The organism is uncultured Aureimonas sp., assembly GCF_913775355.1.
Taxonomy (GTDB): domain Bacteria; phylum Pseudomonadota; class Alphaproteobacteria; order Rhizobiales; family Rhizobiaceae; genus Aureimonas.
The window spans coordinates 1-40,772 of sequence record NZ_CAJYIU010000163.1 but is presented as its reverse complement, the minus strand read 5'-3'; the positions used below and the strand labels follow the sequence as shown (position 1 = coordinate 40,772).

Below are 40,772 nucleotides of genomic sequence, written 5' to 3'. Positions count from 1 at the left end.
GAAGCAGGGTTAGAAGGAAGCCATTGAGCTGCGGACGGGAGAACAGGGTTCTGACCGGCGAGGCATCCTTCGGCGCGGTCGCGCTCTTCAGCGCCTTCTTCGCCTGAAGCTGCTTGAAAAGCGGCGATTCCTCGAGATTGCGGAAGATGAAGAGGCCGATCACCGAGGTCAGGAGGCCGGAGAAGAACATCACTCGCCAGCCGGTCTCGGCGAAGGCGTCGCCGGGAAAGAGGAGCGAGACCACGAAGAAGACTAGCGAGGCGAGGAGGCCGCCGATGGCCGAGCCGCCGCCGCCGATCGCCCCGGACATGAAGCCGCGCCAGCGCTCAGGGACGGTTTCCGTGCCGATCGTGTGCGAGGACGCCACGACGCCGCCGACGAAGATGCCTTGCACGAGGCGGAAGAACAGGAACAGCGCCGTGGCGAGCCAGCCGATCTGTCCCACCGTCGGCAGCAGCCCGAAGATCGCCGTCGAGAGGCCGACGCCCGTGACTGCCACCATCAAGGCCCGCTTACGGCCGAAGCGATCGGCATAGGAGCCGAAGATCGCCGAGCCGAGCGGGCGCACAAGAAGCGTGACGGCGAAAGACGCGTAGGCGCCCGCCAGCGACAGCATCGGCTGCTCGGACGGGAAGAACAAACGCCCGACCACCGGGGCCACGTAGAGCAGGATGAAGAGGTCGAAGAGGTCGAGCCCCCATCCGAACAGGGACGCGGCGGCGGCCGTGACGGTCTGCCGGCGCGTGGGGGGCGGGATGGCGGATGGGTCCGCCTGTTCAAGCGCTGTCATGATGGTTTCCTCCGCTTAAGGGCCGGTCTTGCGTGCCGGCGTCGGTGGCTTGGGCATGTCTCTCCCGACCCCGGCGGGACGCCGGGGGCCAAGCCATTGTTTTCGATGATGATGCGCCGGTCGAAAGCCCGGATGACCGGGGTGTGTCAGACCCCCTTGAAGGTCGGCTTTCGCTTGGCGTGGAAAGCCTCGACGCCTTCCCGGAAGTCCTCCGACATCCGCAGACGCGAGTAGTTCAGCCCTTCCAGCTCGATCGCGGTGGTCAGGAGCGCGTCGTCGCTGTCGTTCAAGAGCTTCTTGGCGGTGCGCTGGGCGAGCGGCGAGAAGGTGCGCAATTCCTCGACCAGCGTCGCGACGGCGGCCTCCAGCGCATCATCTGGGTGACATTCGGTGGCAATGCCCCATTCGAGCGCCTGGGACCCCGATATGCGCTTGGAGCGCATCACGATGTCCTTGGTGCGCGTGACGCCGACGATCTTCTGGAGGCGCGCCGATCCGCCCGAGCCCGGAATCTGGCCGAGTTTCTGCTCGGGCAGGGCGTAGAGCGTCGTTTCGGACGCCACACGAAAGTCGCAGGCGAGCGACAGCTCGAAGCCGACGCCGAAGCAGTAGCCGCGGTTCATCGCGATCACGGGCTTCTCGCAGCGCGCCGGCGCCGCCACGTTCCAGGCGAGCTTGGAGACGTGCTCGGGGCTCGCCTCAAGGAAGCCCTTGATGTCGCCGCCCGAGGAGAAATGCTCGCCGGCGCCCGACAGGACGATTACCCGCACGCGCGGATCGGCGTCGAGCGCCTCGAATGCCAGACGGAGCTGGTCGCGCGCGGCCATCGATACGACGTTGTAAGGGGGACGATCAAGCACGATGTCGGCCCGCTCGTGGGCCGGGTCGATCGTGACCGCGAAGCCGTCGAGGGATCGGAGCTCGGGATGGTCGAAGCGATAGGGTTCGCTCATGGGGATGATCCTTTTGGTGAGTTGTCAGGAGGCGGCGCGCGTCGCGGCCGGGGTTTCGAGCTCGTATTCCCCGGCCACCAGAAGGCGACGCAGCAGCTTGCCGACCGGGCTCTTGGGGATGGCGTTCACGAAGACGTAGGCGCGGGGCCGCCGGAAGTTGGCGAGGCCCGAGCGCTTGCAGTGCTCGTCGAGCTCGGCCTCGTCGACCATGCCCGAACGCTTCACGAAGGCGGTGACGACCTTGCCCCAGCGCTCATCGGGAAGGCCGACCACCGCCACCTCGTCGACGCAGGGGTGGAGCGACAGGCAGCTTTCAATCTCGACTGGCGAGACGTTCTCGCCACCGGTGATGATCATGTCGTCGGTGCGCCCGGTTACGAAGAGGTCGCCGTCCTCGTCGAGGAAGCCGGTGTCACCCGTGAAGTACCAACCGTCGCGGATCGCCTTGGCGTCGGCCTCGGGGCGCTTCCAGTAGCCTTCGAAGCTCTCGTCCCCCTTCAGGAGCACGGCGATCTCGCCCTCCTCTCGCGGGGCTGCGCGTCGGGAGGCGTCACGCTCGCCGAGCTTCACCACACGGACCATCTGGTTGATGCCCGCGCGGCCCGCCGAACCGGGCTTTTCCGGCGCCTTCTGATCGATCGTGAACGTGTAGACCTCGGACGAGCCGTAGTGGTTGACGAAGAGTTCGGGCTGGAAGCTTTCGCCAAGGCGCCGCATGAGGCCGTCGGTCATGGAGGCGCCGGCGAAGCCGAGCTTGGTGACGCTGCGCACGCGGCCGGGCGAGAAGGACGGATGGTGGACGATGTCGTGGTAGAGAGTGGGGACCAGATAGAGATTGGTGATCCCGTTCTCCTCGATGGCGCGCAGCGCCCCTTCCACGTCGAAGCGCGGGAGGCAGACGAAGGTGCCGCCGATCAGCGAGGTGGCGAGCAGCGAGCGCACGCCCATCGTGTGGTAGAGCGGCATGACGCCGAGGGTGCGCTCGCCGTGCCGGTAGAGGTTCTGCGCGACATGGGCGAGCGCGCCGGCGCGCTCGGCGTGGTGGCGGCGCGGCACCCCCTTCGGCCGCGACGTGGTGCCCGACGTATAGAGCATCAGCGACCAGTTCTGCGCCGACGCGCGGGGTTCGAAGGTCGCTCCGTCGCCCGCCATCAGTCCGGCCAGGCTCATGCCGCCGTTCCCGTCCTCGACCGGCAGCCGGATCGCCTCCTGTGCCCGCGTGCTGGCGCTGACGGCATCGAAGGACACGGGTTCGTAGACGAGAATGCGTGCCTCGGAATCCTCCAGCGCGTAGTCGATCTCGTCGCTCTTCGCGCGCCAGTTGAGCGGCGTGACGACCAACCCCGCGAACTGGCAGGCCCAGTGCAGGGTGGCGTTCTCCCAGCGGTTCTGCAGGAGGGTCAGGACGCGGTCGCCCGGCCGGAGACCCAAGTCCGTGAGGCCCTTCGCCAGCGCGACGATGCGAGGCAGCCACTCGGCATAGGTCAGTCGCGTCGTGCCGTCGACGATCGCCAGCGCGCCCGGATCGCGCTCGACGCTCGCGAGAAAGCTGGTCCCGAGATCAAGCATGCGTTTCCTCCCGTCGTGCTTGGTTGAGTCTGTCTCGGGCATCCAGCGCCGCCCGCATGATGGGCGCGTAGCCGGTGCAGCGGCAGAGATGCCCTGACAGGTGATCGCGGATCTCCGCCTCGTCCGCGTCCGGTCGAGCGCGGAACAGGCAATCGAGGGTGATGAGAATGCCGGGCGTGCAGAACCCGCATTGCAGCCCGTGATGCCGGCGAAACGCCTCCTGGAGCACTGAGAGGCGTCCAGCCTCGGGCTCCAGCCCTTCGACCGTGCGGACCGCCTGACCGTCGACCTGACCCGCCAAAACCAGGCACGCGCGGGCCGGCTCGCCGTCGATCTCGACTGTGCAGGCACCGCAGACGCCGTGCTCGCAGCCGACATGGGTGCCGGTGGATCCGAGCCCGTGGCGTAGAACGTCCGTCAAGAGGGTGCGGGGCTCCGCCCAGGTCTCGACGGGGCGTCCGTTGAGGGTGAAACGGACGGGATGGCGTTCGGCTTTCGTCAGCTTCGGCATCTCAGCGCCTCCTCGATGGCATCGCGGCCGAGGCGGCGCACGAGTTCGCGCCGGTATCTCGGAGTGGCATGGAGGTCCTCGCGCGCGTCGAGCGACCAAGCGAAGTCGTTGAGGGCCTCGTCGAGATCGCCGCTCGCGGGATCGGGAAGCTCCCGCAGCGTCGGCACGTCGCCGACCCCGCCCACAGCCAGCCGAATGCCCTGCGGTCCGGCCACTGCCGCGCAAGCGACCACGGCGTAGTCGCCGTGCCGCCGGGCCACTTCTCGGAAGCCGAATCCCTGGCCCGCGCGCCGTAGCGGAAACGACACCGCCTCGATCATCTCGCCGGGCTGAAGGGCAGTCGCCATCATTCCAAGAAAGAAGTCCCGCGCGGCGATGGTCCTGCGCGCCTTCTTCGTGCGCAGGTGGATATCACCCTCCAGCGCGATCAGCGCGAGGGGAAGCTCGGCGCTCGGATCGGCATGGGCGAGTGATCCGCACACCGTTCCGCGCGACCGGGTCTGGACATGCCCGATGTAAGGAACGGCGGCGGCCAGTAGCGGGAGCCGGGTGGTTAGATCGGGCCAGCGCGCCAGTTCGACTTGCCTGACGCCAGCACCGATGCGTAGCGCGCCTTTCGCGACGTCGAGACCGCGCAAATCCGCAACGCCCATGATGTCGATGAGCACGCTGGGCCGCGCCAGACGCATGTTCAGCATGGGAACGAAACTCTGGCCGCCAGCGAGAACCCGCCCGTCCTCGCCCGCCTGCGCCAAGGCATCCAGCGCCTCGGCCAAGGTAGCGGCTCGAACGAAGTCGAATGGTGCGGGCTTCATGCGCGCCTCCCGATCAGGCGACGGAGCCGTGCCAGGACACCCAGCCCCGCACCGTTTCCTCCCCCCGCATGAGCAGCGAGCGACTTGAAGAACTGACCGATCACGACTCGAGCCGCGCCGTCCAGCAGGCGGCCGCCGACGGACGCGACCTTGCCGCCGATCACCGCCTCGTAGGCGTAATGGACTTCGGTTCGGTCCGCCGCGGTCTCGGTCAGCGTGATCCGTCCCGAGCCCCTGCCGAAGCCGAGCGCCCCGTCCGTCCCGCCCGACAGGGTCACGGCCTCGTGCTCCGCCAAGTCCGAGAGTTCAATCTCGGCGCGGTAGCGCCCCTTCACCGGGCCGACGCCAAGCGTGACATCGGCGAGGAAGCGCGTGGGCGACACCTTGCGCACGCCATGCGCGCCGGGGATCACCGCCTCTAGTGTCTTGGGGTCAAGCAGCATGTCCCAGACGGCCTGCCGTGGTGCCGCGACCAGTGCCGAGCCTTCCCCCGTCAGCTTGCGCTCGCCGGGCTTGGCGGGCGCGGCCGTTCTTGTCGGGGCCTCGCGAGAGGGCTTTTCCTTGGCGGCAAGACGATCCGCGACACGCGCAGGAACGAGCGGAAGCGTCACATCCTCGAAGTCGCAGGCATCCGCTACCGCGTTGGCGAGGCAGACGGGGGTGGACATGCAGTTCCCCTCGCCGACGCCCTTGGCCCCCAACGGGGTGAAGGGCGACGGGCTCTCGTAATGGAGGATGACCGGCTCGGGCACTTCCATCACGGTGGGAATGAGGTAGTCCGCCAACGTGCCTGACAGGAAGCTGCCGTCCGGACCGTAGGCATATTCCTCCAGCAGCGCCGCCCCGACCGCGTGGGCGAAGCCGCCCGTCACCTGACCTGCCACCATGCCGGGATGCAGGATCCGGCCGCAGTCGTGCATCGTGACGTACTTGTCGATGCGCACCGCGCCGGTGAGCCGGTCCACCTCGACGCCGCAAAAGTCGAAGATGAAGCCGTGACAGAGCGAGGAGTTCACCGCGTCCTCGTCATCCGGCGCGATCAGTTGCTCCGGCGTCCAGAAGACCGTCTCGCGGATCGTCTGGTCGACGTCGTCGGGCAGCGTTCCCGGCGCCCAGTGCGCGGCGGCGGCGACGCGCGCGAAGGATACGGAGTTCGCGGAGTTGCCGCGCGCTTGGGCGCGGCCGTTCTCAAGGTCCACCTCGTCGGCCGCGACGTTGAGCTGCCCGGCGGCGACGCGCTTCAGCTTCTCCGCGACCCGGTCAGCCGCGAGCTTGGTCGCGCCGGCGACGGCGGGGGCGAAGCGGCTAGAATAGTTGCCGGACGCGATGGACCAGGCGTCGCGCGCCGTATCCACATCGGCAAGAACGCGGATGGCACCGGGCTCCAGTCCCAGGACATCGGCGACGACCTGCGCGAGCACCGTGCGGTGCCCCTGTCCCTGTGGCACGGAGGCGACCTTGACGGACACCGCGCCGAGCGGATCGATCGCGATCGTCGCGGTCGCCTGCGCGCCGTTCTTCGGACCGGCCTTACGGCGCGCGGCCGGCGACAGCACGGCGGTGATGTAGCCCATGTTGGAGACGCTCGGCTCAACGGCGGCCGTATAGCCGATTCCATAAAGCCGGCCTTCGGCGCGCGCCGCCCGGCGGGTCTCGATGAGGCCCGCCAGTCCGCCTTGGTCGATTGCGCGGGTCATGGCCGCCTGGTAGTCGCCGCTGTCGAGGAGCGCGCCGGTCGCCGTTCGATAGGGAAAGGACCCCGCCGGCACGAGATTGCGCCGGATGACGTCGAGCGGATCGAGCCCCAGCTCCACCGCGATCCGCTGCATCAGGCGCTCGAGCGCGAAATACATCTGCGGACCGCCGAAGCCCCGGTTGAGGCCGGTCGGGGTCTTGTTGGTGAGCACGATCCGGTTGCGGATTGCGACATGGCGAATGGCGTATGCGCCCGTCATGTTGCCGTGCATGCGATAGAGGGTGGCGGGTTCGGGCGCCCTGAGGTGGGCGCCGCAATCCTCAAGCTGGTCCCAGCGCAGCGCCGCGACCCGCCCGTCCGCCTCGACCGCGGCCTCCAGGGTCGTCACCCGGTTCGTCGCGGACACGGAAGCCGAGAGGTGTTCGAGCCGATCCTCGATCCACTTCACCGGCCGGTCGGCCAAACGAGCGGCGAGCGCAATGAGGATCACATAGGGCAACACCCCCTGCTTGATGCCGAACGAACCGCCCGAGTCTTGCGGCGTGCGCAGGCGCATCCGGTTGCCCGGCACGTTCAGGGCGCGCGCGATCACGGCGTGGATGGAGAAGGGACCTTGGAAGTTGGCCGTAACGTCGTAGGCATCCTCGCCCGGATCGTAGGACGCGACGACGCCATAGGTCTCGATCGGCGTGCCCGAATTGCGGGGATAGCGGACGGTGACCGCCACGCGATTGGCAGCACTCTCGAAGGCCGCGTCCGGGTCGCCGTAACGAAACAGGCGCTCGTTGATGACGTTGCCGCTCAAGGAGGGATGAAGCCTTGGCGAGTCCGGCTCGGCCGCCGCACCGGGATCGACGACCGCGGCCAGGACCTCGTACTCGACCTCCACGAGATCGGCGGCGTCTTCGGCGATGTAGCGATCAGCGGCGACGATCACGGCGACCGGCTCGCCGACGTAGCGTACCCGGTCCACGGCAATCGGCCAGGCCTCGACATCGGCCTTCACGCCAACGGTCATCGCGCGCGACAGGCGTCGGACTTCGTCGGACGTCAGGACAACGGCAACGCCGGGCAGAGCAAGCGCCTTGGAGGCATCGATGCTCAGGATCTTGGCATGGGCATGAGGCGAACGAAGGATCGCGGCGTGCAGCGTTCCCGGCGTGATCGGCAGATCGTCCATGTAGCGGCCGCGGCCCGTCAACAGCGCCGCGTCCTCGACGCGCGGCACAGAACGCCCCGTCCAGCCGCCCGTTGGCGGAATGGCGGTCATATGTGAATCCTCCCAAGGCGCCGACCCGTCGGGAGCGCCATGGACAGGAGCCTAGGGAGAACCTTCTAGACGCACGATCCCGTCCGGTCTCACGGCTTACCGAGGAGTCTCACAATTAAGCGGGCATTCGCGTCACGGCGCGGAAACCCGAGGGCGACGAACCAGCATGGTCGTGAAAGAAGCGGGAGAAATGCGCAGGAACGGAAAAGCCAAGACTCTCCGAGATCGCGGAGAGGTTCGCCTCGCTGTCGGAAACGGCCTGTACGGCTCGCTCCAATCGGGCGGCGTTCAGATAGATGCGCGGTGAAACGCCGAAGGACGTCTCGAACAACCGAAAGAACTGCGCCCGTGACACGCCCGAGCCGGAGATCAAATCGTCGATCTGCCGGACCGCGCCCGGGTCTGACTTGATCTGGGCCGCGACCAAACGGATCCTCCGGTCAATGCTCGGCCCCCTTGCCAGATCCCGGAGCGAGACGGCCGTCTCGCGCCAGGGAGTGAATCGCTCGATGACCGACACCATCAGTGCCGATAACAATGTCTCGTGCAGGCTTCGGTTTCCCGGCTCCGCGACCATCGCGCGCGCCATATCGTCGGCGAGGACGCGGATGCGCGGGTTGATGGCGCCTGCGGCTCGCGCGAAGAAGCCGGGGCGTCCGCTTGCGGTCCAGTTGGGTCTAAATTCGGCGAGCCACCTGGGCTCGATATAAAGCGCGAGGATAATCGTCGGCGGGCGACGAGCGTCGTGCGCATAGGCATGTGGTTCCCATGCATTGACGAGGACGGCGCTGTCGTCGGTGAGAGGAACGAGGTCGTCGCGCACCGAGAACTGCGTATCCGCACCCTCCACCTTCAAAAGAACATGGCAATGAGGATGAGCATGCCGCACAAGCGGACGATCCATGTCCAACAGGGCGACGCGGCCGAATTTCCCCTGAGCAATTCTTAAAGCGCTCGACATCCGCTGATCATACGGCAATTTCAGCGAAATGGCATTGCCGATCACCCGTCAAGTCGCTTCGTTGGCCACAAGACAGCGTGCAGGAGCCGATAGACAGCTTTTGCCTAATGTCGGCTTTCTAAAAGACCAATCGCAGAGCTGCCGGTCCGCTTCCAGCCCGAAGTCGCCGGTCTCGATATAGGTAAGATGGGTGGAAAGCGGAACGGAAGTTTTATGATTGAAACTTGGCAAAGCTGCCGTTCCGCTGCTCCTGCATCATCGACGGAGGATAGAATAAGCATCGTGCATTGTCGTGACTATGAGGTTCGTTCCGACGCCGAACGAGGCGATAGTCGCAGCTGCCCTTCATCTGAATGCCTTTTCGGCCACGGCTTGGGCTTAACTCTCGGACTTACTGGACGTGCTTGTAAACCGTCGTCCTTGACAGGCCGAGGCGCCGTGCTGTCAGGGCGATGTTTTGGTCGGCCGAGCGGTAGGCGAGACGGATGCTGGAGCAGCGGGGCTCGTTCACGGCATGCCCGCGGCAGGCTCCGCAGGTGTCGGCGACGGCCGGAGCGCGCATGAGTTCGAAGGCCGTCTCATCGAGGAACGGCATCTTGCGACGCAGGAGCGCACGCTGAAGCACGGCTTCCAACTCGCGCATGTTGCCGGGCCAACTGCGCGCGCCTAGCCGACGAACGGCCTCATCGGTGACGACAGTTCCAGGCGCCAGCCGCTCTACCACATGCCGCACGATTTGGGGGAAGTCGGCGCGGGCGCAGAGCGAGGGAAGACGGATGGTGAACGTGTTCAAGCGGTAGAGAAGATCGCTCCGGAACAGGCGTTGCGCGACCATCTCCTCCAGATCCCGGTTCGTCGCCGAGACGATCTGGATGTCGAGCTTGGTGCTCTTCTGTCCGCCGACCGGCCGCACCTCCTGCGTGTCGAGAAAGCGCAGGAGCGCGGTCTGGGCGGCCAGCGGAATATCGGCCACCTCGTCGAGGAACAGCGTCCCCTTGTGTGCCTGGCGCGCGAGGCCCGGCGCGCCTTCGCCGCGTGCGCCGGTGAAGGCTCCGCGCTCGTGGCCGAAGAGTTCGGCGATGAAGAGGCTTTCCGGCAGAGCACCGCAGTTCACGGCGACGAACTCGCCCGACCGTCCAGAGGCGGCATGCACATGACGGGCCATGCGGTCCTTGCCCGTTCCCGTTTCGCCGGTGACGAGAACGGGGAGCCGGAGCGAGGTGGCATCGGCGACCTCCTCCAGAGCAGCGCGAAGCTCGGGATCGTCGCACACGAAATCCGGATGGCTCTTGCGCTCCACAACGGTGACATTGGCAGCGGTCTTCTGCGGCGCCTCGATCCGGCCAAGCCCCGCGCGTCCAATCTGGCGGCAGACCATGAACACGCTACTGCCGGCACGGTCGCGGATCCTAACGACCCCGCCGTTGAGCAGCCCGTCCATCGCGCTGCCGAAACCGGCCTCGAAAAGGTCGTCGAAATGGATGCCCTGATCGACCGGCAGTCCGGCGAGAAGGGCCGTACCGGGCCGGTTCAGCGAATGGACGGCGCCCTCCCGAGACAACGCGATCAAGCCGGCCGAGAGCGTGTCGAGATATTCGACGCGCGGATGGAAGGCGAAGATGAAGCTTTCCGAGCGCTGCTGATAGATGAGCCCGTTCTCGATCTGCGAAGCGGCCATCCGAACCAGGGCATGCGTGTGCTGCTGGCGCGCCTCGTTGGTGCAGGATGCATCAAGAAGTCCAAGCACATTGCCTTCCGCGTCGAGGATGGGGGCCGCCATGCAGGACAGATGCCCGTGGCAGGCGAAGTAGTGCTCGCGCCCGTAGACCGCGACGGGCTGGCGCTCCATCACGGCGAGGCCTAAAGCGTTGGTGCCCCGCTCGCGCTCGCGCCAGACGCTTCCGGGCACAATGGAGCGCCCAGCCTCGCTCTCGGCGAACTGGTGGTCGCTGATCGTATCGAGCACCACGCCTTCGCCATCGCCCAGCGCAATCACGAAGTTCGAGCCGGCGATTTGCGAATGAAGAAGTTGCATCTCGGCAAGCGCCAGACGCCGTAACGTCGCTAGCGCCTCGCGCCGATGCCCAACCTCGACGAAGGGAATGATTTCGCCGCGTGGACGAGAGCGTGGATCAAGCCCTGTTTCGCGGCATCGCTGCCAGCTCGATGAAACGCTGGACGATAGGGCTCCCGACGGCACGCGCTGACCTGCCTCGAGGGCGAGCCGAGCACGGTCAATTCCCGACAACAGATGCTGCATGGCTCCTCCCTCCCGCAACATTGGCCATGACCAGACTACATCGCGCGCGACAGGCTGCAATGACCAGAAACTGGACACATCGATGCGGGAGCCGTCCAGCGACTGGACGTTAGGCCTCCAGAGGGGAAACGCCTCAAAGCCCTGCTTTCACAGGAGGTTAATGAACTGGCACGGCGGTTGCAGGAGGGTCGTCAGGCACCGGTCCAGCGGGTGTCCGCGACGGGAGGAGAAGGCATGAAAGCGCAGGTCCTGAAGACATACGACGATCATCTGACGGCGTCGAACTGGCTGAGCTACGAGGACGTTCCCGACCCCACCATCACCAAGGCCAACGACGTGATCGTGCGCATCGGCGGGGCGGGCGTATGCCGCACCGACCTGCACATCATCGAGGGCGTCTGGCGTCCGCACATGGATCCGAACGCCGATCAGCTCCTGCCCTTCATCATGGGCCACGAGAACGCCGGCTGGGTGGAGGCGGTCGGCAAGGAGGTCGAGAACGTGAAGGTGGGCGATCCCGTAATCGTCCATCCGAAGATCTCGGGCGGCACGTGCCTCGCCTGTCGACGCGGCATGGACATGCACGCACCCGGCAAGTTCCCGGGCCTGGACTGCGACGGAGGCTATGCCGAGTTCCTTTGCACGTCCGACCGCAACATCGTGCCACTTCCGAAGACGCTCGCTCCAAAAGATGTCGCGCCCTATTCCGACGCGGGCCTCACGGCCTACCGCGCAGTGAAGAAGGCGACGCGCCACCTCCTGCCTGGCGAGACCTGCGTCGTGATCGGCGCGGGCGGCCTCGGCCATATCGGCATCCAGTGCCTCAAGGCGATGTGCGCGGCCGATGTCGTCGTGGTCGACAAGTCCGACGCCTCGTTGGAACTCGCCCGTAAGATGGGCGCCGACCATCTCGTGAAGGCCGACGGCAACGAGGTCGAGGCCGTGCTGCAGCTGACGGGCGGCAACGGCGCGGAAGCCGTGATCGACTTCGTCGGCGAGAAGGGCACCACAAGAAAGGGCCTCGCGATGACGCGCGGCGCAGGCTCCTATTATGTCGTCGGCTACGGCGAGGACATCGTGGTGCCCACAGTCGACTTGGTGATCGCCGAGAAGAGCATCATCGGCAATCTCGTAGGGACCTGGGCGGAGCTCGTGGAACTCATGGCGCTCGCCGACCGCGGGCTCGTGAATCTCGCGACCGTGGAATATCGGCTCGCCGACGCCAACCAGGCACTGCAGGACCTCAATGCGGGGAAAATCCACGGCCGTGCCGTCCTGATCCCCTGATGCCCGAAAGTCGCGGGACGGGAGTTCCCCGCGTCTTTCTATCTGACCACCCTGCGCCGGAGGGGCGCGACGATCCTCGGGAGGAGACCCACATGAAACGGCATGCATTCTGGATGACCTCGGCCTGCGCGCTCGCCACCGCGGCGCCGTCGTTCGCCGCCGACATCGACTACAAGGCCTACGGGGACTATGCGCAGTACGGCTCGGCTCCGGACGTTCCGGGCGCCTGCTCCTACGAGGCGATCGACGCCAAGGACTATTCCGGCAAGACGCTGCGCGTCATCACACACGCGGTGCCGGTGATCGGCGAGCCGACGGACCTCCACGCCAAGCAGTTCCAGGCGCTCACCGGCGCGCAGGTCGATGTCGTGCACATTCCGTTCGGCGATCTCTACCAGCGCCTGATGATCCCGTTCCAGACGCGCCAGGCCGCCTACGACGTGATGTTCTACCCCTCGCTCTGGATCGGCGACGTCCAGAGTTACCTCCAGCCCGTGCCGGCCGCCTATCAGGAGGTGCCGGGGATGAAGGAGGTCACGCAGAACTACCGCGACGTCGCCACCTGGGGCGACCAGATGATCCAGTATCCGGTCGACGGCGACCGGCACTACCTCAAGTACCGCGCCGACATCTTCGATAACCCGGAATACCAGCAGCGCTTCAAGGCCGAGACGGGCCAAGACCTGCGAGTGCCGCGCACCTGGGAGGAGTACAACGCGGTCGCCAAGTTCTTCACCGGCTGGGACTGGGGCAAGGACGGGCGCGGGCAGTTCGGCTCGGCTGAGGTGACCAAGCGCGACGATCTGATGTTCTCGGCCTTCATCAGCCGCGCCGCCGCCTATACCAAGAACCCCAACGTGAAGGGCGGCTACTTCTTCAAGCTCGACACGATGGAGCCGCAGATCAACAATCCGGGCTTCGTGAAAGCGCTGGAGATGTTCATCGACGCGCAGAAGGCCTTCCCGCCGGGCGGCACCAATTTCGGCCTTGGCGACGAGATCTTCTCGTTCGGCGGCGGCCAGTCGCTGATGAGCTATTCCTGGGACGACGCCTTCATCCAGGCGCAGGAGGCGTCGAGCCCGATCCGCAACAAGGTGGCGGCCGCGCCGCTGCCGGGCTCCACGCAGGTCTGGAACCGCGACACCAACGCCTGGGACACGTTCGAGACCCCGAACGCCCCGCCCTACATCACCTGGGGCTGGACGTCGGCCGTTTCCAAAGCCTCTAAGAACCAAGACATGGCCTTCGACTTCCTGTGCTTCTTCTCCAACGAGGCCAACACGCAGCTCGATCTGCAGATCGGCCGCTTCGGCGTCAATCCGTATCGCACCACCCACTTCGATCCGACCTTCTGGCAGGAGAAGCTCGGCTGGGAGGCCAATACGGCCAAGACCTATGTCGACACCCTGTCAGGCATGGATCAGTCCAACAACCGCGTCTTCGATCTGCGCGTGCCCGGCGTGAACCAGTTCATGTCGACGCTCGCCAACGGCGTCGCCGAAGCCATGGCTGGCCAGCGCAGTCCCCAGGAGGCGCTCGACGGGGTCGCCGCGCAGTGGAAGGAGATCGTCGACCGGATCGGTCCCGACCGCGTCCGCGAGGCCTATGCCAACGTGGTGGCGCTGGAAGATCGCGGCCGCTGACGACCGCGACGCTTTGAGCCCTGCCGGGACCGGCTGCTGCCGGCCCCGGCCTCCCTCGCCGCGCATCGGAGCCCTGTCGTCATGCAGCAGCGCGAATTCCGTCCCTACAAGCTCGCCTTCCTCCTGCCCGGCCTCCTGGTCCTTCTCGCCATCATCCTGTTCCCGCTGCTCTTCACCATCCGCGTCTCGCTGTCGGGCTGGGATGCGATCGTGCCGGGCCTCGACTGGGCGGGCGTGCGCAACTATGCCGGCGTCTTCAACGACGTCCGGTTCTGGCAGTCGCTCGGCCGTCTGTCCCTGATGGCGGTGGGCACGGTGCTGATCCAGTACGTGCTGGGCTTCGCGCTGGCGCTCCTCGTCTGGCGCGACATCCGCTTCCGCCGGCTGTGGCGCGTCCTGTTCCTGATCCCGATGATGACGACGCCGGTCGTCATGTCGGTGATCTGGCGCACGATCTTCCATGAGTCGCTGGGGCCCGCCAACGACCTCCTCGGCTTCATCGGCCTCGGGCCGTATCCCTGGCTGACCTCGGCGGAATGGGCTGTTGCCTCCGTGATGCTGGTCGAAATCTGGCAGTGGACGCCCTTCATGTTCCTGCTGCTACTCGCGGGCCTGATCTCGCTGCCGCGCGAGCCGTTCCTGGCCGCGGCCATCGACGGCGCGGGGCCGATCCGCACCTTCTTCAACGTCACATTCCCGCTGCTTGCGCCCGTCTCGATCGGAGCGATCATCATCCGCCTCATCGAGGCGTCAAAGCTGATGGAGACGGTCTACGTCCTCACCTCGGGCGGGCCCGGCACGGCGACCGAGACCACCGGCTACTACATCTACATCCGGGGCCTTCGCGACTTCCAGATCGGCTACGCGGCGGCGCTCTCGATCACCTACCTCGTCATCATGATCGTCCTGCTCACGATCGTCGCCAAGCTTCTGGTTCGTGTGTTCGTCGGAGGAAAGACGGCATGAAGGCGCTCAAGTATGTCCTCGTCGTCCTCTGGGGCGCCTTTGTCGTCACGCCGCTCCTCTGGGCGCTGACGACTTCGTTCAAGACCGCCAACGCCGTGACGGGCGGGCCGACCTACATCCCCTACCTCCAGTACGAGCCTTCGCTCGCTGGCTGGCGCTCGCTGTTCGGCGGGGCGGGCGGCATCGACATCGCCAAACCCTATCTCGACAGCCTCATCGTCACGCTAAGCGCCACCGCCATCTCGCTGGTGCTCGGCACGCTTGCCGCCTACGGCCTGTCGCGCTTCACCTACAAGGCTGGCTTCGTGAAGAACGCCGACCTCGTGTTCTTCTTCATCTCCCAGCGGATCATGCCGCCGATCGTCCTGTCGATCCCGTTCTTCCTGCTCCTGCAGTTCCTGAACCTCCTGGACTCGAAGATCGGGCTGATCCTCGTCTACATCGCGCTCCTCCTGCCCATCGCGGTCTGGATCATGGTCGATTTCTTTGACGGCGTGCCGCGCGCCATCGACGAGATGGCCATGCTCGACGGCTGCTCGCCCTTCGAGGCCTTCCGGTGCGTCGTCCTGCCGAACTCGCTGCCCGGCATTCTCGTCGCCGGCATGTTCTGCCTGATCTTCGGCTGGAACGACTTCTTCTTCGCCTTCACCCTAACCTTCACCGACACGCAGCTCCTGCCCGTCGCGGTAGTCGCGCTGAACTCATCCGTGACGCCCTGGTGGAGCCTGTCGGCTTCGGCCCTCGTCTCCGTTGCCCCCCTCATCCTGATCGCCTTCTTCGTCGAACGGCTTCTCTCGCGCGGCACGCTGGCCGGCGCGATCCGATAGGAGGTTCCACCCATGAGTCTCGTTCTCGACGACCTTCGCCTCCGGGAGGGCGGCGTGCCCTTCCTGGACGGCATCACGGCCGAGTTTTCGCGCGGGCGCCTCACCACGGTGATCGGCCGTACCTCGGCCGGCAAGACTACGCTGATGCGGGCGCTCGCCGGGCTCCAGGGTGTGGACTCCGGCCACATCCGGCTCGACGGGCGCGCCTTCGAGACGGTGCCCGCCTGGCAGCGCGACGTCGCGATGGTCTACCAGCAATTCATCAACTACCCTCATCTCACGGTCTTCGAAAACGTCGCCTTCCCGCTTCGGCGCCGGGGCGTGGGCGATGCCGAGGTGCGGGCCCGCGTCCAGGCGCAGCTGGAGACCGTGGGCCTCGGCGCCTTCGGCGACCGGCGCCCCTCGGCGCTCTCTGGCGGGCAGCAGCAGCGCGTGGCGCTGGCGCGCGCGCTCGTGCGCCACGCGCCGATCCTTCTCCTCGACGAGCCGCTGGTGAATCTCGACTACCAGCTGCGCGAGCAGCTGCGCGACGAGTTCCGGCGCATCCTCGGTGCCCAGACCGACACGATCGCGGTCTACAACACGACCGAGCCCGCCGAGGCCATGATGCTCGGTGACCACGTCGTCGTGCTGCACGAGGGACGCGTGCTTCAGACGGGAACGCCGGCCGACGTCTTCGACCGTCCCGCCTCGGCGCTCGTCGCCGGCATCGTCAACGATCCGCCGATGAACGTGATCGAGGGCGAACTGGCGACCGAGGCTTTGAATCTGGGCGCGGTGCGCCTTCCACCGCCAGCTCATTTCGCGAACCTGCCGCCCGGACGCTACCGGTTCGGTATCCGCGCCGGCGAGATCGAGATCGAGGCCGGCCGGGGCGAGGCGACCGGCCTCGTCACCTATTCGGAGATCTCGGGCTCCGAGAGCTTCATCTATCTCGACGCGCCCTTCGGCCCCATCGCGATCCAGCGGGAGGGCGTCCATGTCGTCCACAACGGCTCTAGCATGACGTTCCGCATCCCGCCCGACCGCCTGTTCTGCTTCGCCGGACACGGCGACGGACAGCTCATGGCCGCGCCGCGCGCGACTTCGCAGGGAGGACACTGATGGCCCGCATCCATCTCGACGGCGTCGGCCATTCCTACGACGGTGGCCGATCTCACGCGCTCCAACCCGCCGACATCCTCTTCGAGGACGGCAAGACCTACGCCCTGCTCGGGCCGTCGGGCTGCGGCAAGACGACAATGCTCAACATCGTCTCGGGGCTGCTGTTTCCCTCCGATGGGCGCGTGCGCCTCGGCGAGCAAGACGTTACGCGCGCCCCGATCGCCGACCGCAACATCGCGCAGGTCTTCCAATTTCCCGTGGTCTACCGTTCCAAGACGGTGTTCGGGAACCTCGCCTTTCCCCTGAAATGTCGGAACTGGGACAAGGCGCGCATCGAGCGGCGGGTGTCGGAGGTCGCCGAACTTCTCGGCCTGACCGCCCGCCTCGGGCGCTCCGCTCGGTCGCTGACGGCCGACGAGAAGCAACTCATCTCGCTCGGCCGCGGCCTCGTGCGCGACGACGTGGCAGCGCTGCTTATGGACGAGCCGCTCACCGTCATCGACCCGCAGATGAAGTTCGATCTGCGCCGCCGCATCAAGCAGGCCAACGAGCGCACCCGCCACACCGTCATCTACGTCACGCACGACCAGAACGAGGCGATGACCTTCGCCGACGAGATCCTCGTCATGCAGGCGGGACGGGTGATCCAACGCGGCACGCCCAAGGACCTCTTCGAGCGCCCCCTCAACGCCTATGTCGGCACCTTCATTGGCTCGCCCGGAATGAACTTCGTGCCCGCCACGCAGTCCGGTGGGGAGATCCGCGTCGGCGGGGAGATCATCCGGAACGACGCGCCGACAATCGTCGGCGGCACCCTGACGGTCGGAATCCGCCCAGAGCATATTCGACTCAGCGCGACGGATACGGGCCTGCCCGCCCAAGTGATTGGCGTGCAGGACCAGGGCAATGTGCGCGTCGTGGAACTGGAACTAGCCGACGGCGCCCGGCTCAAGGCCAAACTGCCGCGCGAGCACACTATCCCAGCCGATGCGCTGCGTGTCGTCATGCCCTCCCAGCATGCACATATCTACGCCGATGGCGTCCGCGCCGCCATATGACGAGCCGATGGAAACTTCGATCGTTGCCCGCGAAGCCCGTCGTATAATTCCAAGAGGAGCTAGGTGTTCAGTCCCGGCATCTGGTGGACCGGATTGACGATGAACCGGTTGGGCTCTGAGGTCCAGATCCGGGCGATCTAGTCTTGGGGTGTGAGACCGCCGAGCGTCTTCAGTCGGCGGCCAAAGTTGTAGGCCGCCATGAAGTTGGCGAGGTGCGTGCGAAGCTGATCGGGGCTCTTGGAGTGGAAGCGTTTGACGGTGGCTTCCTTGATCGTGCGGTTCATCCGTTCGACCTGACCGTTCGTCCAGGGGTGGTTCGGCTTGGTCAGCCGATGCTCGATACCGTTGGCCTCGCAGATCATGTCGAAGCGCATCTGCCGGGACCAGGCCGTATTGCGGTTCCGCGGCTGCTCGGCGAACTGGATGCCGTTGTCGGTCAGGATCGTGTGGCTTCGATACGGCGCGACCTGCAGCAAGCGCGCGAGGAACGCCCAAGCCGTCCGCCTGTCCGCCTTGTCGACGAGCTGGGTGACCGCGAACTTACTGGTGCGGTCGATCGCAACGAACAGGTAGAGCTTGCCTTCACCGGTCTGCACCTTAGCGATATCGATGTGAAAGAAGCCTACGGGATAGCGCTTGAAGCGCTGCCGCTTAGGCTTATCGCCGTCGACGTCTGGCAATCTGGATACGCCGTGTCGATGGAGGCACCGGTGCAGCGCTGACCGGGTCAGATGCGGGATCGTCGGCTGCAAGGCGTAGAGGCAGTCATCCAAGGGCAGCAGCGTGTGCCGGCGAAACGCGACAACCATCGCCTCCTCGGCCTCACTCAAGGTCGTTGATCGTGGCTCATTAGGCCCGGTCTTCATAACCTCCAGGGTCTGACGCTTACGCCACTTGGCCACCGTCTTTGGGTTGATGCCGGACTCCCGGCTCAGCGTCGCGAGCGAAGCTTCCGATCGCTGTATTGCTGCTCGGATGGCGTGCGTGGTCGTGGCGCTGCCGTGACGAACCTGTCCCATAGGGCATCCTTCCATTCCATGGAGAGGATCACACCATCAAACCCTGGGATCAAACACCTAGGGTGATATCAAATTTCTCGAGGGAACGGGTCAAACGCGGTAAGATGCGTGCGCACTGCTGGTTCTCGATCCGCCGAGATCGCGCATAATCGGCTTTTGAAATTTGCCAGGCGACCCTTGGCGACTTGCCTTTTGAAGTCTGTCGTAAGGGTGTCGTGGTTAGCCGTCGTACCAATCCGGTTTCTGCAGACGCTCCCGAAGGACCCTACGAGGCGGCGGATCGGGCGCGGATCGACCCGCAGTCTCACATCGATGTCAGGCAGGTCGCACACTTCGTCGAGGCCGTAGAGGCTGCACGCCGCGATCGACTTTTGCCGGAGCTGGACGGACGAGGTCTAGGAATTGCCGTCGAGCTCATGCGCAACTACGTGTCCGGCCGCCTCACCACGCCGACATCGCTGGCCCATGCGTCGGGGCTGAGCCATGGCAGCGCTATACGCACGATCGACGAACTGGCGCGTGCTGGCCTGATTGTCCGGCGGGCGCGCACGGCGACGGGAAAGTCCGTGTCCCTCCATCCGTCCAGCGAACTGCTGCGACGCTGGCAGGTCTTTGCCAAGGCTTTGCGCGATTCTGCGACGGACTTGACTGCGGACTCGCGGTCGAAACCCGATGCTCGCCCTAGATCACCAGGGCAGTCCGCTCGAGGTGTTATTTCTCCGCCAGCCGTTCTGAAGACTAAACTCGCGCTGCCGAAGGGTCTGCGGCTCCTCGTTCATGCCGACCCGACGTTCATGGCGATGAACGCTCTCAAGCGTCAGTTCGAGGTGATTCTCGGCGTGGAAATCCATGCGCGCGCCCTGTCGATTGATCGCCTCCAGCGCGAGATCGTTGAGAACGGTGCGCAACGGGTCTCTGCCTACGATATCGTGGCATGCGATATGCCCTGGTTCGGCGAGATGGGTTCGGCCGGCCTGTTGCGCCCGCTCGATGACCTGCTCCTCGCGACGGGGCATGAACTTGGCGACTTCGTGCCGGATGCCGTTGCGAGCGCGAGGTGGCGCGGTCGCCAGTACGGCATACCGGTCCTAGCAACCGCCGAGATGCTGGTCTATCGGCGCGACCTTCTCACCGATGCCGGCATCGAGCCGCCCCGAACCATTCCCGCGCTCCTCGAAGCCGCCCGGATCCTGCACCGGCCGGAGCGTGGAATCAGCGGCATTGCGTGGAACGGGGGGCGCGGCACGGCGCTTGGGCATACGTTCATGACCCTCATGGCTGCCCATGGCGAGCCCGTCGTGGCCCTGCCGCGGGACCGCGATGGCGAGTTCGACATCGAACGCGCCCAGGATGCGGCGTTGCGCCCGGCCTTCCTGTCTGATGCGGCACGGGAAACGGCAGAGGTGTTGCGCGAACTCCTGTCGCTTTCGCCGCCGGAGATCCTGTCCATGGTCTGGTACGACCGGGCTCGCGCCTTTGCCTCCGGCCGCACGGCCTTAGCCTACTCCCACACCTTGCTCGCGCATCTTTTCGCGCGGAAGCCTGCCTCGCCGGCATATGACCAGACCGGTTATCTTCCTCACCCGACCGGCCGCAAAGGCAGCCCGGTCGCTCCGCTCGGTGGCTATGCCTTGGCGATCCCGGCCAATATCGCGCCTGATCGCATCGAGGCTGCCTGGACGGCGCTCTCGACGCTCACCTCGGCAAGCGCCGCCAAGCTCTATATTCTCAACGGCAGCCTCGCCAGCCCGCGCTTCAGCGTCAACAGCGACCCGGACGTCTCAGCGGTTTCTGATGTGATCGGCGTGGTAGATCGCATGGCACGCGAGCGCACGCTGCGGATGTGGCCGCGCCCTCCCATACCGGGCATCTCGGCCATCATTCGGATCGCCGGAGAGGAGATGCACGACATGCTTCTTGGCCTGAAGGCACCGAAAGCTGCTTTGACGGACGCTCAGCGGCGCGCGGAGGCCTTGCCTCGTAAGCCTGGGTGAACGCGAAGGCGCAGACCTGACGAGCCGATGGACGCGTCTCCCATATAAGGCCCAGAAGCGGCCCAAATTCGAATGGTCCAAACTGGACGAATTAAGGTGCCCGCCCTCTTCGACGACGTGAAAAGAAACTCCGATAACGAAAGCGCTGTGGAACAGGTGCTTTTGCGCATGGAAGAACGGGGGCATCCTCCGATCCTGAGGACAGGCATCCGTGGCGAAGGCGGGAGAATAAATATGAGGCTTGCGTTCAACACTTGGGTCTATTCGAGCTTCCCGGTGTGGGTCCCAGCCTATACGCTCGAAGACACGATCAAGCGCATCGCCGCGATCGGCTATGACGGCATCGAGATCGGCGCGGCCAATCCGCATGCCTATCCAGACCACGTCTCGAAGCAACGCCGGACCGACATTCGCAATCTCTTGAACGATGTAGGGCTGGAAGTGGCCTCGATGCTGCCTGCGCCTGGTGGCGGCCCAGGCTTCAACGTTGCCTCGCCGATCTCAGAGGAGCGTGCCGCCGCGATCGACCAGTACAAGAAGGTCACGGAGCTCTGTGCTGAATGGGGCGGAAAAACTGTCCTCTATGTCGCGGGCTGGCAGATTTTCGGCACGACGCGCGAGGAAGCTATCGGCTGGACGACGGAGGCCCTCGTTGAGGTGGCCGACTTCGCGGCGGGTCACGGGGTGACACTGGCCATCGAGCCGACGTCCGCCGATTCCAATCTCATCGATACGGTCGACGACGTGCTGGCGCTGAAACGCGCGGTTGGCAAGCCCAACGTGAAGGGCATGTTCGACACCTACCACGCGCTCTACCGCAACGAGGTTCCGTCGGATTACGTGTACCGGCTCGGCGAGGACCTTCATCACCTCCACATCGCCGACGTCGACCGCAACGCGCCCGGCGACGGCACGGTCGACTACGTCGCACTGATCGCGGCGCTGAAGGCGGTAAATTTTGCGGGCTTCGTCACGATGGAGGTCGGTTTCAATCGACGTGGAGTGGAGCCCGACCAGATCGCCCGCCGCTCCTATGAATATTTGAAGCCGCTGCTCACCGACTGACCGACGTCCGGCGGCTTTGGGAGAGGCCATCGCTTTGCACTGCATCTTGAATCTCTGGGAGGACTTCATTCATGTCGATCGTTCGCCGCATCGCTTTTGTCATGCTCGCCGCCACCGTGTCGGCCCCCGCCCTCGCGCAGGAAAAAACGCCCGTCGTGCAATGGGACCAGTTCGCCGCCACCGGCATCACGGCGGCTGGGCCAGCCATGGAGGCGCTGATCAGCGCCTGCGAGGCGAAGCTGCCGAACCTCGACGTCAAGCGCACCGTGGTGCCCTCGATCGGTATCCGCGAGACCTATCGCCTCGCCGTGTCGGCGAACGAGACACCGGATCTCGCCTACACATGGCCCGCCGCGGCCGTTCTTTCGGGCTATGCCCGTAACGGTCGCCTCGCCAAGCTCGACGGATACTACGATCAATACAAGTGGGCGGGTATCAACGCCTTCTACCGCGGCAGGAACTCCTATCAAGGCTCCCTCTACGGTGTGCCGATGGAACAGGACCTGATGGGCGTCTACTATAACAAGGCGATCTTCGCCGAGCTCGGGCTCTCCGTGCCGAAGACCTTCGCCGAGTTCGAGGCGGCCGCCGACAAGATCAAGCAGGCCGGCTACACGCCGATCGCCTTCGGCAACCGCGACCGCTGGCCCGCCACCAACACGCTTTCGCTGCTCTTCGGCCTCTCGGCCGGCCGTCAGATGGAAGAGGACGTTCTGTTTCGCGACGGCAAATGGACCGATGCTCCCTTCCTCAAGGCCGCCACGACGCTGAAGGACTGGACCGCGAAAGGCTATTTCCCGCGCGGCTTCAACGGCGTCGGCTATGATGAGGCCAACGCCCTGTTCCTGGGCGGGCGTGCTGCGATGACGATCACGGGAACCTGGGTTCTTCAGGACATCGCCCGCGGCGCCAAGTTCGACCTTGGCGTCTTCATGCTGCCGCCGATCGGCGAGGGCATTCCCGCCGGTACGATGTGGGGCGAGGGTTCGCAGTGGCAGATTGCCGAAAAGTCGGCGCAGCCCGTCAAGGATGCGGCCGCGGCCTATGTCGACTGCCTGCTGACGCCCGAGAACCGAAAGACGTGGGGCGAGAAGGGGTTCCTCGTGCCGATCGGCTCGACCGTCGAGGAAATCGAGGGCTGGGACGTGCTGCCGGTGGTGAAGGAGTTCTTCGCGGCGGGTCTCGCGACACCCGACACCAACTTCTATGACCTTCACACGACCTTGCCTGAAAGCGTCACGCAGGTTCTTTACTCCGAACTGCAGCGCCTTGCCGGCGGCCAGAGCGAACCCGCCGAGTTTCTCGCAACGCTGCAGTCGTCGTGGGAGGCCGCCAAGGCCAACAATGAGCGCTGGGTGCCCTAAGCCCCGCCGATCCGAAGCTCGTCCCGTCGCGGCCGTCTCGTGACGCCCTCAACGAGGGGCGTCGCCTCGACGCGCCTCGTCCATCCGCCGGGGAACGAGGCCGCCGCGTCCACCCTCCAGGAGATGATCTTCCATGTTCGAGACCCGCCTGGCGTATCTTTTCATTCTGCCAGCCTTCGCGCTCTACATGCTCTTCGTTGGACTGCCGATCGGGCAGGTGGCGGTGTACTCGTTCTTAAAATTTGACAACGGCATCGTCCAAGGCTTTGCCGGCGTCTCGAACTATCTGCGTCTCGGTTCTGACGGGGTGTTCTGGGCTGCCCTTGGGCACAACGCCATCTGGGTCGTCCTGACGCTGGCCTTTCCGCTGATGGCGGGCCTCCTGTTGTCGGCGATCCTTGCCGAGATGTCGCCGCGCACGGTCCGCGTCCTCGGGGCCATCTACTTCCTGCCTCGGACCATCCCGCTCGTCGTCGCCGGGATCATCTGGGGATGGATCTACAACCCGCTCTTCGGCCTCGCCAACTGGGGCCTCGACATCGCCGGCCTCGGCCATCTCGCCGGTGCCTGGCTGGCGGAGCCCTCAAGCGCCCTCGTTTCGCTGAACATCGTCGGGGCTTGGACCTTCTTCGGCTTCTGCGTCGTCATCTATCTCGCCGCGATCCAGTCCGTGGATCCGTCGCTCTACGAGGCGGCCTCATTGGACGGCGCGACCTGGTGGCAGCGCTTCCGCTTCATCACGGTGCCGCTTCTGAAGTCGACCACGCTCTTCCTCGGCCTCTACGCCGCGATCGAGGCAATGAGATTCTTCGATCTCGTCTGGGTCACGACGCAGGGTGGGCCGGGCTACGCGACGGAAGTTCTCACCACCCATATCTACAAGACCTTCTTCCTCGTCGGCGACTTCGGCTACGCCGCCGCCCTGTCCGTCGTCCTCCTCGCGATCGTCCTGACGATCAGCGCCGTGAGCTTCCGTATCTTGAGGACACGATGATCCGAGCCGGCCGCATCCTTCAGTACGGCGTCCTGACGCTTTTTGCGCTCTATGCCCTGTTGCCCGTCTATCTCGTGCTGCTCGCCTCGGTGCGCAGCGAGGCCGATCTCTTCGCTGCGCCGCTGGCTCTGAGTTGGCCGATCGACCTGTCCAACTACGCCCGCGTCTGGACGCAGTCCGGCTTCTCCACCTATTTCGCCAACAGCGTCCTCCTAGCTGTGTCCTCGACGGCGCTGATCGTGCTGACGGCGCCGATCGCCGGCTTCGCCTTCGCCAAGCTCGCCTTTCGCGGCAAGGAGGCCTTCTTCGTCCTCTTCCTCGCCGGTCTCGTGCTGCCGGCCCCGTCGGTCATCGTCGCGCTCTACGGTAACCTCCAGGCCGTCGGCCTTCTCGACACGCGCCTCGGCGTCATCCTTCCGCAGGCCGCACTGCTGATGCCCTTCTCAATCTTCATGATGCGCACCGTCATGCAGGACGTGCCGAACGAGCTGATCGAGGCGGCGATCATGGACGGGGCAACCATGCCGGAGGTCTTTCTCAAGGTCGTGGTGCCCGTCGCCAAGCCCGGTTTGATGTCGCTCGCCCTCATCGTATTCCTCTTCTCCTGGCAGGAATATCTCCTGCCGCTCGTGGTGCTTCAGACGGAGACGCTGAAGCCGCTGACCGTCGGCGCAGCCTCGCTGCAGGGGCGCTACGGCGTCGACTACGGCGGCATCGCCGCTGCAGGCACCATCGCCTTCGCGCCGCTCGTCGTCCTCTTTCTTCTCATGCAGCGCTCGTTCGTGCGTGGCCTGACGGCCGGCGCGGTGAAGTGAAACCAGGCTCAGGAACATCCGATGAAAGCCGTCTATCTCCCCGGCAACAAGCGTGTCGAAATTCGCGCCGTCGAAGTGCCGACGCCTCGCGCGGACGAAGTCCTGGTCCAGGTCAAGGCCTCCTGCATATGCCGGTCCGACATGAGCCTCTACTACGGTGGCGATGCCACGGTGGGCGGTGAGGCAGCCGGACGCTGCATCACCGGACACGAGCCAGCAGGGATCGTCGTCGAGGTCGGCGCCGCCGTCACCCAGTTCCGCTCCGGCGACCGGGTCGCGGTGTACCTCGCCGTCGGCTGCGGCACCTGCGAATATTGCCGGCAGGGCTCGATGTTCCTCTGCCCGCAATGGACCTGCCTCGGCTTCACGCAGGATGGCGGCAACGCCGAATACCTCGCGGTTCCCGCCCGGAACCTCCTGCGCATTCCCGATTCCATGTCCTTCGTTGCGGCGGCCATCTCCACGGATGCCTTCGGCACGCTCTATTCGGCGAGCAGGAAGCTCGGCATCGACGGGTCGAAGACGGTGGGCATCTGGGGACTTGGACCAATGGGCTCGGCCGGAACCCTGGCCGCCAAGGCACTTGGAGGGCGCGTCGTTACATTCGATCCCATCGAGGAGCGCCGACGCTTCTCGCTCGAACTCGGGGCCGATCTCGCGCTCGACCCGACGGATCCCGCCTCCCTCGCGACGTTGAAGGACTTCACGCAAGGCCATGGCCTCGACCGGGCGATCGACTGCTCGGGCAACGGCGGTGCACAGAACATGGCGCTCGACGCGCTCGCCCCGTTCGGCCAGCTCGCCTGCGTCGGCGAGAGCCGCGAGACGACGATCCGTCCGAGCGAACAGCTGATCCGCAAGCAGGTGACGATTTTCGGGTCCTGGTACTTCAACATTGCCGAATACCCCGAGATCACGCGCGTCATCGAGGCCAAGAACATTGATCTCGAACGCCTCGCCACACACCGCTTCGCGCTGGACGACGCCGAGACGGCCTTCCGCATGTTCGACGAGCGCAGGACTGAAAAAGCCGTCTTCGTGATGTGACGCCGTTCGGTGCTTGAACTCGTCATCCGCCCCATCCGCCGACCGCTCAAGGAGCAGCCATGGCCCCCCTCTCCCTCAGTGGCGTCCAGAAATCTTACGGTGCCCATGCCGTCATCAAGGATGTCGACCTCGACATCGCCGACGGCGAGTTCGTCATCCTCGTCGGTCCGTCGGGGTGCGGAAAATCGACCCTCCTGCGAATGATCGCCGGCCTCGAGAAGATCACCGGCGGCGACATCCGCATCGGCGGACGGGCCGTGAACGACGTGCCGCCCAAGGAGCGGGACGTCGCCATGGTGTTTCAGACCTATGCACTCTACCCGCACATGTCGGTGGCAGAAAACATGGGCTTCTCGCTTCGTCTGGCCAAAAGCGACAAGGCCACGATCGCCGAGCGCGTGCGCAAGGCGGCAGACATCCTCGCGCTCGGGCCCCTTCTCGAACGGCTGCCGAAGCAGCTCTCGGGGGGCCAGCGCCAGCGCGTCGCCATGGGCCGCGCCATCGTGCGCGATCCCAAGGTCTTCCTCTTTGACGAACCGCTGTCGAACCTCGACGCCAAGCTGCGCGTGCAGATGCGCGCGGAAATCAAGTCGCTGCACCAGCGGCTGAAGACGACGATGGTCTATGTCACGCACGACCAGATCGAAGCGATGACGATGGCCGACCGGATTGTGGTGATGAATGGGGGACAGGTGGAGCAGGTCGGGCGACCGCTCGATCTCTACAATGCGCCGCGCAATCTCTTCGTCGCCGCCTTCATCGGCTCGCCGTCGATGAATCTTCTTGAAGGCGACATCGTCTCCGACAAGGCGGAGCTGATGTTCCGTAGCAAGGGCGGCACCCTCCTGCCGCTGCCGGAAGGCGCCATGAAGCTGAACGCAAACAGACGTATCGTCTACGGCATCCGGCCGGAACACATCCATCTCGGCGACGTCGCTGCCACGCACGGAATGGGCATCATCTCGGTCATCGAACCCATGGGTTCCGAGACGCAACTCGTAGTTAAGCTCGGCGAAGACGATCTCGTCGTCGTCCTGCGCGACCATCTCGCCGGCGGACCAGGCGACGTGCTTCCCATCCGGATTCAGCCCGAGCGCGTCCACCTTTTCGACGCTGAATCCCAGCAACGTTTTGGATGACGTCTGCTAATTAAATGCAGGAAACTCAACAATAAGCTCGTCCCCTCTGGCAACGATGGGCAAATAAGTAACTATGCTGACAAAAACTGTTGCGAGACATTCTTTTAAAGAAGGGCAATGTGCCGAAAGTCGACCGGCAGCTTGTGGGTTGGCCAGTCAGAGAGCTGCTGTTCCGGAAACGACCCCTCCGCGTCGGTGAGCGCCCTGAAAGCGGACGTCGGGAAGTGACCATCCGGTTTCAACCTTTCCAAATCACAAGTGCGCACGGCCAATTCGCGCGAAAGCGGACGCTGAGTGGCATTACTATCCGTAAGCGTTCTCCCGGCCCCACCTTCCGTTTCTTTTCGCGAGCGCGGAGTCTGACGATCCAAGATAAAAATCGTTTTGTGTCTGGATTTGACCGTAGGCCTGACCCTTCGCGCCCGGTGCGCCGTATAGAGATCATCAACGGGGCTGGCGGCCGCCGACAGTTGTCCCCCGACCAGAAGGTGCGGGTTCTGGAAGAGACGCTGGCGCCGGGAGCCGTTGTGTCGTAGGTCGCCCGCCGCCATGGCCTTCGCCCGCTTCAGGTCTTCGGGTGGCGCCGGGAAGCGCGCATTGAGCCGGAAGCCGCCCCGCTCGTGCCAGCCTTCGTTCCGGTGGTCGTCGAGGCGGAGCCTCCGGCTTCGGTGACGGCACCGGCCAAGCCGAAGCGGCGTCAACGGGCGGCACGCCAGCCCATCGGTGGGATCAAGCTGAAGATCGACGGTGTCGCGGTGCGGGTGGGATCGGGCACAAACGCCAAGACGATCGCGGCAGTGATACAGGTGACCTGCTGCCCGTTTCCTGGACCGTTCTGAGCTGGAAAATTCCAGTTATGAAGGAGGGCCGGAAGAGGAGCTTGAAATGAAGAGGTCGAAGTTTTCCGAGGCGCAGATCGCGTTCGTGCTGAAGCAGGCTGAGGACGGCACGAGCGTCGGCGAAGTGTGCCGCAAGACCGGGATCAGCGAGGCGACGTTCTACGCCTGGCGCAGGAAGTACGCGGGGCTTATGCCGTCGGAGATGCGGCGACTGCGCCAACTCGAGGATGAGAATGCCAAGCTGAAGCGGCTGGTTGCGGATCTCAGCCTCGACAAGGCGATGTTGCAGGATGTCGTCTCGCGAAAGCTCTGAGGCCTGACCGGCGCCGGCAGCTCGTCGACGACGTCAGGAGCACGTGGCAGGTCAGCATCCGGCGGGCCTGTACTGTGCTTCGGGCGGAGCGATCAAGCTACCACTATCGTGGGCGCCGCGCCGATCAGGCCGATCTGAAGAAGCGAGTGAAGGAGATCGCCGAGACGCGGGTGCGCTATGGGTATCGACGCATCCACGTCTTGCTTCGGCGGGAGGGCTGGGACGTGAACGCAAAACGGATCTATCGTCTTTACAAGGAGATGGGTCTGCAACTGCGGCACAGACCACCCAAGCGCCGGGTCAAGGCGAAGCTGCGGGAGGGCCGCTGCGCGGCGTCCTGCTCGAACGAGGTATGGGCCATGGATTTTGTCCATGACCAGCTCGCGACGGGACCGAAGCTGCGTATCCTGACCGTCGTGGACACCTTCAGCCGGTTCTCGCCGGCGGTGGTGCCGCGCTTCAGCTTCCGGGCTCCCGACGTCGTGGGCGTGCTCGAACGCGTCTGCGGCGAGGTGGGCTATCCCGCGTCGATCCGGGTCGACCAGGGGAGCGAGTTCGTCTCGCGCGAGTTGGACCTGTGGGCCTATACCCACGGTGTCGTGCTCGACTTCTCCCGGCCCGGAAAGCCGACGGACAACGCCAACACCCAAGTCGTTCAACGGCAAGTTCCGGGCAGAGTGTCTGAACCAGCACTGGTTCATGAGCCTCGACGACGCGGTGCGCAAATGCGAGGCTTGGCGTAGAGACTACAACGAGGTGCGACCGCATAGTGCCATCGGCAACAAACCGCCGATATCGCTGGTGAACCGGTCAGCGGCACATGGCCCGCCGCCGCCGGTCGAAGCTGGATGACGACCGGCCAAGTGGTCCAGGAACGGGTAGCAGGTCAGATCACGACAGGACTCTCGCTCCCGCTGGATGAAAAACGGGGGTCACGTCACACCAGGACCTGCGTGAGTGTCATCGGCGCAGGAAGACTGGTGCCAGTTTCCACGGCGTCTTCTGCCTCGCAACCGCGCTCGCTTGGATCAGGCGCCAACAGGGCCTTGATTGGGCTTCCCCAAGTTGAGCACCGATTACTTTCTTTCGTCCCACGGACGATCAGGAGCTTGCCCGTTTAAGCAGCGATGATGGGGACGACGTTCCTTCCAAAACGGACAAACGCCTTCATGCCCACCTTCGAACCAATCGCTACCGAACGCCGGTCTCGTCGGTCCGGTTCATCCCGTCCCAGTAGGCGACCAGTGACCCGCCGGCGACGATCGTCACCGCGAAGACGCCGATAAGAGCGATCAACGTCATTCGTTTGCTAAACATTACGGTCGCCGGAAACTTGGATGGAAGGGACGTCTGCAGCGAGTGTTGCTGCCCATTGCCATGCCGGTGGCATGATGAAGCGACTTGCGCGACGACTTCGAGGGAGTGACAGCCTGCCGGGACTGGAGAACGACAGGCTGTCGAAGGCCCCCGCGATCAACGCAGGAGCGCTTTTCGCAAAGGCTTAGTTAGTTGAAGCGGAACGAAGCCTTCGCCCACACGGTATGGAAGTCGAGGTCGTCGTTCGACGAGGTCTCGAACGTCTGCTGTCCGATGGGCAGCAGCGGATTGGTGTAGGTTACGTCGAGGTTTGTCTCGCCGATGTCGGTGTACAGATACTCAAGGCCTACCGAGAAATTCTGCGTGACGAGGTAATCGACTCCGCCACCGACAGCATATCCAACATCGTCGTTGTCGGATCTCACCGATGTGGCAAAACCGCGCGTCGCATTGAGGATGCCCGGCGAGACGAACTCGACATCGGTATCGGCGTAGGCCACGCCGCCCGTTGCATAGATCGCAAGGCGCTCGGTCGGCAGGAAACCGATCTTGGCGCGGGCGGTCGCGATAAAATTGATGTCCTGCGAGACGCCGAACGTATCGAAGCCGGTGGCGACCGTACCGAGCGTGTAGCTGGAGATCGTCGAGGCATCGATATAGTTGATGTCGGCCACCGCACCGATGATCAGGCTGTCGATCTGATAGTCGAAACCGACATGAGCGCCGCCCACGAAGGCCGCATCGTCGGAATTGTCGTCACCGGCGACGAAGGACGTCGACGGAAAGAACGCACCAGTGGCGGGATTGTACTCGACGTCCCCGGACTCGTTGTTGAAGGCAGCGCCGGCCTGTCCGCCGATATAGAAGCCAGTCCACGTGTAAGCAGGAGCCAGCGCGACGACGGGTGCCGCCGGCTCTTCATAAACCACGTCAGCCGAAAACGCCGGTGCCGACAGCGCGACGAGCGCTGCCGATGTCAAAAGAAACTTCATCGTCATCGTCTTCCCCTCGAATGCCTCGGCCAATTAGACCGATTGGTCTATTTAAAAATGCTTTGTGTGCCAGTCAATGCCACCAAAATGTTCGGTCGGCGGTGGTGCATTTTTACCATACCGATCCATTCAAGGTTTGGATCGGTTCTGAGGGCGTGCGACATACGCTTCGGCAGAGCGCTCGTGCATCCCCGGACAAACTGGGGATGCACGAGATCGCTCGAACCGAACGCAGCAGGGCCTGAATTATCGACCGTACACGGGGAGCTTGGCGAGGTCGGCGGTCGTGATGTCGACGGTGATGGCGCCGTTGACGGAGCCGAACCGAGCAAGGGGCACGATATACGAGGATTCGCTGTTTTCGGCCTTGATGACCAAAGCGGTCGGTCCCTCTTCGGCCGTGCCGACGACCTTCTCGATATCGCCGAGACGCTTGCCTGCGGTATCCGTGATGGCGGAACGCTCCAGCTTTCCGACCGTCAGGCCGAACGGGGGGACAACGACGTCACGGTCAAGTTCGACGATCGTGACGACCTGTGCGGTCGCGGGCAGGACTGCGGTCGTCGACAGGAGGGCGATGGCGAGGGCGAGTCGTTTCATAAGTTTCTCCGATTGAGAGGTATCGAACGCACTGAGTGTGATCGACGGGTCCCGAGGCGAGACGCTGCGCGGATAAATAGACCGTTCGGTTCTTTTTCAAGAGAGCGCCCCAATGTCGTGGCGAATCTGTCTTGAGGAAGCGCGAAGGCGTGATTCGTTCTGGAAAGAGCCGCAAGCGATTGACAATACAGACCCATACCGCGCCGCGCCGCCGCGGACGCCCGTCCCAGGAGGAGACGCTCGAACTGACGCGACACATCGTCGCGGTTGCGCAATCTCGGTTTCTTGAGGTCGGATACGACGCCACAGCCATCGATGACGTCATCGAGCTTGCGTCGATTTCCAATCAGACCTTCTACAAGCGCTTCGACAACAAGGCGTCGCTGCTGGAGGAGGTGGTTCGAAGTTTCACCGAAGACTTCCTCAACGAGCGTCGGAGGCTCGACTCCGATCTGTTGGCGATGCCGTTGCGGGACGCATTGATCGAATGCGCCTGTCGGTTCCTCAAGCAGACGCTTCGAACCGACATGCTGGCGTTCGAGCGTCTGTTCCTGTCGGTCGTCAAGGAGTTTCCGAACGTCTCGCAGATCCTCGGCGCCATGATCGATGCCGTTTACGACAGCGTGGCGGATCTTCTCTCGGCCGCGCGCGAGCGCGGTGATCTTCCGGTCGAGGACGTCAGACGTGCGGCGCGCTGGTTCGCCGACGGGGCCATCGCGCCGCGCCTGCGTCAGGCCAGCTTCGGTTTGGCCGGTCTGGAACTGACCGACGTCGATCGCAAAGAGATCGAAGCCTATGTGTCCTTCTACCTGAATTCCTTTCGATGACGCGCAATCGTTGTTGGACACATACAGGTCTTGGTAGGAGAGGCCCTCCAGACCTGCGAGCGACTGCAGCGCTCAGCGCTTCAGTGACGAGGCCGTCGACAGACACGCGGACGCAACAGGTTGTGTTGCCCCTCCATTCTCAAAGCCGAGGGCCGTAGCTCCCACGGTGTAGAAGATCTGCTAGAACACCCGATCATCGCAAATCCACGGATTGTGGCATGGTTATTCAGGTAGCATCATTCAAAACGTCAATTCAACTTGAGTCGATCTTGTAGGCATGGCGCGAACGCATGCATGAGGGAATTTCAAGGATATTCAGAATACTGATGAATATTGATTTTGTTTCAGTATTCATCGAATTGGTGAAAGAAGGGGTGGATGCGAATAAATTACTTGGCCGATGGCTTTCGTAGTCTTGCACCCGCTCCCTTTTTATCCTCGGGAATGAATTCGATCCCGCCGAGCTCAAGCGCGTGACGAATCAGTTCAACCGTATCGGCATCCCCTTCATTCCGACGACGTTCGAAAATACGCACGCAGTCGACAGGAACGCCGGCGTGTCGTGCCAGCTTCTGGACCGACCAGTCCAGCAGTCCGCGAGCGGCGCGGCACTGCTCAGAGGAGAGACCAGCATTCGCTGTTTCATCTCTTGGTCCTTGCGATGTTGCGGAAGGCTGTTTCGCGGCGGGTAATTCGGCGTCTTCGCTCATGACAAGCGCGCCCGCGGTCTAACCCGCGCGTTCAGGACGTCCGCAAGCCAGAGAAGGCTGCCCCGGCCCATCCCGTGCAGCCGAGCCTGATGGCGGCGGTAAAGCAGCGCATGCCCGAGTTGCGCGACACGCCCCTTCAGAAATCCGCCTCCGAACAGGCCGATGCGACCGAGCGTTCCGTAGGCGTCGTAGCCCCCGAGCGACACGAGTGAGCCGAAGTCGCGGTACTGAAAGGCGGGAGCGGTGCCGCCCGCGATCAGGGTCGGCAGATGACGGACAAGGTAGTCAGCCTCCTGCGAGGCCGCCTGCGCCGTGGTCGGGACCAGAATCGAGGCGTCCGCGAAACGGGGGCTGGCGCAGTCGCCGACGCCGACGATCGAACGGTCGTCGACCGATCTCAGATCGTCCCCGACGACGATTTGGCCGAGCTTGCTCAACTGGATCCCCTCGATCGTGGACAGGAGACCGGGAGCCCGCACGCCTGCCGCCCAGACCTTCATTTCGGCGCGCACAATCTTGCCGTCGGAGAGGTTGAACGCCTCCTCGTCGACTGAAACAACCTTTACACTGAGGTTCACTTCGACGCCCATCTCGCGCAGGCGCGCCGCGACGGCATGCGAGATCCGCTCGGGGAAGGCGCGAAGAAGCCGGTCGCCCGTGTCGATCAACGAAATGCGGACCCGCTCCCTGAGGCCGCTGATCCCGTAACCCTGCACGATCTCGGCAAGCTGCACGATCTCGGCCGCCAGTTCCACCCCGGTGGCCCCGCCGCCGACGATCGCGACCCCGAACGTCCGGTCCTGTGCCAGGGCGTGGAGGAGTTCGATCCTCATCCGGTCGTTGAAGGCGATGGCCTGACCGCGCGAATTGATGGTCAGGCAGTGACGGCCGGCTCCTGGGGTGCCGAAATCGTTGGCCTCGCTTCCGACCGCAAGGACGAGCGTATCGTAGCTGACGCTGCGCGCCGGGACGATGTCCCGCCCGTCCGCGACGATCGGCCCCAGCCGAACCTCCCGTTGCTTGCGGTCGATGCCGATCGCCTCGCCGGGCTGATAGGCGAAACCCCTTTCGCGGGCCTGCCCGACAAAAGAGGTCTGCTGGAACGAGGAGGACTGAGTGCCGGCCGCGATCGTGTGCAGCATGGGCTTCCAGATATGGGCCGGTTCGCGATCGATCAGCGTGACGCGCAGAGCGTCCCGGCCGCCAATACGGCTGGCGATGTCGAGGCCGGCGACGCCGCCGCCGACGATGACGAGGTGATGGTCTCGGTTCAATTGGGCTTTTCCCTGCGGTGAGGCGGATGTCTGCGCGCCCGTTCAGGCTTGCGGCGTCTCCCGGCGATGGCGGTAACGGTCGCGGCGGCTAGGCCATCGCCGTGCCGGCCTTGCCGCTCCCGTCCGCCTTGAACGGCTCGTCGGACGCCGGGCCGTGATGGTCCGGCTGGCCCGTCTCGCTCGGCTTGATGCGGAACCAGGCGACGTAGAGCGCGGGCAGGAACAGGAGCGTGAGGACGGTTCCCACGATGATCCCGCCCATCATGGCGAAGGCCATCGGTCCCCAGAAGATCTCGCGCGAGATCGGGATGAGGGCGAGCGAGGCGGCCGCCGCGGTGAGCATGATCGGCCGCATCCGGTGTTCCGTGGCGTCCAGCACCGCGTCCCAGCGGCCCCACCCCTCGCGGATGTGATCCTCGATCTGCACGATCAGGATCACCGAGTTTCGGATGAGGATGCCGATCAGCGCGAGGACCCCGAGGATGGCGACGAAGCCGAGGGGCGCTCCCGAGGGAACCAGCGCCGCCACGACGCCGATCAGGCCGAGCGGTGCCACGGCGACGACCAGGAAGAGGCGCTGGAAGCTCTGCAGCTGGAACATCAGGATCGTCGTCATCGTCAGGAGCATCAGCGGCAGGACGCCGGCGATCGGGCCCTGTCCCTTGGCGCTTTCCTCGACCGCGCCGCCGACGGCGATCGCGTAAGACGGCGGAAGCTCCGCCCGAAGCGCCTCGATCTCGGGCGCCAGCTCCTCGTCGATCGTCGCCGGCTGCGCCTTCGAGCTCACGGTCGCCTTCACCGTGATCGTCGGTACGCGGTCGCGGCGCCAGATGAAGGGCTGCTCCATCTCATGGTCGAGGGTCGCGACGGCGGCGAGCGGAATGACGCGCCCGTCCTGGGTGTTCAGCTGGAGGTTGCGCAGGGTCTCGATCGAGCTGCGTTCTTCGTCGCGGGCCCGGCTGATGACGTCGACGAGATAGATCCCGTCGCGGATCTGGGTTGCCGTCGTCCCACCGACGACGTTCCCGAGCGCCGAGGCGATGTCCTGCGAGGATATGCCGAGCTGGCGTGCCTTGTCCTGGAGGACGTTCACCTTGACGACGCGGGCGGGCTCGTTCCAGTCCAGCGTCACGCGGCCCATGTTCGGGTTGGCGCCGACGGCCCCGGCGACGCGCTGCGCAATGCCGCGCACGACCTGAAGGTCGGGACCGCTGACACGATACTGGATCGGCCGGCCGACGGGCGGCCCGAGATCCATCGTGTGGACGAAGACATCGGTCCCGAGGAAGTCGCGCTCGCCGATGTCGCGCAGCTTCGCGATCACGCGGTCGCGCGCCTCCACGTCCGTCGTCATGATGACGATCTGGCCGTAGTTCGGACTGGCCGGCTGCACGTCGAACGACAGCACGAAGCGAACGGCGCCCTGTCCGACATAGGACGACCAGTAGGTGATGTCCGGATCATCGCGCAGGTTCGTCTCGAAGCGATCCATCTGGGCTCGCGTCTCGTCGATCGAGGTGTTCTGCGCCGCCGTCCAGTCGACGATCACCTCGGGCCGGTCCGAGGTCGGAAAGAACTGCTGCTGGACAAAGCCCATACCGAAGATCGCAAGGGCGAAGAGCCCGACGGTCGCCAGGATGGTGAGCCACTTGAAGCGCACGCAAAGACGCAGGATCGCCGAGAAGGATCGGCCGAACAGCCCCTTCTTCTCCGAGTGCTTCTTCATCGACTTCGGCATGAAGGTCACGCCGAGGATCGGCATGAAGATCACGGCCACGAGCCAGGAGACGATCAGGGAGACCGCGATCACGACGAACAGGGTGAAGGTGAACTCGCCCGCAGCGCTGCTGTTGAGGCCGACCGGCATGAAGCTGGCGACCGTGACCAGCGTTCCCGTCAGCATGGGGAAGGCGGTCGAGGTGTAGATGTAGGTCGCCGCCTTGTGCAGGTCGTCGCCGACCTCCAGCCGTGCCACCATCATCTCGATTGCGATCATCGCGTCGTCGACAAGAAGGCCGAGCGCGATGATCAGGGCGCCGAGGGAGATGCGCTGCAGCGAGACACCGGAATACTCCATCACCATGAAGGTGATGGCGAGGGTCAGGGGAATGGCGAGCGTGACGATGAAGCCGGCGCGCAGGCCGAGGCTGACGAACGACACGGCGAGCACGATGACGATCGCCTCGACGAGCGCCGTCGTGAAGCCGCCGACCGCTTCCTCCACCACATGCGGCTGATCGGAGACGAGATGCAGGCCGACGCCGATCGGCAGTTGCGCCTCGACGGCCTTCATCTCGGTGGTCAGGGCTTCGCCGAACTCGAGGAGGTTCGCGCCGGCCTTCATACCGATCGCGAGCCCGAGCGCTGGCTCGCCCTTGTAGCGGAACAGGGCCTGCGGGGGATCCTGGTACGTCCGCACGATCCGCGCTACGTCTGACAGGCGGAAGAAGCGGTCGTTGATCCAGAGATTGACGTTGCGCAGGCTGTCCTCGGAGGCGAACTGCCCGTTGACGCGCACCGTGATGCGCTCGCCGTCGGCATCGATCGTCCCTGACGGGACCACCGCGTTCTGGGCCGCCAGCGCATCGATGATGGTCTGCTGGCTGAGGCCGAGGGCGGCGATCTCGCGGACGGAGAACTCCAGATAGATCACCTCGTCCTGCGCACCGATCAGGTTGACTTTGCCGACATTGGGCACGCCGAGGATCTTGTCGCGGGCCGCCTCGGCGTAGTCGCGCAACTGGCGCTGGGAGACGCCGTCCGCCGTCAGGGCATAGATGTTGCCGTAGACGTCGCCGAAGTCGTCGTTGAAGAAGGGACCCTGAACGCCTGAAGGCATCTCGGACTGGATGTCGCGGATGAGGTTGCGCGCTCGCACCCACTGCTGGGCGACGTCCTTGGCCGGCGTCGTGTCGAGGAGGTAGAGATAGACCGTTGTCGAGCCAGGCGAGGTGAGGCTCTTGGTATAGTCGATCTGCGGAAGCTCCTCGAGCTTCTTCTCGATCCGCTCGGTGATCTGGTTGACCGTGTCCTCCAGCGTGGCACCCGGCCAGTTCGCCTGGATGATCATGGTCTTGATGGTGAAGTTGGGATCCTCCTCGCGGCCGAGGTTGATGTAGGAAAGCCCTCCCGCCACGGCGAAGACGATCATGAAGTACCAGACCAGCGAACGATGGTGCAGCGCCCATTCCGACAGGTTGAACCGCTTCAACGCACGAGCTCCTGTTCGACCTTCACGGCCTGGCCTTCCTTCAGCGAGTTGACGCCCGCCGTAACGATGCGCATGCCCGCCTCGATGCCCGAGGTGATCCGCACCTCGCCGCGGCCGCTGGCCTCGAAGGTGACGGCGCGCCGGGCGACGCGGCCGGCGGCCTCGTCCACCACCCAGACGGAGGCTTCCGCGCCCGTCCGCAGGAGCGCCGTGTCGGGCAGGCGGATCTCGCCTTCCGAGCCCGTGTCGCGCCGCGCGTCGACAGTCGTGCCGACGCGGAAGGCCGGCGGCGGGTCGTCGAGCGTGATTAGGACGCGCCGGGTGCGCGTCGCGCTGTCGGAGCGCGGTGCGATCTCGCGCACCCGCCCGCTCGTGACGCGCGAAGGATCGATCTGCAGCGAGACGAGGAATGCCTGCCGGGGCGCGAGCGCATCGACCTCTTCATCGCTGACGTCGACCGCCGCCTCGCGAACGTCGGTCTGGGCAACCGTCACGGCGACCTGCCCGACGGCGGCGACCTGTCCGACCTCGATGCCGACGGCCGTGACGATCCCGTCGGTCTCGGACAGAAGGCGTGTGTAGCCGAGCTCCTGCTTCGCCTTGTCGAGTTCGGAGACGCGGCTGGCGACCGCCGAGCGCGCGCTGGCCAGTTGCTGCTCGGCGCTGTCGAGCTGGGCCTGGGGACTGGCGTTGCGCTGGACGAGGGCCGCTTGGCGGTCGCGCGCGAGGCGCGCGTTCTCCTCCTGGGCCTGGGCGGCGGCGAGTTCTCCCTGCAGCGATCGGACGGCCAGCGCCTGCGCCTGCGGGTCGAGCGAGGCGAGCAACTGCCCCGCCTCGACCGTGTCGCCGACATCGACGTTGCGGCTGAGTACCCGCCCGGCGACGCGGAACCCGAGGTCTCGCGAATAGCGTGGCTGGACCGAGCCGGCGAAGGTCGGCTCGGGAAGAGGCGAGACCTCGGCCACCGTCGAGAGCACCGGCCGGACCGGCGGTGCGGCTTCGCTCGCCTCGTCGTCGCCGCATCCAGCGAGCCCGAGGAGCGCGACCACAGCGAACAGGCGGAGCACCATCCTCATGCCGGCACGTCCTGTGCGATCTCCACGACCTGCCCTTCGCGCAGGAGTTGGGACCCGGCAGTCACTACCTTGTCGCCCGCCTTCAGCCCGCCGGAGACGAGAATGTAGCCGGTCCGGTAGCTGTCGACCTCGATCGGGCGAAGCGAGACGGCTTTCGTCGCCTCGTCGATGACCCAGACCGCGGCTCCCCTGGTGCCGGCCGACAGGGCGCGCCAGGACAGCCTCGCCAGGCGCTTCTCCTGTCCCTGCGCGACGCCGACGACGGCGCTTCCAAGCCCCATGCGCTCTGGCGGGGCGATCAGGGTCACGCGGACCCGCACCGTTCCCGTGCGGCTGTCGAAGGTCGGCGAGATCTCGCGGACCTTCGCCCGCGCCTCGACCGAAGGGTCGCCGACGAGGCGCACGGTCAGTTCGCCCGACGGCGACGGGTCTTCGATAAGGAGGGATTCATAGACGTCGAACACCGCCTCGCGCTCGCCCTCGTGCGCCAGGGTGAAGACCGGCTGGGCCGCGGCGGCGACCTGTCCGGTTTCCGTGCGTCTTTCCGTGATGACGCCGTCCGCGTCGGCCCGCAGCTCGGTAAAGGTCAACTGCTCCCGCGCGTTGGCCAGACTTGCTTTCGCGCTGTCGAGATTGCCTTGCGCGTCCCGCAGGTCCTTGCGCGCGTTCTCGAAGTTGCCGCGCGTCGTCACGCCGCTCCGCAGCAGCTGGTCCTGGCGATCGAAGTTGATGCGCGCCTGTTCTAACGTCGCCTCGGCCGCTGCGACGCTCGCCTGCGCCGCATCGACGTCCGCCTGCTGGCTCGCGGGGTCAAGGCGTGCGAGGAGGTCGCCCGCCTTGACGCGATCGCTGACGTCCACGAAGCGCTCCGCGACGCGGCCGTCGATCTGGAAGGACAACTGACTCTCCACCCGCGCGGCGACGGTACCGGTCAGGGACAGGTCCGGCGCGATCGGCTCGAAGGCTACGACGTCGACCGCGACGCGCTCCGGCTTCTGCTCGGGCGGGGGCGGTTGCTCGCCGCAGGCGGACAGCAAAAGGAGGATCGACAGCACCGCGCCCGCTCTTGCCGGGCGGCAGCCGTGGACCCATCGGGTAGACCTGACCATGTGAACGCGGCCCTTGAGGCATTGCACCGACGGAACGCTTGCATACCTGGCGCCGCGCCTGCCGTGCGCTAGCTCCTACGGACGCGCTCCGCAGCAATCCGTGGCCGCCTATATGACGCGATGCCGTTCCTTTTCAATCCTGATTTCGCAACTCTTGAAAGCAGGCTGCATGACAAGACTGTGCGAGAATGCTCGCGCTTCGGTGGAGGGGCTTCTAAGTCAGACTTGATGAATGATACCGAATCGTATCATTGATTAAGTCTGCTCCTTGAGCTAGCGACCGACACCTGTCCCGACTAATGCCGCTATTTCGTTTCGAGCGGTGTAGCGCGCCCGCCTGTGGTAGAGCGGGAACGCCGATCTTGACATGCGCGATGACTGTGAATGAAGCACCCTGAGAAACGTCCGCTTCCGAATACCGGGCCGAACCGACCCTGCCTGATGGCCTCCCGGACGCGTGGCAGACCATCGCCCGAGGAAGCGCAACAGCTGACCGACCTCATCCTGTCGATCGCGCGCCGCCTCTTCGTCGAAAAGGGGTTCGAGGAGACCAGCATCGACGAAATCTGCGCCATCGGGAAAATGTCGAAGAAGACGCTCTACGCCCGCTTCGGTGAAAAGGACGGTCTCTTCCGCGCCACGGTCGGCAGCGTCCTCGGCGAATTCCTGTCTGAGGCCCGGCCGAGGATCGTGAGGAACGACGGTGAGGACATCGAGGCCTACCTGAACCGGATCGCGCTCGACCTCATCGGCTCCGCCATCCGGGAGGACATCGTGGCTCTCGACCGACTGATGGTCTCGATGATCCCGAAGTTTCCCAACTTGATGAAGACCTACGAGGAGGCGCGGCGCTCGGTGGCCGATCTGATCGTCCCCGTCGTAGCCGAGGCGCAGCGACGTGGGGAACTTCGTGCGGCCGAACCTCAGACCGTCGTGGACCAGTTCCTGGCTTTCGTTGTCACGGAGCGGATGAGGGCGGCGAGCTTCGGTCTCGAGCCTCATCACATCACCGAGTCCGACCGATCCATCACGCACGAACGTGTCGTGGTATTTCTCTGCGGCTATCGTCCCAGATGAGACGGCAGATTTCATCTGCATCGTGCCAGAGTCTGTTAGCGTCTGATTCAGTCGAGGGCTGCGGCGAGGCAGAGGACGCCTGCGGTGGTCTTCTCATAACGGGTTGCAACAACGTTCCGCTACCAGACAGCTAGGTCCAAGAATCCATCCTGGTTGATCTCCGTCATCTTACCGGATTTCTTCGCCTCGAAGGAGATCCCATGAGCACAGTTCTCGTCACCGGCGGCACCGGGTTCCTCGGTAGCCACTGCATCCTGCAACTCCTGCGCGACGGCCATGA

The 40,772-nt window shown here is 64.9% G+C and carries 30 protein-coding genes and 2 pseudogenes; 16 read left to right on the top strand and 16 right to left on the bottom strand.

Annotated elements, in window-relative coordinates; all coding sequences use genetic code 11:
• The 8 genes from QZ753_RS10705 to QZ753_RS10670 all read right to left on the bottom strand — a co-directional run.
• A partial coding sequence (locus tag QZ753_RS10705) for an MFS transporter (protein WP_294643570.1) occupies window positions 1–790 on the bottom strand: 790 nt, incomplete at its 3' end.
• Between the two features lie 146 nt (window positions 791–936).
• Window positions 937–1,743, bottom strand: a complete 807-nt coding sequence (locus QZ753_RS10700) for an enoyl-CoA hydratase/isomerase family protein (RefSeq protein ID WP_294643568.1) — start codon at window positions 1,741–1,743, stop codon at window positions 937–939.
• A 24-nt stretch (window positions 1,744–1,767) separates the two neighbouring features.
• The gene (locus tag QZ753_RS10695) at window positions 1,768–3,312 is read right to left on the bottom strand and encodes an AMP-binding protein (protein WP_294643566.1); all 1,545 of its coding nucleotides are present in this window, start codon (window positions 3,310–3,312) and stop codon (window positions 1,768–1,770) included.
• Window positions 3,305–3,823, bottom strand: a complete 519-nt coding sequence (locus QZ753_RS10690) for a (2Fe-2S)-binding protein (RefSeq protein ID WP_294643564.1) — start codon at window positions 3,821–3,823, stop codon at window positions 3,305–3,307. The genes QZ753_RS10695 and QZ753_RS10690 overlap by 8 nt, the downstream gene beginning before the upstream one ends.
• Window positions 3,811–4,638 (bottom strand): FAD binding domain-containing protein, encoded by an 828-nt coding sequence (locus QZ753_RS10685; RefSeq protein WP_294643562.1) that lies wholly within the window; start codon window positions 4,636–4,638, stop codon window positions 3,811–3,813. The genes QZ753_RS10690 and QZ753_RS10685 overlap by 13 nt, the downstream gene beginning before the upstream one ends.
• Window positions 4,635–7,604 (bottom strand): molybdopterin cofactor-binding domain-containing protein, encoded by a 2,970-nt coding sequence (locus QZ753_RS10680; RefSeq protein WP_294643560.1) that lies wholly within the window; start codon window positions 7,602–7,604, stop codon window positions 4,635–4,637. Before QZ753_RS10680 ends, QZ753_RS10685 begins: the two co-directional genes overlap by 4 nt.
• A 115-nt stretch (window positions 7,605–7,719) precedes the next feature.
• Window positions 7,720–8,565 (bottom strand): AraC family transcriptional regulator, encoded by an 846-nt coding sequence (locus QZ753_RS10675; protein WP_294643575.1) that lies wholly within the window; start codon window positions 8,563–8,565, stop codon window positions 7,720–7,722.
• Window positions 8,566–8,956: 391 nt separating this feature from the next.
• On the bottom strand, window positions 8,957–10,600 hold the full coding sequence (locus QZ753_RS10670) for a sigma 54-interacting transcriptional regulator (RefSeq protein ID WP_294643558.1): 1,644 nt from the start codon (window positions 10,598–10,600) through the stop codon (window positions 8,957–8,959).
• A 459-nt stretch (window positions 10,601–11,059) separates the two neighbouring features.
• Here QZ753_RS10670 and QZ753_RS10665 point away from each other — a divergent pair, with 459 nt between their 5' ends.
• From QZ753_RS10665 to QZ753_RS10640, 6 genes are all read left to right on the top strand, one after another.
• Window positions 11,060–12,112, top strand: coding sequence for an NAD(P)-dependent alcohol dehydrogenase (locus QZ753_RS10665; RefSeq protein WP_294643555.1), 1,053 nt, complete (start codon window positions 11,060–11,062; stop codon window positions 12,110–12,112).
• A 92-nt stretch (window positions 12,113–12,204) separates the two neighbouring features.
• Complete coding sequence (locus QZ753_RS10660; RefSeq protein ID WP_294643553.1) at window positions 12,205–13,755, top strand: extracellular solute-binding protein; 1,551 nt, start codon at window positions 12,205–12,207, stop codon at window positions 13,753–13,755.
• Between the two features lie 81 nt (window positions 13,756–13,836).
• Window positions 13,837–14,721, top strand: coding sequence for a carbohydrate ABC transporter permease (locus QZ753_RS10655; RefSeq protein ID WP_294643551.1), 885 nt, complete (start codon window positions 13,837–13,839; stop codon window positions 14,719–14,721).
• Complete coding sequence (locus tag QZ753_RS10650) at window positions 14,718–15,548, top strand: carbohydrate ABC transporter permease (RefSeq protein ID WP_294643549.1); 831 nt, start codon at window positions 14,718–14,720, stop codon at window positions 15,546–15,548. Before QZ753_RS10655 ends, QZ753_RS10650 begins: the two co-directional genes overlap by 4 nt.
• A 12-nt stretch (window positions 15,549–15,560) precedes the next feature.
• The gene (locus tag QZ753_RS10645) at window positions 15,561–16,652 is read left to right on the top strand and encodes an ABC transporter ATP-binding protein (RefSeq protein WP_294643546.1); all 1,092 of its coding nucleotides are present in this window, start codon (window positions 15,561–15,563) and stop codon (window positions 16,650–16,652) included.
• A complete protein-coding gene (locus tag QZ753_RS10640; protein WP_294643544.1) occupies window positions 16,652–17,710 on the top strand; it encodes an ABC transporter ATP-binding protein in 1,059 nt (352 codons plus the stop codon). The genes QZ753_RS10645 and QZ753_RS10640 overlap by 1 nt, the downstream gene beginning before the upstream one ends.
• Window positions 17,711–17,769: 59 nt before the next feature.
• Here the strand turns inward: QZ753_RS10640 and QZ753_RS10635 are convergent.
• Window positions 17,770–18,729: pseudogene (locus tag QZ753_RS10635) on the bottom strand (IS481 family transposase).
• Window positions 18,730–18,914: 185 nt separating this feature from the next.
• Here QZ753_RS10635 and QZ753_RS10630 point away from each other — a divergent pair.
• The 8 genes and pseudogenes from QZ753_RS10630 to QZ753_RS10595 all read left to right on the top strand — a co-directional run bounded on the left by QZ753_RS10630 (window position 18,915) and on the right by QZ753_RS10595 (window position 29,151).
• Window positions 18,915–20,723, top strand: coding sequence for an extracellular solute-binding protein (locus tag QZ753_RS10630; RefSeq protein WP_294643542.1), 1,809 nt, complete (start codon window positions 18,915–18,917; stop codon window positions 20,721–20,723).
• A 96-nt stretch (window positions 20,724–20,819) separates the two neighbouring features.
• On the top strand, window positions 20,820–21,788 hold the full coding sequence (locus QZ753_RS10625; RefSeq protein WP_367171505.1) for a sugar phosphate isomerase/epimerase family protein: 969 nt from the start codon (window positions 20,820–20,822) through the stop codon (window positions 21,786–21,788).
• A 71-nt stretch (window positions 21,789–21,859) separates the two neighbouring features.
• Window positions 21,860–23,152: an extracellular solute-binding protein gene (locus QZ753_RS10620; protein WP_294643540.1), complete on the top strand. Its 1,293-nt coding sequence runs from the start codon at window positions 21,860–21,862 to the stop codon at window positions 23,150–23,152.
• Window positions 23,153–23,285: 133 nt separating this feature from the next.
• Window positions 23,286–24,146 (top strand): carbohydrate ABC transporter permease, encoded by an 861-nt coding sequence (locus tag QZ753_RS10615; protein ID WP_294643538.1) that lies wholly within the window; start codon window positions 23,286–23,288, stop codon window positions 24,144–24,146.
• On the top strand, window positions 24,143–24,961 hold the full coding sequence (locus tag QZ753_RS10610) for a carbohydrate ABC transporter permease (RefSeq protein WP_294643537.1): 819 nt from the start codon (window positions 24,143–24,145) through the stop codon (window positions 24,959–24,961). The genes QZ753_RS10615 and QZ753_RS10610 overlap by 4 nt, the downstream gene beginning before the upstream one ends.
• Before the next feature lie 21 nt (window positions 24,962–24,982).
• On the top strand, window positions 24,983–26,008 hold the full coding sequence (locus QZ753_RS10605) for an alcohol dehydrogenase catalytic domain-containing protein (protein WP_294643535.1): 1,026 nt from the start codon (window positions 24,983–24,985) through the stop codon (window positions 26,006–26,008).
• A 59-nt stretch (window positions 26,009–26,067) separates the two neighbouring features.
• Window positions 26,068–27,147 (top strand): ABC transporter ATP-binding protein, encoded by a 1,080-nt coding sequence (locus tag QZ753_RS10600; protein WP_294643533.1) that lies wholly within the window; start codon window positions 26,068–26,070, stop codon window positions 27,145–27,147.
• An 885-nt stretch (window positions 27,148–28,032) separates the two neighbouring features.
• Window positions 28,033–29,151: pseudogene (locus QZ753_RS10595) on the top strand (IS3 family transposase).
• Window positions 29,152–29,804: 653 nt separating this feature from the next.
• Here QZ753_RS10595 and QZ753_RS10590 read toward each other — a convergent pair.
• Together QZ753_RS10590 and QZ753_RS10585 are read right to left on the bottom strand one after the other, a co-directional pair.
• A complete protein-coding gene (locus QZ753_RS10590) occupies window positions 29,805–30,614 on the bottom strand; it encodes an outer membrane beta-barrel protein (RefSeq protein ID WP_294643531.1) in 810 nt (269 codons plus the stop codon).
• A 240-nt stretch (window positions 30,615–30,854) separates the two neighbouring features.
• Window positions 30,855–31,208, bottom strand: coding sequence for a hypothetical protein (locus QZ753_RS10585; RefSeq protein WP_294643529.1), 354 nt, complete (start codon window positions 31,206–31,208; stop codon window positions 30,855–30,857).
• Between the two features lie 131 nt (window positions 31,209–31,339).
• Here QZ753_RS10585 and QZ753_RS10580 point away from each other — a divergent pair, with 131 nt between their 5' ends.
• Complete coding sequence (locus QZ753_RS10580; protein ID WP_294643526.1) at window positions 31,340–32,035, top strand: TetR/AcrR family transcriptional regulator; 696 nt, start codon at window positions 31,340–31,342, stop codon at window positions 32,033–32,035.
• Window positions 32,036–32,424: 389 nt separating this feature from the next.
• Here QZ753_RS10580 and QZ753_RS10575 read toward each other — a convergent pair whose 3' ends face one another.
• The 5 genes from QZ753_RS10575 to QZ753_RS10555 all read right to left on the bottom strand — a co-directional run bounded on the left by QZ753_RS10575 (window position 32,425) and on the right by QZ753_RS10555 (window position 39,361).
• A complete protein-coding gene (locus tag QZ753_RS10575; protein ID WP_294643524.1) occupies window positions 32,425–32,745 on the bottom strand; it encodes a transcriptional regulator in 321 nt (106 codons plus the stop codon).
• Complete coding sequence (locus QZ753_RS10570; protein WP_294643522.1) at window positions 32,742–34,019, bottom strand: NAD(P)/FAD-dependent oxidoreductase; 1,278 nt, start codon at window positions 34,017–34,019, stop codon at window positions 32,742–32,744. Before QZ753_RS10570 ends, QZ753_RS10575 begins: the two co-directional genes overlap by 4 nt.
• Before the next feature lie 88 nt (window positions 34,020–34,107).
• Window positions 34,108–37,230, bottom strand: coding sequence for an efflux RND transporter permease subunit (locus tag QZ753_RS10565; protein ID WP_294643520.1), 3,123 nt, complete (start codon window positions 37,228–37,230; stop codon window positions 34,108–34,110).
• Window positions 37,227–38,306: an efflux RND transporter periplasmic adaptor subunit gene (locus QZ753_RS10560; protein WP_294643518.1), complete on the bottom strand. Its 1,080-nt coding sequence runs from the start codon at window positions 38,304–38,306 to the stop codon at window positions 37,227–37,229. The genes QZ753_RS10565 and QZ753_RS10560 overlap by 4 nt, the downstream gene beginning before the upstream one ends.
• Complete coding sequence (locus tag QZ753_RS10555) at window positions 38,303–39,361, bottom strand: efflux RND transporter periplasmic adaptor subunit (RefSeq protein WP_294643516.1); 1,059 nt, start codon at window positions 39,359–39,361, stop codon at window positions 38,303–38,305. The genes QZ753_RS10560 and QZ753_RS10555 overlap by 4 nt, the downstream gene beginning before the upstream one ends.
• Before the next feature lie 495 nt (window positions 39,362–39,856).
• Between QZ753_RS10555 and QZ753_RS10550 the strand changes: the two genes are divergently transcribed.
• Window positions 39,857–40,492, top strand: coding sequence for a TetR/AcrR family transcriptional regulator (locus tag QZ753_RS10550; protein WP_294643514.1), 636 nt, complete (start codon window positions 39,857–39,859; stop codon window positions 40,490–40,492).
• The last annotated feature ends 280 nt before the right edge of the window (window positions 40,493–40,772 follow it).

Coding starts and splice junctions, on each gene's coding strand:
- QZ753_RS10690 (WP_294643564.1), bottom strand. CDS start 3,823: ATGCCGAAGCTGACGAAAGCCGAACGCCATCCCGTCCGTTTCACCCTC.
- QZ753_RS10685 (WP_294643562.1), bottom strand. CDS start 4,638: ATGAAGCCCGCACCATTCGACTTCGTTCGAGCCGCTACCTTGGCCGAG.
- QZ753_RS10660 (WP_294643553.1), top strand. CDS start 12,205: ATGAAACGGCATGCATTCTGGATGACCTCGGCCTGCGCGCTCGCCACC.
- QZ753_RS10615 (WP_294643538.1), top strand. CDS start 23,286: ATGTTCGAGACCCGCCTGGCGTATCTTTTCATTCTGCCAGCCTTCGCG.
- QZ753_RS10670 (WP_294643558.1), bottom strand. CDS start 10,600: ATGCAACTTCTTCATTCGCAAATCGCCGGCTCGAACTTCGTGATTGCG.
- QZ753_RS10665 (WP_294643555.1), top strand. CDS start 11,060: ATGAAAGCGCAGGTCCTGAAGACATACGACGATCATCTGACGGCGTCG.
- QZ753_RS10675 (WP_294643575.1), bottom strand. CDS start 8,565: ATGTCGAGCGCTTTAAGAATTGCTCAGGGGAAATTCGGCCGCGTCGCC.
- QZ753_RS10600 (WP_294643533.1), top strand. CDS start 26,068: ATGGCCCCCCTCTCCCTCAGTGGCGTCCAGAAATCTTACGGTGCCCAT.
- QZ753_RS10620 (WP_294643540.1), top strand. CDS start 21,860: ATGTCGATCGTTCGCCGCATCGCTTTTGTCATGCTCGCCGCCACCGTG.
- QZ753_RS10610 (WP_294643537.1), top strand. CDS start 24,143: ATGATCCGAGCCGGCCGCATCCTTCAGTACGGCGTCCTGACGCTTTTT.
- QZ753_RS10585 (WP_294643529.1), bottom strand. CDS start 31,208: ATGAAACGACTCGCCCTCGCCATCGCCCTCCTGTCGACGACCGCAGTC.
- QZ753_RS10680 (WP_294643560.1), bottom strand. CDS start 7,604: ATGACCGCCATTCCGCCAACGGGCGGCTGGACGGGGCGTTCTGTGCCG.
- QZ753_RS10560 (WP_294643518.1), bottom strand. CDS start 38,306: ATGAGGATGGTGCTCCGCCTGTTCGCTGTGGTCGCGCTCCTCGGGCTC.
- QZ753_RS10550 (WP_294643514.1), top strand. CDS start 39,857: ATGGCCTCCCGGACGCGTGGCAGACCATCGCCCGAGGAAGCGCAACAG.
- QZ753_RS10605 (WP_294643535.1), top strand. CDS start 24,983: ATGAAAGCCGTCTATCTCCCCGGCAACAAGCGTGTCGAAATTCGCGCC.
- QZ753_RS10700 (WP_294643568.1), bottom strand. CDS start 1,743: ATGAGCGAACCCTATCGCTTCGACCATCCCGAGCTCCGATCCCTCGAC.
- QZ753_RS10695 (WP_294643566.1), bottom strand. CDS start 3,312: ATGCTTGATCTCGGGACCAGCTTTCTCGCGAGCGTCGAGCGCGATCCG.
- QZ753_RS10645 (WP_294643546.1), top strand. CDS start 15,561: ATGAGTCTCGTTCTCGACGACCTTCGCCTCCGGGAGGGCGGCGTGCCC.
- QZ753_RS10655 (WP_294643551.1), top strand. CDS start 13,837: ATGCAGCAGCGCGAATTCCGTCCCTACAAGCTCGCCTTCCTCCTGCCC.
- QZ753_RS10590 (WP_294643531.1), bottom strand. CDS start 30,614: ATGACGATGAAGTTTCTTTTGACATCGGCAGCGCTCGTCGCGCTGTCG.
- QZ753_RS10575 (WP_294643524.1), bottom strand. CDS start 32,745: ATGAGCGAAGACGCCGAATTACCCGCCGCGAAACAGCCTTCCGCAACA.
- QZ753_RS10640 (WP_294643544.1), top strand. CDS start 16,652: ATGGCCCGCATCCATCTCGACGGCGTCGGCCATTCCTACGACGGTGGC.
- QZ753_RS10650 (WP_294643549.1), top strand. CDS start 14,718: ATGAAGGCGCTCAAGTATGTCCTCGTCGTCCTCTGGGGCGCCTTTGTC.